At 70.9% G+C, this 57,671-nt stretch carries 46 protein-coding genes and 1 pseudogene (2 of these 47 running past the window's edge); 32 read left to right on the top strand and 15 right to left on the bottom strand.

Translation table 11 applies throughout. From position 1 onward, the window contains the following. From IPM43_15115 to IPM43_15100, 4 genes are all read left to right on the top strand, one after another. Positions 1-618, top strand: partial view of a P1 family peptidase gene (locus tag IPM43_15115; GenBank protein QQS24693.1) — the 3' portion only. 450 nt of this gene lie to the left of the window's left edge; only the last 618 of its 1,068 coding nucleotides appear in the window; the start codon falls outside the window, past its left edge; the stop codon is at positions 616-618. Positions 619-668: 50 nt separating this feature from the next. Beyond that, positions 669-1,514, top strand: a complete 846-nt coding sequence (locus IPM43_15110) for a pantoate--beta-alanine ligase (GenBank protein QQS24692.1) — start codon at positions 669-671, stop codon at positions 1,512-1,514. A 20-nt stretch (positions 1,515-1,534) separates the two neighbouring features. Continuing rightward, on the top strand, positions 1,535-2,896 hold the full coding sequence (locus tag IPM43_15105; protein ID QQS26490.1) for an FAD-dependent oxidoreductase: 1,362 nt from the start codon (positions 1,535-1,537) through the stop codon (positions 2,894-2,896). A 206-nt stretch (positions 2,897-3,102) separates the two neighbouring features. Further along, positions 3,103-5,154: a CAP domain-containing protein gene (locus IPM43_15100; protein QQS24691.1), complete on the top strand. Its 2,052-nt coding sequence runs from the start codon at positions 3,103-3,105 to the stop codon at positions 5,152-5,154. 33 nt (positions 5,155-5,187) lie between these two features. Here IPM43_15100 and IPM43_15095 read toward each other — a convergent pair whose 3' ends face one another. Beyond that, positions 5,188-6,714: an aldehyde dehydrogenase family protein gene (locus tag IPM43_15095; GenBank protein QQS24690.1), complete on the bottom strand. Its 1,527-nt coding sequence runs from the start codon at positions 6,712-6,714 to the stop codon at positions 5,188-5,190. Between the two features lie 41 nt (positions 6,715-6,755). On the opposite strand from IPM43_15095, the gene IPM43_15090 reads away from it, so the two are divergent. Beyond that, positions 6,756-7,472, top strand: coding sequence for an MBL fold metallo-hydrolase (locus tag IPM43_15090; GenBank protein ID QQS24689.1), 717 nt, complete (start codon positions 6,756-6,758; stop codon positions 7,470-7,472). Between the two features lie 16 nt (positions 7,473-7,488). On the opposite strand, the gene IPM43_15085 is transcribed toward IPM43_15090, so the two are convergent. Genes IPM43_15085 through IPM43_15075 form a run of 3 tightly spaced genes read right to left on the bottom strand, consistent with a single transcriptional unit; the run spans position 7,489 to position 10,215 of the window. Beyond that, positions 7,489-8,124 (bottom strand): lysoplasmalogenase, encoded by a 636-nt coding sequence (locus IPM43_15085; GenBank protein ID QQS24688.1) that lies wholly within the window; start codon positions 8,122-8,124, stop codon positions 7,489-7,491. After that, complete coding sequence (locus IPM43_15080; protein QQS24687.1) at positions 8,125-8,853, bottom strand: sulfite exporter TauE/SafE family protein; 729 nt, start codon at positions 8,851-8,853, stop codon at positions 8,125-8,127. It abuts the gene before it with no gap. Between the two features lie 18 nt (positions 8,854-8,871). Beyond that, complete coding sequence (locus tag IPM43_15075; GenBank protein QQS26489.1) at positions 8,872-10,215, bottom strand: aminotransferase class III-fold pyridoxal phosphate-dependent enzyme; 1,344 nt, start codon at positions 10,213-10,215, stop codon at positions 8,872-8,874. Between the two features lie 98 nt (positions 10,216-10,313). Between IPM43_15075 and IPM43_15070 the strand changes: the two genes are divergently transcribed. The 12 genes and pseudogenes from IPM43_15070 to IPM43_15015 all read left to right on the top strand — a co-directional run bounded on the left by IPM43_15070 (position 10,314) and on the right by IPM43_15015 (position 25,342). Then, positions 10,314-11,561 (top strand): Zn-dependent hydrolase, encoded by a 1,248-nt coding sequence (locus IPM43_15070; GenBank protein QQS24686.1) that lies wholly within the window; start codon positions 10,314-10,316, stop codon positions 11,559-11,561. Continuing rightward, positions 11,558-12,505 carry an N-carbamoyl-D-amino-acid hydrolase gene (locus IPM43_15065; protein ID QQS24685.1) on the top strand — a complete coding sequence of 316 codons (948 nt, stop codon included), beginning with the start codon at positions 11,558-11,560 and terminating at the stop codon, positions 12,503-12,505. The genes IPM43_15070 and IPM43_15065 overlap by 4 nt, the downstream gene beginning before the upstream one ends. 53 nt (positions 12,506-12,558) lie before the next feature. After that, positions 12,559-13,461, top strand: coding sequence for a hypothetical protein (locus IPM43_15060; GenBank protein ID QQS24684.1), 903 nt, complete (start codon positions 12,559-12,561; stop codon positions 13,459-13,461). Between the two features lie 63 nt (positions 13,462-13,524). Then, a complete protein-coding gene (locus IPM43_15055; protein ID QQS24683.1) occupies positions 13,525-16,152 on the top strand; it encodes a molybdopterin-dependent oxidoreductase in 2,628 nt (875 codons plus the stop codon). Between the two features lie 2 nt (positions 16,153-16,154). Beyond that, positions 16,155-17,177, top strand: coding sequence for an amidohydrolase family protein (locus IPM43_15050; protein QQS24682.1), 1,023 nt, complete (start codon positions 16,155-16,157; stop codon positions 17,175-17,177). Positions 17,178-17,191: 14 nt separating this feature from the next. Further along, the gene (locus IPM43_15045; GenBank protein QQS24681.1) at positions 17,192-18,202 is read left to right on the top strand and encodes an LLM class flavin-dependent oxidoreductase; all 1,011 of its coding nucleotides are present in this window, start codon (positions 17,192-17,194) and stop codon (positions 18,200-18,202) included. Positions 18,203-18,218: 16 nt separating this feature from the next. Continuing rightward, positions 18,219-19,055, top strand: a pseudogene (locus tag IPM43_15040) (FAD binding domain-containing protein). After that, positions 19,052-19,546, top strand: a complete 495-nt coding sequence (locus IPM43_15035; GenBank protein ID QQS24680.1) for a (2Fe-2S)-binding protein — start codon at positions 19,052-19,054, stop codon at positions 19,544-19,546. Before IPM43_15040 ends, IPM43_15035 begins: the two are co-directional and overlap by 4 nt. Beyond that, positions 19,539-21,842: a xanthine dehydrogenase subunit D gene (pucD, locus tag IPM43_15030; protein QQS24679.1), complete on the top strand. Its 2,304-nt coding sequence runs from the start codon at positions 19,539-19,541 to the stop codon at positions 21,840-21,842. The genes IPM43_15035 and pucD overlap by 8 nt, the downstream gene beginning before the upstream one ends. A gap of 67 nt (positions 21,843-21,909) precedes the next feature. After that, positions 21,910-23,094, top strand: coding sequence for an amidohydrolase family protein (locus IPM43_15025; protein ID QQS26488.1), 1,185 nt, complete (start codon positions 21,910-21,912; stop codon positions 23,092-23,094). 2 nt (positions 23,095-23,096) lie between these two features. Further along, the gene (locus tag IPM43_15020) at positions 23,097-24,023 is read left to right on the top strand and encodes a carbamate kinase (protein ID QQS24678.1); all 927 of its coding nucleotides are present in this window, start codon (positions 23,097-23,099) and stop codon (positions 24,021-24,023) included. After that, entirely contained in the window at positions 24,023-25,342 is a 1,320-nt protein-coding gene (locus tag IPM43_15015) for a GTPase (protein QQS24677.1), read from the top strand. The genes IPM43_15020 and IPM43_15015 overlap by 1 nt, the downstream gene beginning before the upstream one ends. 3 nt (positions 25,343-25,345) lie before the next feature. Here the strand turns inward: IPM43_15015 and IPM43_15010 are convergent, their stop codons facing one another. Then, complete coding sequence (locus IPM43_15010) at positions 25,346-26,089, bottom strand: radical SAM protein (GenBank protein ID QQS24676.1); 744 nt, start codon at positions 26,087-26,089, stop codon at positions 25,346-25,348. A 147-nt stretch (positions 26,090-26,236) separates the two neighbouring features. Here IPM43_15010 and IPM43_15005 point away from each other — a divergent pair, with 147 nt between their 5' ends. Beyond that, positions 26,237-27,529 carry a DUF222 domain-containing protein gene (locus IPM43_15005; protein ID QQS24675.1) on the top strand — a complete coding sequence of 431 codons (1,293 nt, stop codon included), beginning with the start codon at positions 26,237-26,239 and terminating at the stop codon, positions 27,527-27,529. Here IPM43_15005 and IPM43_15000 read toward each other — a convergent pair. From IPM43_15000 to IPM43_14990, 3 genes are all read right to left on the bottom strand, one after another. Next, positions 27,526-29,223 (bottom strand): formate--tetrahydrofolate ligase, encoded by a 1,698-nt coding sequence (locus tag IPM43_15000; protein ID QQS24674.1) that lies wholly within the window; start codon positions 29,221-29,223, stop codon positions 27,526-27,528. The two genes, IPM43_15005 and IPM43_15000, sit on opposite strands and share 4 nt — an antisense overlap. Before the next feature lie 44 nt (positions 29,224-29,267). Beyond that, complete coding sequence (locus tag IPM43_14995; protein QQS24673.1) at positions 29,268-30,185, bottom strand: hypothetical protein; 918 nt, start codon at positions 30,183-30,185, stop codon at positions 29,268-29,270. 90 nt (positions 30,186-30,275) lie between these two features. Then, positions 30,276-32,078, bottom strand: coding sequence for a biotin carboxylase (locus IPM43_14990; protein QQS26487.1), 1,803 nt, complete (start codon positions 32,076-32,078; stop codon positions 30,276-30,278). Between the two features lie 126 nt (positions 32,079-32,204). On the opposite strand from IPM43_14990, the gene ligD reads away from it, so the two are divergent. Beyond that, positions 32,205-33,197 (top strand): non-homologous end-joining DNA ligase, encoded by a 993-nt coding sequence (gene ligD, locus IPM43_14985; GenBank protein QQS26486.1) that lies wholly within the window; start codon positions 32,205-32,207, stop codon positions 33,195-33,197. Between the two features lie 22 nt (positions 33,198-33,219). Here ligD and IPM43_14980 read toward each other — a convergent pair whose 3' ends face one another. Further along, positions 33,220-34,011: an SDR family oxidoreductase gene (locus IPM43_14980; GenBank protein ID QQS24672.1), complete on the bottom strand. Its 792-nt coding sequence runs from the start codon at positions 34,009-34,011 to the stop codon at positions 33,220-33,222. A 72-nt stretch (positions 34,012-34,083) separates the two neighbouring features. On the opposite strand from IPM43_14980, the gene IPM43_14975 reads away from it, so the two are divergent. After that, positions 34,084-35,037 (top strand): TIGR03619 family F420-dependent LLM class oxidoreductase, encoded by a 954-nt coding sequence (locus IPM43_14975; protein ID QQS24671.1) that lies wholly within the window; start codon positions 34,084-34,086, stop codon positions 35,035-35,037. 36 nt (positions 35,038-35,073) lie between these two features. Here the strand turns inward: IPM43_14975 and IPM43_14970 are convergent, their stop codons facing one another. Beyond that, a complete protein-coding gene (locus IPM43_14970) occupies positions 35,074-36,450 on the bottom strand; it encodes an OsmC family protein (GenBank protein ID QQS24670.1) in 1,377 nt (458 codons plus the stop codon). Between the two features lie 2,259 nt (positions 36,451-38,709). Then, complete coding sequence (locus IPM43_14965) at positions 38,710-39,000, bottom strand: chorismate mutase (protein ID QQS24669.1); 291 nt, start codon at positions 38,998-39,000, stop codon at positions 38,710-38,712. 51 nt (positions 39,001-39,051) lie between these two features. Between IPM43_14965 and IPM43_14960 the strand changes: the two genes are divergently transcribed. Next, positions 39,052-41,406, top strand: a complete 2,355-nt coding sequence (locus IPM43_14960) for an arylsulfatase (protein ID QQS24668.1) — start codon at positions 39,052-39,054, stop codon at positions 41,404-41,406. On the opposite strand, the gene IPM43_14955 is transcribed toward IPM43_14960, so the two are convergent. Continuing rightward, on the bottom strand, positions 41,397-41,978 hold the full coding sequence (locus IPM43_14955; GenBank protein QQS24667.1) for a dihydrofolate reductase family protein: 582 nt from the start codon (positions 41,976-41,978) through the stop codon (positions 41,397-41,399). The two genes, IPM43_14960 and IPM43_14955, sit on opposite strands and share 10 nt — an antisense overlap. 21 nt (positions 41,979-41,999) lie before the next feature. Next, positions 42,000-43,196 carry a cytochrome P450 gene (locus IPM43_14950; GenBank protein ID QQS26485.1) on the bottom strand — a complete coding sequence of 399 codons (1,197 nt, stop codon included), beginning with the start codon at positions 43,194-43,196 and terminating at the stop codon, positions 42,000-42,002. A 103-nt stretch (positions 43,197-43,299) separates the two neighbouring features. Here IPM43_14950 and IPM43_14945 point away from each other — a divergent pair, with 103 nt between their 5' ends. The 11 genes from IPM43_14945 (at position 43,300) to IPM43_14895 (ending at position 56,025) form a co-directional block, all read left to right on the top strand. Next, on the top strand, positions 43,300-44,343 hold the full coding sequence (locus tag IPM43_14945; GenBank protein ID QQS24666.1) for a hypothetical protein: 1,044 nt from the start codon (positions 43,300-43,302) through the stop codon (positions 44,341-44,343). A gap of 121 nt (positions 44,344-44,464) precedes the next feature. Beyond that, a complete protein-coding gene (locus IPM43_14940; GenBank protein ID QQS26484.1) occupies positions 44,465-45,280 on the top strand; it encodes a formylglycine-generating enzyme family protein in 816 nt (271 codons plus the stop codon). A gap of 21 nt (positions 45,281-45,301) precedes the next feature. Continuing rightward, complete coding sequence (locus IPM43_14935) at positions 45,302-46,600, top strand: PQQ-dependent sugar dehydrogenase (GenBank protein ID QQS24665.1); 1,299 nt, start codon at positions 45,302-45,304, stop codon at positions 46,598-46,600. Between the two features lie 38 nt (positions 46,601-46,638). Next, positions 46,639-47,256 carry a bifunctional phosphoserine phosphatase/homoserine phosphotransferase ThrH gene (thrH, locus tag IPM43_14930; GenBank protein ID QQS24664.1) on the top strand — a complete coding sequence of 206 codons (618 nt, stop codon included), beginning with the start codon at positions 46,639-46,641 and terminating at the stop codon, positions 47,254-47,256. Between the two features lie 102 nt (positions 47,257-47,358). After that, positions 47,359-48,444 (top strand): cupin, encoded by a 1,086-nt coding sequence (locus IPM43_14925; GenBank protein ID QQS26483.1) that lies wholly within the window; start codon positions 47,359-47,361, stop codon positions 48,442-48,444. Between the two features lie 15 nt (positions 48,445-48,459). Then, positions 48,460-49,632: a hypothetical protein gene (locus IPM43_14920; GenBank protein QQS24663.1), complete on the top strand. Its 1,173-nt coding sequence runs from the start codon at positions 48,460-48,462 to the stop codon at positions 49,630-49,632. Positions 49,633-49,737: 105 nt separating this feature from the next. Then, the gene (gene pdhA / locus IPM43_14915; protein ID QQS26482.1) at positions 49,738-50,799 is read left to right on the top strand and encodes a pyruvate dehydrogenase (acetyl-transferring) E1 component subunit alpha; all 1,062 of its coding nucleotides are present in this window, start codon (positions 49,738-49,740) and stop codon (positions 50,797-50,799) included. Between the two features lie 5 nt (positions 50,800-50,804). After that, positions 50,805-51,794, top strand: coding sequence for an alpha-ketoacid dehydrogenase subunit beta (locus IPM43_14910; protein QQS24662.1), 990 nt, complete (start codon positions 50,805-50,807; stop codon positions 51,792-51,794). Then, the gene (locus IPM43_14905; GenBank protein QQS24661.1) at positions 51,791-52,897 is read left to right on the top strand and encodes a 2-oxo acid dehydrogenase subunit E2; all 1,107 of its coding nucleotides are present in this window, start codon (positions 51,791-51,793) and stop codon (positions 52,895-52,897) included. Before IPM43_14910 ends, IPM43_14905 begins: the two co-directional genes overlap by 4 nt. Positions 52,898-52,908: 11 nt before the next feature. Beyond that, the gene (locus tag IPM43_14900) at positions 52,909-54,204 is read left to right on the top strand and encodes a phosphoribosyltransferase (GenBank protein ID QQS26481.1); all 1,296 of its coding nucleotides are present in this window, start codon (positions 52,909-52,911) and stop codon (positions 54,202-54,204) included. 66 nt (positions 54,205-54,270) lie between these two features. Continuing rightward, a complete protein-coding gene (locus tag IPM43_14895; protein ID QQS24660.1) occupies positions 54,271-56,025 on the top strand; it encodes a bifunctional metallophosphatase/5'-nucleotidase in 1,755 nt (584 codons plus the stop codon). Positions 56,026-56,028: 3 nt separating this feature from the next. Here the strand turns inward: IPM43_14895 and IPM43_14890 are convergent, their stop codons facing one another. Beyond that, entirely contained in the window at positions 56,029-57,096 is a 1,068-nt protein-coding gene (locus IPM43_14890; GenBank protein QQS24659.1) for an alanine/ornithine racemase family PLP-dependent enzyme, read from the bottom strand. Continuing rightward, a protein-coding gene (locus IPM43_14885) for a cobalamin-dependent protein (protein QQS24658.1) crosses the window boundary here: on the bottom strand, positions 57,097-57,671 show its final stretch. It continues 1,636 nt past the right edge of the window; the window shows 575 of its 2,211 coding nt (coding positions 1,637-2,211); the start codon falls outside the window, past its right edge; it ends in the stop codon at positions 57,097-57,099.

Genomic DNA, 57,671 nt, shown 5'->3' with positions numbered 1-57,671 from the left:
GCCGTCGGTGCCGGCACTGGTGCCGTGGCCGGGAAGCTCCAGGGTGGAGTCGGTTCGGCGAGCGCCACGTTGGCGGACGGCACCGTCGTCGCCGCGCTGGCCGTCGTCAACGCCGCGGGCGCGGTGATCGACCCCGACTCGGGTCTGCCGTGGGCGGCCGGCGGCCTCGGCCTGCGCCGGCCCACCCGCGCCGAACGGCGTGAGCTCAGCGATCACCTCGCCGCCGCCGGGCAGGCCGCTGCGGCACAGCTCAACACGACCATCGGCGTCGTGGCCACGTCGGCTCGGCTGACCAAGGCGGAGTGCACCAAGGTGGCCGCTGTCGCCCACGACGGCCTCGCCCGCGCCATCCGCCCGGCCCACTCCCTGCACGACGGGGACACGGTCTTCGCTCTTGCCACCGGGCACGGCGAGCTGACCGTGCCCGACACTGAGGCGGTGTACCGCTCCGGGAAGGGACGGCCGGCGCTCGTCGACGAGGTTCTGGCCGCGGGAGCCGACGTGTTCGAGCGGGCCTGTGCGCTGGCCGTGGTGACGGCTAGACGTTTGCCGGGCGGCCCACCCGCTTACGCGGATCTCTGCCCGAGCGCACTCGCGCCATGGCTCGCCAGGCGGTGAGCCGCGGGCATGCGGGCGACGCCGGCCCGAGTTGTCAGAATGCATGCCGGATGCAGGTCTTCGAGACACCGGGGTCGATGCGCGAGTGGTCAGATGGCCGCCGCAGATCGGGTGACAGGGTGGCGTTCGTGCCGACGATGGGTGCGCTGCACGCCGGCCACCGCCACCTGATCGAGACCGCGCATGGCCACGGCGACGTCGTCGTCGTCTCGGTCTTCGTGAACCGCCTGCAGTTCAACGTCGGCGCCGACTTCGACGCCTACCCGCGTCCGCTGGACGCCGACCTCGACGCCTGCCGCGCCGCCGGCGTCCATGCCGTATACGCGCCGACGGCTGCGGCGATGTACCCACCCGGGTTCCAGACCCATGTCGAGCCCGGCCCCCTGGCCGAGGCGCTGGAGGGAGCCGGCCGGCCGGGTCACTTCCGCGGCGTGACCACGGTGGTGACCAAGCTGTTCAACGCCGTGCGACCCCACGTCGCGCTGTTCGGGCAGAAGGACTTCCAGCAGCTCGTCGTCATCGAGCGGATGGTCCGTGATCTCGACCTGGGGATCGAGATCGTCGCGGTCCCGACGGTGCGTGAGGCCGACGGCCTGGCCCTCTCCAGCCGCAACGCGCGCCTCGACGCCGCGGCGCGTGCTGCCGCCGTGTGCGTGCCCCGCTCGCTCGACGCGCTGCAGGCGGCGTTCGACAGCGGTGAGCGGCGAGCCGACAGGCTGGAAGCCGCCGCGGCCGCGGTCGTCGGCGCCGAGCCGCTCGCGCGCCTCGAGTACGTGAGCGTCGCCGATGTCGAGACGCTGCAGCCGGTGTCCCAGGTCGAGCGGGCGTCGGTGGCCGCCACCGCGGTGTGGTTCGGCGAGGTCCGCCTGATCGACAACCTGCTGCTGGATCCCTGACCGTGGAAGGCTCCGCAGCGCTGTCGTTCTGGCACGACAGCGCTGCTCCCCCGGGCCCTCGTCGCGGCGCGCTGCCCGGCGACCGCGAGGCAGACGTGGTGATCGTCGGCGCCGGCTACACCGGTCTGTGGACCGCGCACTCGCTGCTCCGGCTGGATCCGAGCCTGCGCGTGATCGTGCTCGAGCGCGAGGTCGCGGGCTTCGGGGCGAGCGGCCGCAACGGCGGCTGGTGTTCGGCGATCATGCCGACGAGCCTCGACGCTTTCGCCCGGAGCCACGGCCGCGACGCGGCGATGCGGATGCAGCGGGCGATGATCGACGCGGTCGACGAGGTCGGCCGCAGCGCAGCCGCCGAGGGCATCGACTGCCACTTCGCGAAGGGGGGCTGGGTGCAGCTCGCCCGCAACCCACCCCAGGCCGAGCGCGCTCGGGCCACCGTCGCCGAGCTTGAGCGGTTCGGGTTCGGTGCCGACGACATGCGCTGGCTGGAGCGAGCAGACGCGCAGGCGCACGTCGGCGCAGCCGGTGTGCTCGGCGCCTCCTTCACCCCGCACTGCGCCGCCCTGCACCCGGCTCGCCTGGCCCACGGGCTCGCCGCCGCGGTCGAGGCACGGGGCGCGACCATCCACGAAGGCACGGCGGTGGAGAGGATCGAATCCGGTCGCGTGCAGACCGCGCACGGCTCGGTGCGCGCGGAAGTCGTCGTACGGGCGACGGAGGGCTACACCCCCGGCATCCACGGCCACCGCCGTGACCTCATCCCGATCTACTCGTTGATCGTCGCGACCGCTCCTCTCGACGCCGGGGCGTGGGAGGCGATCGGCCTGCGCCGGCGCGAGGTGTTCAACGACGCCCGCTGGCAGGTGATCTACGGCCAGCGCAGCGCCGACGACAGGCTGGTCTTCGGCGGCCGCGGGGCTCCGTACCACTACGCCTCGGCGGTGAAGCCCGCATTCGACCGCGACGACCGGGTGCGGCGACTGCTCGCCGGCACCATCGCCACGCTCTTCCCCACGCTCGACGGTGTCGAGCTCAGCCATCACTGGGGTGGTCCGCTCGGCGTGCCCCGCGATTGGCACGCCTCGGTGTGCTTCGACCCGGCAACCGGGCTGGCTGCCGCCGGCGGGTACGTGGGCGACGGCGTGTCTACCGCCAACCTCGCCGGCCGCACCCTCGCCGACTTGATCCTCCGCAGGTCGAGCGAGCTCACGACTCTCCCCTGGGTCGGGCACCGCTCGCCGCGCTGGGAGCCCGAACCGCTGCGCTGGCTGGCGGTCAACGCTGCGGTCGGTCTGGCGCGAGGCATCGACCGTCACGAGGCGCGCACCGCCCGCCCGGCGCGTCTGCGCTCCGCCGTCCTCCGCCGCCTCACCGCCCACTGAGCGCCGCAAACCCGCTCCCCCCACGCGTTCTCGGTCGGATCTGTGACACATAGCGCGACTCATCCGACCGAGAACGCGGGGTTGTCAAGACATCTTGAGAAATCCGGGAGGGATCTTGAGAAGACCTGGAAACCAACCGATGACACCACCACGTTCCGCAGGGGCCCTGGCCGGGCGGCGGGCGCAGCGGACGGAGAGGTGTGCAGATGCGACAGCGGAGAAGGGGCGCCGAGCGTGCGCTTGCGGCGTTGCTCGGCGCGCTCGGCGTGGTCGGTGTGCTCGCCGTCGGCACGCCCGTCTCTGCCGAGACGCTCCCCCCGGCGATACCGCCGGCGGCCAAGTGGCTGGACGTCGTCAACTACTACCGGGCGATGGCCAACCTCCCTCCGGTCGGCGAGAACCCGACCTGGTCGAGCGCGGCCGCCAAGCACGCGTGCTACATGCTGCTGAACGACATCACCCACGACGAGATCCCGGGCCGCCCTGGATACACACCAGAGGGCGACGACGCCGGCGCAAAGAGCAACGTCGCCGTGAGCTCGGTGTACGGCGAGGCGGACCGTAGGCACGTCGAGCTGTGGATGACCGGACCGTTCCACGCCATCGGCATCCTGCGCCACAACCTGCGCTCGGTCGGCTTCGGCCGCTGCGACAACCAAGACACCCCCCGCTGGCGCTCGGGAGCCGCGCTGAACGTGATCAGCGGCGTCGACTGGAACGCGCCGCGACCGGGCCAGCCGATCCTGTGGCCGGGCAATGGCACCAGCACGAGCCTCTACCGCTTCGTCACGGAGAGCCCCGACCCGATGGGGATGTGCGGATGGAGCGGCGCGGCCGGACTGCCCGTGATCGCCATGCTTCCCGAAGCGACCGGCAGCGTCAGTGCCTCGATGAGCGGGCCGAGTGGTGCGCTGCAGATCTGCACGCTGCACGGCGGCAATGTGGCCGACGGCACCGCGCGCTCGATCCTGCAAGGCGACAACGCTGTCGTCGTCATGCCGCGGGAACCCCTGGCCAACGGCAGGCACACGGTGACCATCACCACCTCGTCACGCACGGTCACCTGGTCATTCATCGTCGATCCCAACGTCGCCAAGGGCATCAACGCCCCGACGGCACCCCCGCCGGCGACCTCGACGATGGGTGGCCCCGCCGACTTCTCCGTCGTGGAGCCGTTCCGGTTGGTCGACTCCCGCCAGGGCCAGGGCACCACACGCCTGCGGGCGAACGTCCCTGCGCGGCTCGCCGTGGCCGGCCGCGGCGGTGTGCCGCGCGGCGCGACGGCGGTGGCCGCGAACTTCACCGCCGCGTCCGCGTCGAGCGGCGGGTATCTGAGCGTCTACCCGTGCACGGCCCAGCCACCGAACGTGAGCACCGTCAACTTCGGGCCCGGCGAAGCTGTGCCCAACTTCGCGATCGTGCCGCTCAGCAGCTCGGGCGAGCTGTGCGTCGTGTCGAGCACCGCGGTCGAGCTGATCGTCGACGTCAGCGGCTTCGCCGGTCCGGGTGCGAACGGCGGGCTGACCGCGCGTTCACCGGTGCGCCTGTTCGACAGCCGCAGCCGCGTCGGCCTGACGGCCGGCAAGCTCCAGCCGGGCCGCGTGGTGGAGATCGACGTCGTGAACGCCGGTATCGGCGTACCGCGCAATGCGAAGGCGGTGTCGATCAACCTCACCGGTCTCGACGCGTCGGGCAGCGGCTTCGTGACGGCGTTCCCCTGCGGCACGGTGCCGAACATCTCCAACCTGAACCTCGGCATGTTCATGGTGCGAGCGAACCATGCGATCGTCCCCCTCAGCCCCCGCGGCACGATCTGTCTCTCCTCCAGCGTCGCGATGAACCTGATCGGTGACGTCACGGGATGGATCGACGACGGTGGGCTCTCCTTCACCCCGCTCACGCCGACGCGCATGGTCGACACTCGCAACAAGACCCAACCCGCGGTGAACGCAGGCACGAACGGATGGCCGGTCAGCACCGGTCAGGTACTGCGGATCCCCCTCGGCGGCATCCGCGGCGTGCCCACGGACGCGAAGGCGGTTTCGGTGAACATCACCTCGACAGGCCCGTGGGCCAACGGTTACGTGACGGCGTGGCCCTGCTCGTCGGGGCGGCCCGACGCGTCGGTGCTGAACCCCCTCGTCGGGCGCGACGTGGCCAACGGCGGCCAGCTGAGCATCGCCGCCGGCGGGCAGCTCTGCCTCTACACCTCGACCCCCACCCACCTGATCGTCGACATCAACGGGGTCTGGCGCTGACGCAGCTCACCGGTCTCACCGCGCTCATCGGGCTCACCGGCTGAGCTCGGGGTCGTGCTGCACCGCGCGTAGGCGCACGGTGAACACCGAGTCGCCCGAGACGATCCCACTTCGCGCGAATAGCCGCCCGTGCTGCCAGTTCGACAGGCCGAGCTCTGGCCGGCCGAGCGCGTACTGCCCGTCGACCCAGCGCGTGAAGCCGTCACCGACGAAGGGAGCCTCGACCGTGCTCCAGAACCGCGCCTGTTCGGCGTCGTCGGTGCTCACCAGCGAGGCGACGAAGCGCGGGCTGTAGCGGTTGCACAGCTCGGTCGCGGCATCGACGCCGTCGACCACGACGAGCGTCACCTCGGGAGTTCCCTCCCACTCCCACTCCGTCGCCAGCTCGGCCTCGCCGACGACGTCCGCGTGAGGCTCCTCGACCGGGCCCTCCGCGCGGTGGACGGTCACCACCCGCGCGAAGCGCTCCGCGGGGACGTGGTGCTCGGATCCAACGACGACGTGCAACCGTCCGGTAGAGCCCCGGCGCTCGCCGGCCTCGTCGAGCGCGGCGAGGAACACCGGCACCAGCTCGGGCGCTCGGGCCACCGGTATGCAGCAGACGTTCAGCGAGTTGCACACCTTGCGGTCGAGCGAATGCACGACGGCAGCCCTGAACCGAGCGGCATCGGCCTGCGCGCCCGCCACCAGCCAGGCGCCGCCCGTGCCGTGCAGGCTCACCGGGACGCCTGCCTGCCTGGCGACGGCTCCGAGCTGGGCCACGGCGGGTCCGCTCCCGCGCGCCACGGCGAGGCCGAGCCTGCGGTCGGAGAACAGCGCCCACCCGGCGCTGCGCGCCGCGGCGTCGACAAGCACCACGGCACCCGCGGGGAGCCCCGCCGCGGCCAAGGCCGGTGCGAGCGCGTGCTCCATGATCGCCCGGGCTGTTCCGAGGGCGTCACTGCCGATGCGAAACACGACGGTGTTGCCGCTGCGCAGCAGGCCGGTCGCGTCGGCGAACACGTTCGGGCGCCCCTCGAAGACGAACCCGACGACGCCGAGCGCGCTGCGCCGTGCCTCCACCCTCCAGCCGGCGTGGTCGACCGACTCGTCGAGCGTCCCCCGGCCGTCGGGCAAATCACGCCACATGTGCAACGCGTCGATCATCCCCGACCGCATCGACGCGCTGAGCACGAGCCTCGTGGTCGACCGTCCTCGTGCGGCGGCCTCGGCGACGTCGACCGCGTTCGCCGCCGCGATCGGGGCGAACGACGCTTCGGCGGCGAGCAGAGCGGCGAAGTGGTCGAAGCACGCGCTCACCTGGGCCGCCGAGACGTCGGCCATCGCGCCGAAGGCATCAAGGGCGCGCCCGACCGCGTCGGCGGCCAGCTGCTGTTCCCGCGCCGGTACGTGCAGCAGGTCGCCGGTCTCCTGCACCACCACCAGGTGATCACCGGGTTCGAACGCGGCGGCGAGTTCGGCGGGGACGAGAGCCACACGGTCGCCGCCGAACGGGATCGGCTGACCCGGCGCCAGCCGTTCGAGACGTGCCGGGGGGTGGTGTCCAGGTGGAGTGCCCATCGCCGTCCCAGTCTGGCGGCAGCCGCGTACCCTGGGCCACCGTGGACGACCGCTTCTACTTCCGCCAGCTGCTGTCCGGACGCGACTTCGCGGTCGGAGACCCGATCGCCGCCCAGATGGTCAACTTCGTCTACCTGATCGGTGACCGGGCGACCAGTCGTTGCCTGGTCGTCGATCCCGCCTACGCCGTCGACGAACTGGTCGGCATCGCCGGTGCGGACGGCATGCAGATCGAGGGAGTGCTCGCCACGCACTACCACCCGGACCACATCGGCGGTTCGATGATGGGCTTCACGATCGAGGGGGTGTCCCGCCTGCTCGAAGTCGCGAACGTGAAGGTGCACGTGCAAGACGACGAGGCGCCGTGGGTGCTGCGCACGACGGGTCTCTCCGAGACCGACCTGGTCCGCCACGCGCCCGGCGACGTCGTGTCCGTCGGCGCGCTCGAGGTCCACCTCGTGCACACGCCGGGGCACACGCCCGGCTCACAGTGCTTCTTCGTCGACGGGCGCCTGGTGTCCGGTGACACGTTGTTCCTCGACGGGTGCGGGCGCACCGACCTGCCCGGCAGCGATCCGGCACAGATGTACGACAGCCTCCAGCGCCTGGCGTCCATGCCCGACGACACGATCGTGTTCCCCGGCCACCGCTACTCGGTGCCCTCGAGCGGCACGATGTCTGCGGTCAAGGAGGCGAACTACGTCTACAAGCCGGCCACCCGGGAGGCGTGGATGCAGTGGTTCGGTGGCGCCGGTTAGTACCTCCCGGAGGGCACTAGGTGTCGATCACGAGGGACAGCGCGAGGCCGACGATCGCCACGTGGTAGGTGACCATGATCGCCGCCCCCATCCACCGCGACCTCCCGACGAACTTGCGCCAGCCGAGGATCGTGTCCGACGCGACGAAGGCGGCCGCGCCGACCGTCGCGGCGACGTTGCCGGTGGCCCACGCCACGACCGCCATCGCCGAGATGACGACGAGGTAGGCCCTCACGGGTAACCGCAAACCGGGATCCGTTCGATTCGCCGCGGCCACGATGCGCCACCCGAAGCGGGCATGGACCGGCACCAGCAGCGCAACGGCGACCAGAGCCAGCCACGGCTGCTCCAGGTCGAGCAGCACGAGCATCGGTACGAACGCGAGGTGCCCGAGCAAGAAGGCGCCGAGGCCGGCGAGAAAGCTGTTGACGGCCGGCAGCAGGGCCACGTCGCCGGCGAGGCACAGCACCAGCGCCACGACCCCGCAGGCCACCGCCGCGCCCGATGCGCCGGACGTGGCCGCGATCGCGATGGCCAGCACGGTGACGACGGGCTTGGTCCAGCGCTCGAGGGCGTCGTCGTCGGTCCAGCGCGACCACCAGTTGGCGGCGGCGACGGGCACGAGTGCCGCAAGGAGCCAGACGGTGGTCATCTAGGCGACCGCGGCCACGATCGCGCCGAGGGCGGCGACGGACAACAGCACCAGGACGAGGCCACGAAACCGCTCACCGTCGACGTGGCCGCGCAGCGAGATGCCGAGGCCGAGCCCGGCGAGCAGAGCAGGGATCGACAAGGCGACGGCGCGCAGGGTCTCTGCCTCGACCTCGCCGGCGATCGCGAACGCGCTCAGGCTGACGACCCCGCTGACCGCGAAGACGGTGTTGATCGTCGGTCGGAACACATGTGGCGACAAGTGCCGGGCCTGGAGCGCGAACACGAGTGGCGGCCCGTTGGTCGAGAGCGAGGTCGACAGCGCGCCGCTGATCGCCCCTGCGGTCCAGTCGAGCCGCGGTCCGGCGTGTCGCAGGTCGATGCGCCGCGCGAGCAGCACGACGACCACCAGCACGCAGACGCCGAGCAGCAGGCGCAGCACCCGCTCGTTCACCTGGGTGAAGACGAGCAGTCCGAAGGGCATCCCCGCGAAGGCGGCCAAGGTCATCCGCTTGGCGAGGACTCGTTCTGTGTCGCGGCGCCCGTTCCAGGCCTGGGCAGCGCTCGTGACGAGGCCGAGAGCTGTCGTCACGACGACGGCGAGGTGCGTGTCGAGCGCGGTGGACATGAGCGGCACCGCGAGCAGCGCGAACCCGAACCCGGCCACCATCTGGGTCGTCGCCGCGACGAGGACGGCCGCCAGGAGCACGGTGATCTCACCGGCCGACATGGCCGCCCGTCACCGGCTTCATCCGGTGAGCGCCCCGAGCGCGGCCGCGAACACCTCGGTGTGCCGGTCGACGTCGGCGGCAACGTGGTGGGGGGAGAAGAGCGCCATGTTGTGGAACGGGGTCAGCAGCACTCCCCTGTTCAGGGCCCACAGGTGCATGAACGCGTCGAGCTCGGCGTCGATCGCCGCGGCGGCTTCGGCGCCGTTGCGCGGCGGCGGGCAGAACCAGTACTCGGCCCGGCAGCCGAGCTGTTGCACGTGCCACGGCAGGCCGGCCGCTTCGTAGGCCTGGCGTACGCCGTCGGTCCATGCTTTGGCCAGGGGGATCATCACCGCGAAGTCCTGTGCCCGCAGCGTGGTCGACAACGTGGCCCGGATCGCCGCGAGCGCGAGTGCGTTCCCGGTGAGCGTGCCACCTACCCCCGAGACGTCTACGTCGTGGCCGTGCAGCACAGGGCCGAGCTGCTCGGCCACCGCCGCGCTCATCCCGTAGGCGGCGGCCGGCACGCCGCCCGCGATCGGCTTGCCGACCACGAACATGTCCGGCTCCAGCCCCCATGCCGCCGTCGCGCCGCCCGGCCCGGTGCAGATGGTGTGGGTCTCGTCGATGACGAGCAGCACCCCGTGGCGCCGGGTGAGCTCACGCACCCCCTCCAGGTAGCCGGGGGAAGGCAGCACGATGCCGATGTTGGTCAGCGCGGGCTCCATCAGCAGGCACGCCACGTCGCCGTGGGCGAGCGCGGCGTCGAGCGCGTCGAGGTCGTTGAACGGCACCGCCCGGGTGGTCAGCGCGGGGTGCACCTGGGGCCCGATCGCCCCCGGACGGGGCTGCACCTCGCCTTCGGCGTCGAGCACGACGAGCGTCTCGTCGACGGTGCCGTGGTAGCACCAGTCGACGACGCAGATCTTCGGCCGCCCGGTCAGGTGACGCGCGAAGCGCAGCACGAAGCGGTTCGCGTCGGTGGCGGTCATCGCCAGCTGCCACGAGGGCAGACCGAAGCGCCGGGCCAGCTCGTCGGCCACCCACACCGCGTCGGCGGAGGGCAGCATCGTCGTGATCCCGCGCCTTGCCTGCGCGCCGACTGCGTCCGCGACCTGCGGCAGCGCGTGTCCGGTCATCGCCCCCGTGTCGCCGAGGCACAGGTCGACGTACTCGTGGCCGTCGACGTCGCGGAACCGGGCGCCGGAGGCCTCGGCGAAGAACACCGGATGGGCGCCGGGCCAGCGCGTCATCCACGGCATCGGCACGCCCCCCAGCAGGTGACGCCGCGCGGCCGCGGCCAGCTCGGCCGACCGCGGGTGGCGATCCGCGAACAGCGCCTCTTCGTCCGCGTGTAGCTCGCCGAGCCGCACCCGGTCGATCGTCGGGGACCGCTCCGGCACGACCGGCCACGCTACACCTGGGTAGGGGCGAGGCCCCTGGCCCGGCCCGGTGCCGGCGGTTCGTACACTTCGCCGTCATGGTTGCGCCTGCCGGACACCTCGCCGTCGACGGCCGCCGGCTGATCGAGCGGCTCGACGCACTGGCCGAGATCGGAGCCATCGAGGGCGGGGGCTGCTGCCGCTTGGCGCTGACCGAGGCCGATCGCGCGGGACGCGACCTCGTCGTCGCGTGGATGGAGGAGCTGGGTCTCCAGGTAGGCATCGACGCCATCGGCAACGTCGTCGGCACCTGGGCCACCGGTAGCGGCGCACCGGTGATGGTCGGCTCGCACATCGACACCGTCGCCACCGGCGGGCGCTTCGACGGCAACCTCGGCGTGCTCGCCGGCCTCGAGGTGGTCGAAACGCTGATGCGTGCAGGCGTACGACCCGTCCGGCCGGTCGCGGTCGCGTTCTTCACCGACGAAGAGGGAGCCCGCTTCGCTCCCGACATGCTCGGCTCGCTCGTGTACGCCGGGGGGATGGCGCTCGAGACGGCGCTCGATGTCGTCGGCGTCGACGGCGCTCGTCTCGGCGACGAGCTGGAGCGGATCGGCTATGCCGGATCGCTTCCCTGCCCCGGGCCGGCTCCGTACGCGTACGTCGAGCTGCACATCGAGCAAGGCCCCCTGCTCGAGGCCGAGGGGGTGCAGATCGGAGCGGTCACCGGGGTGCAGGGCATCTCGTGGGTCGAACTGACCATCGTCGGGCAGAGCAACCACGCCGGCACGACCCCGATCGCGCTGCGCCACGACCCCGGCTACGTCGCCGCCGAGGTGGCGGTGTTCGCCCGCCGCCTCGCGGTGGAGCTCGGCGGTCACCAGGTGTGCACCGTCGGCGCGCTCACCTTGCATCCCAACCTGGTCAACGTCGTGGCGGCGAAGGCGACGATGACCATCGACATGCGCAACACCGACGACACCGAACTGCTCCGCGCCGAAGCGGAGATGCGCGCCTTCGTCGACGCGGTCGCCGCGCAAGAGGGCGTCGAGGTTTCCACGCGCCAGCTCGCCCGCTTCGAACCCGTCGAGTTCGACGAACGGATGGTGAAGCTGGTCGAACGCACCGCGCGGGCCCAGGGCCGCACCGTGCGCCGGATGCCGTCGGGGGCGGGCCACGACGCGCAGATGCTCGCCCGCTGCTGCCCGGCGGCGATGGTGTTCGTGCCGTCGGCGAAGGGGATCAGCCACAATCCGGCCGAGCACACCTCGCCGGACGACCTGCAGGCCGGGGCGAACGTGCTGCTCGACGTCGTGGCGCACCTGGCGACAGAGGGGCTGGCGTGAACCCGCCCAGTCCGCGCGTGGTCACCGTCGGGGCCGCACAGCTCGGGCCGATCCAGCTCGACGACAGCCGTGCCGACGTCGTCGAGCGCCTGGTGGCACTGGTCCGCCAGGGCCACGCCCACGGCTGCGATCTGGTCGTCTACCCCGAGCTCGCGCTGACCACGTTCTTCCCCCGCTGGTTCGTCGACGATCTCGGCACCGCCGACCACTGGTACGAGACCTCGATGCCCAACGACGACGTGCAGCCGCTGTTCGACGAGGCGGCGCGCCTTCGCGTCGGGTTCTGCCTCGGATACGCCGAGCTGACCGAGCCGGATGCCGCGGGCGAACGGCATCGCTACAACACCCAGGTGCTCGTCGAGCGCGATGGCAGCGTCGTCGCGCACTACCGCAAGGTGCACATCCCCGGTCACGACCACCACGAGCCCGAGCGACCGTTCCAGCACGCGGAGCGCCACTACTTCGAGCCGGGTCCGGCCGAGCCCGGGGTGTGGGACGCGTTCGGCGCCCGGGTGGGGATGATGATCTGCAACGACCGGCGCTGGCCGGAGACATACCGGGTGATGGGGCTCCAGGGGGTGGAGCTGATCCTGTGCGGCTACAACACCCCGATCCACTACGTGCCCGATCCGAGCCAGGACGTCCTGCAAGGGTTCCACAACGCTCTCGTGATGCAGGCCGGGGCGTACCAGAACGGCACCTGGGTGGTCGGCGTGGCGAAGGCAGGGGTGGAAGAGGGCGTCGACTCGCTCGCGCAGAGCTGCATCGTCGCCCCGAGCGGCCAGATCGTGGCCCAGGCGTACACCACCGGAGACGAGCTCGTCGTCGCGCGCTGCGACCTCGATTGGTGCCTGCGCTACACCGGCACCCTGTTCGACTTCGACCGCTACCGGCGCCCAGAGCTGTACGGGCGGATCTCCGCCCCCCGTGACGGGGCGACGTAACGCGGCGAACAAGGGGTGAGAGGCTGGAGGCGAAGTCCCTTGCAGGAGGCCCAGTGTCCGAGATTCCCCCCACCACGCCGACCCCGACCGTCGCGCCCCAACTGGACGCGCCTTCAGCAGTCACCCTCGGCTCGGCGGTGCTGCCGCGTCGCCACCGGCGCGGCTGGCTGCTCGGCGCCCTCGCCCTCGCCGTGGTGCTCGCGGTCGTCGCCGCCGCGGCGCTGATCGGACGGGGCAAGGCCGACACGCCGAAGTACTCCTTGGCCGCTGCCGTCGACCAGGGTGCGCCCGACGAGGGCGCGACCGCCTACACGACGACGATCACGGTACCGATGCTCGGCGAGCTGGCGATCTCGGGAGTGCAGGACCACGACAGCGGGCGCATGTCGCTGGATCTCGACCTCGGGGACTTGACGGGTACCGGGGTGATCCACGTGATCCTCGACCCGGCGTCGGAGCACGTGTTCGTCGGCGCAGGGGCGTTGGCCGGGCTCCCGTTCGTCGATGCCGAGTGGCTCTCCACCGACCTCGGCACTCTGGCCGACGACCTCGGCGTTCAGCTCGAGAGCTTGACGAGGATCGTCGGCGGCGACAGCCGCGGCCCGATCGGCTGGCTCGATCCGGCGGAGGCGACCGTCGTCGGCGACGAGGAGCTCGACGGAGCGCAGACACGTCGGTACACCTCGGGGGTCTCCACCGAGGATCTGCTCGGCACCGACTCGCTCGCCTTCCTCCCCGGGTTCGACCAGCTCGCGCCCGAGATCAGCGTCGACGTGTGGGTGGATCAGGACAACCGCGTCCGCCAGGTGGTCCATTCGCTCGAGGTCGCCGGGGAGGCGGTCGATCTGGTCACCACGATGGAACCGCTCGACGACGCCGCCGAGATCGTGCTGCCCGCCGGCGACGAGGTGATCGACCTCACCGAAGTGCCCCTGATCGGCAGCCTGCTCACCTGATCGGCCAGCATCGCCCGACGGTTCGAGGATCACCGGGCGTGATCGGCCACTCACTTTGACAGAATGTCAAACGTGAGCCCGACAGCGCCTCCCCCTCCGGCCGGTTCCACCGTCGCGCTCACCGTCAACGGACGCAACGTCGCCGTCCGCGCCGACCATCCCCATCTCCTCGCCGCGCTGCGCGAAGAGCTGCACCTCACCGCGGCCAAGGACGGCTGTTCGCCGTCGGGGCAGTGCGGGTGCTGCACCGTGCTGATCGACGGCAGGGCCGTGGTGAGCTGCCAACAGCCGCTCGCCAAGGTCGCCGGACGCCAGGTGACCACGTTGGAGGGGTTCGACCCCGAAGAGCGGGCCCGCTTCGCCCAGGCCTTCGCCGCGTCGGGCGGACTCCAGTGCGGCTTCTGCATCCCCGGCATCGTCGTGCGCGCCAAGGCGCAGATCGACAAGAAGGGGGCGACGCTCACCCGTGACGACCTCGCCCGCCACCTCGGAGCCCATCTGTGCCGCTGCACCGGCTACGTGAAGGTGCTCGACGCGATCGAGGCGGTGGCGCGTGGCGTCGAGGCCGTGCCGCTGCCGATCGGGGGCATCGGCACCCGATCCGCGAAGTACGAGGCCGAGGCGCTGGCCCTCGGCGACCGCGGCTACGTCGACGACCTGCGCGTGCCGGGGATGCTCCACGCCGCGCTCCACCTCAGCGCCCACACCCGCGCCGACGTGGTCGGCATCGACACCGCCGCGGCGGCGCGCGCACCGGGCGTGGTGCGTGTGCTGACCGCGGCCGACGTGCCGGGCGAACTGCGGGTCGGCCTGATCCACAAGGACTGGCCCGTGATGATCCCGATCGGCGGGCGCACGAGCTACGCCGGCGACGTGCTCGCCGTGGTCGTGGCCGAGACCCACCAGCAGGCACGCGACGCCGCGGCACTCGTCGAGGTGAGCTACGTCCCGCTCACCCCGATCACCGACGTCGAGTCCGCCATCGAAGATCCCGAGCCGGCGGTGTGGGGCACCGATTCCAACGTGCTCGGCATCAGCGAGTACCGCCGCGGCGACGCCGACGCGGCCCTCGCCGCCAGTGCTCACGTGGTGCACGAGGTGTTCCACACCCAGCGGGTGGAGCACGCCTTCTTGGAGCCCGAGAGCACGCTCGCCGTCCCCGGCGAATCCCCCGTCGGGCCGACCCTGCACGTCTACTCCGGTGGCCAAGGCATCTGGGACGACCGCGACGACATCGCGCGGGTGCTCGGAGTACCGCCGGGACGGATCACGGTCGAGCTGGTGTCCAACGGCGGCGCGTTCGGCGGCAAGGAGGACATGAGCAACCAGGCCCACGCCGCTCTCGCCGCCTGGCATCTGCGGCGTCCGGTGAAGTGCACGCTGTCGAGGGGCGAGAGCTTGCTCATGCACGCGAAGCGCCACCCGATCCGCATCGAGAGCTGGGCGGGTTGCGACGCGGACGGCAGGCTGACCGCGCTCAAGGTGCGCGCCATCGGTGACTCCGGCGCGTACGCGAGCGTGGGGATGAAGGTGCTCGAGCGCATGGCCGGGCACGCGAGCGGGCCGTACGCGTTCGACGCGGTCGACGTGCAGTCGATCGCCGTGCGCACGAACAACCCGGTGTGCGGGGCGTTTCGCGGCTTCGGCGCCAACCAGGCGCAGTTCGCGATGGAGGGCTGCATCGACCGCCTCGCCGAGCGCGTCGGGCTCTCCGGGTGGGAGATGCGCGCCCGCAACGTGATCGACCCTGGAGTGGTGTGGGGCCCCGGCCAGGTGATGGACGACGGCTGCCGCGGCGCCCGGTTGTGCCTCGACGCCTTGCGCCCCCACTTCGACGCCGCGGTGGCCGCGGGCAAGGCCGTCGGGTTGGGTCTCGGGATGAAGAACAGCGGCCTCGGCAACGGGTTCGTCGAGGTGACGCGCGCCTGCATCCGCTTCCGGGCCGACTCCACTGTCGAGGTGCGCCACGGCTGGACGGAGATGGGCCAGGGGGTGAGCACGGTCGCCGCGCAAGTGGCCGTCGAGGAGCTCGGCCTCGACCCGGAGCGGATCGAGGTGATCGTCGACACCACCCGCCAGCTCGGCTTCGGACAGACCACCGGCTCGCGCGGCACGCTGATGGGTGCCGGCGCGGTGAAGGCCGCGTGCGACGCCGCACGGGCAGGGGGCTGCCAGGTGGGCGTCGACTACGTAGGTGAGTACCGCGTCGACTGGACACAGAAGCTCGGCGAGGCGGAGCACCCCGTGATCCACTCCACGTTCGGCTACGCGGCGCAGCTCGTCGTGATCGACCGTGGTACCGGAGAGATCGAGCGGGTCGTCGCCGCCCACGACGTCGGCCGGGCTGTCAACCCGATGCTGTGCGAGGGCCAGATCGAGGGCAGCGTGCACATGGGCCTCGGCTACGCGCTCACCGAGGACTTCCCCGCCGACGAAGCCACCGGCTTTCCCATCCCGACGACCCTGCGCGCTCTCGGCATCCTCCGCGCGAAGGACGTCCCGCCGATCGAGGTCATCCTCGTCGAGAGCCCACAACCCGATTCGCCCTACGGGATCAAGGGCGTCGGCGAGATCGGTCTCGTGCCGACGAGCGGCGCAGTCGCGGCGGCCCTGCACGACCTCGACGGTCAGTGGCGCACGGTGCTGCCGATGCGCCGGACGCGCAGCGACGACGCGAACGAGACGGATTGAGCGTGGGCGCGACGACCCCAGGCCTGGTGTGCGCCCATCACCATCTCTACTCCACGCTCGCGCGGGGGATGCCCGCGCCGCCGCAGCAGCCGACTGAGTTCGTCTCGATCCTCGAACAGGTGTGGTGGCGCCTCGACGCGGCGCTCGATCTCGAGATGCTGCGCTGGTCCGCGATGCTCGGCGCCACAGAGGCGCTGCTCTCCGGCACGACGGCGATCGTCGACCACCACGAGAGCCCGAACGCCATCGAGGGGAGCCTGTCGGTGATCGCCGAGGCGTGCGCCGAGGTGGGCGTACGGGTCGTCTGCGCATACGGCGTCACCGACCGCCACGGCCCCGACGGGGCCCGACGCGGGCTGGAGGAGAACAGGCGCTTCCTCCGCGAGGGCGGCCGGGGGATGGTCGGCGTCCACGCCGCGTTCACGTGCTCGGACGCCACGCTCGAGGCCGCCGCGGGGCTGGCCACCGACATGGGAGTAGGGGTGCACCTGCACGTCGCCGAAGGGCCCGTCGACTCCGCTGCCGGTGCTCGCCTCGCATCGCTGGCCGGCGACGACTGGCTGCTCGTGCACTGCGTCCACCTCGACCGCGACCTGCCGGGCACGATCGCACACAACCCGCGCAGCAACATGAACAACGCGGTCGGGTACGCGCGCCCAGCGCGGCGACCGAACCGCGTCGTGCTCGGCACCGACGGCATCGGTGCCGACATGCTGGAAGAGATGCGCCTCGCGTACGTAGCGCATCGCGCGGACGACGTGCTCGCCTCGCCACAGGTTGCATGGGACTGGCTCTTCGCGGGTCACGAGCTGGTGCCCGAGGCCCGTCTCGACGTCGTCACCTGGAACTACGACCACGCCGATTCTCCCTGGCACGTGGCCTTCACCCCCGGCATCCGTGCCCTCGAGGTGATCGCCGCGAACGGTGAGGTGCTGCTGCGCGACGGGCGTCCCACGCGCGTAGACCTCGACGAGGTTCGCGCGAAGGCCGCCGAGCAGGCCCGCCGGCTGCACTCCCTACTGTGATTACGCTTCCGCCGATGGCCTTCCCCGTCGCGCTGTACCTGCAGGACGCCCACCCCGTCCGCGACGCGATGGGCTTCGCCGTCTACGCCGAGTCGAAGGGGTTCCATTCGGTGTGGCAGGCCGAGAGCCGCCTGGTTCGCGAGGCCACGGTGCCGATGGCCGCCATCGTGAGCGTCACCGAGCGGATCAAGGTCGGGTCCGGGGTCGTCGACTGCTGGACGCGCAACCCGGCGCGCCTCGCGGCGACGTTCTCCACGCTCGACGACCTCGCCCCCGGCCGGGTGATCCTCGGCATCGGGGCGTGGTGGGACCCGCTCGCGGCGAAGGTCGGCATCACCCGCGCGAAGCCGCTCTCGATGATGCGTGAGGTCGTCACCACCGTCAGGGCGCTGCTCAACAACGAGACGGTCACGTTCCACGGCGAGCACGTGCACCTCGACGGTGTCGAGCTCGACTACGTCTACCAGGAGCGCCGGGCGAAGGACGTCCCGATCTACATCGGCGCCACCGGGATGAAGATGATGGAGCTGGCCGGCGAGATCGCCGACGGTGTCGTGCTCAACTACCTCGTCTCCGCGGACTACAACGACCGCGCGATGGAGGCTCTCGCGACAGGGGCCGAACGCGCCGGCAGGAGCGTCGACTCGCTCGCCAGGCCCCAGCTCGTCGTCTGCAGCGTGCACGAGGACCGCCAGGTCGCCCTCGACATGGCGCGCTTGATGGTCACCCAGTATCTCGGCCAGCAGCCGCACATCATGAAGGCATCCGGTGTGCCGCAGTCGCTGCTCGACGCAGTCGGCGAGGTGCTCACCTGGCCGGCCACCCACGAGCAGGTGGAGCAGGCGTCCAAGCTCGTGCCTGACGAGATCGTGCAGAAGCTGACCGCCAGCGGCACCGCGGCCGAGGCGCGAGACAAGGTCGCCCACTACGTGCGCCACGGCTGCACCTGCCCGATCCTCTACCCGCTCGGCGACGTGCACGCGATGATCGACGCGTTCGCCGGCTGGGACGGCACCGGTTCCTGACGTGCCGGTCGCCACGCCAGCCTCGCTCGACGAGGCCCTGCGCCTGCTCGCCGAGCGACCGGAGGCGACCGTGCTCGCCGGCGGCACCGACGTGATGGTCGAGCTCAACATGGGCCACCGGCGCGTGGACGACGTGATCGCCTTGCGACGCGTCGCCGAGCTGCAGCAGTGGTCGCACGACTCCGCCAGGCGCATGGTGACGATCGGCGCCGGCGTGCCGTACGCGGACATGGAGCACGGCGAGCTGGCGCGCCTCGTGCCCGCGCTGGCCGAGGCCGCCCGCACCGTCGGCTCGCCCCAGATCCGCGCGGCAGGCACCCTCGGCGGCAACCTCGGCACCTGCTCCCCCGCCGGCGATTCGCTGCCGGTGCTCGCCGCGCTCGACGCAACCGTGCACCTGCGCAGTGCCGGGCGCGCCCGCGACCTGTCCGTCCACGAGTTCATGGTCGGCGTCAAGCAGAACGCGCTGCTGAGCGGAGAGCTGGTCAGCGCCGTGTCGGTCCCGGTGACCGACGGCTGGCAGGGCTTCGCGAAGGTCGGTACGCGCAACGCGATGGTGATCGCGATGGTCTCCGCGTGCCTGGTGCACGACCGAGCCGGCGGCACGGTCCGCCTCGCGCTCGGTGCGGTCGGGCCGACCGTGCTGCGCTGCCGAGATGCCGAAGCCTGGCTGGCGACCGAGCACGATCTGCGCGAGACCACGTCGATCGACGACGCGACGGTGACCGAGTTCGCCCGCCGCGCGGTGGCGCAAGCGCGCCCGATCGACGACCACCGCTCCACCGCCGCCTACCGCCGCCACGCCGCCGGCGTGCTCGCCGCGCGCCTGATCCGCAGGGCACTGCCGGCATGAGCCCGGACAACCAGGCGTACCGCCTGCGGGTGAACGGCGAGATCCACGACGTCCACGATGCCTGGCTTGGCGAGAGCCTGCTCTACGTGCTGCGTGAGCGTCTCGGCCTGCCGGGAGCGAAGGGAGCATGTGAGCAGGGCGAGTGCGGGAGCTGCACGGTGATCCTCGACGGCCGGGCGGTTTGCTCGTGCCTCGTCCTCGCCGCGTCGGCCGTGGGCGCCGAGATCACGACGGTCGAGGGTCTCGCCCCGCGAGGTGAACCCACCGACGTGCAGCGAGCGTTCGTCTCCGAAGGCGCGGTGCAATGCGGGTTCTGCACGCCCGGGCTGGTCGTCGCCGTTCACCACCTGCTCGACGAGAAACCCGCGCCGACCGAGATCGAGATCCGCGAGGCGTTGAGCGGCAACATCTGCCGTTGCACCGGTTACGGCCGCATCGTCGCCGCCGTTCAGGCGGCCGCCGCCGCGCGCCAGGAGGCCGCCGATGGCTGACCTCGTCGACGTCTCCCGGACGAGTGCCCGCCAGGGCACCCTCGGTACCAGCGCGTTGCGTCCTGATGCGGGCGCGAAGGCCGAGGGGCGCTTCGCGTTCTCCTCCGACGCGTGGGCCGAGCACATGCTGTGGGGGGCCACGCTGCGCAGCCCGCACCCGTACGCCCGCGTGCGCGCGATCGACGTCACCGGAGCGTGGGCCATCGCCGGGGTCGAGGCGGTGCTTACCGCCGAGGACGTGCCCGGCCAGCTCACCTACGGCCTGCTCCAGCAGGATCAGCCGGTGTTCGCCCCGGTCGGCGATCACGTCCGCTACGTCGGCCAGCCGGTGGCCGCGGTCGCCGCCGACCACCCCGAGACATGCCGGCGGGCGCTCGCCGCGATCCGCGTCGACTACGAGGTGCTCGCCCCGCACACCGACCCGATGCGCTCCCTCGAGGCCAGCACTCCGGCGATCCACCCGAACGGAAACGTGTTCCGGCACCAGCGCATCGTCTGCGGCGACCCGAGCGTCGAGGCAGAGGTGCAGGTCGAGGGGACGTACCGGCTCGGCATGCAGGACCAGGCCTTTCTGGGCTTGGAGGCCGCACTCGCGGTGCCCGACCCCGGTGGCCGGGGGGTGGAGCTCTACATCGCCACGCAGTGGCTCCACGAGGACCGCAAGCAGATCGCCGCCTGCCTCGACCTGCCCGCCGACAGGGTGCGTCTCGTGCTCGGCGGCGTCGGCGGTGCGTTCGGTGCCCGCGAGGACATCAGCCTCCAGGTGCACACCTGCCTGCTCGCGCTGCGCACCTCGCGCCCGGTCAAGCTGCAGTACGGCCGGGAGGAGAGCTTCGTCGGCCACGTCCACCGGCATCCGGCAACGGTGTGGATGCGCCACCACGCGACGGCTGCCGGCGAGATCGTGAAGATCGAGGCCCGCTTCGTGCTCGACGGCGGTGCGTATTGCAGCACCTCGCCGGCCGTGCTCATCAACGCCGTCACCCACGCCCAGGGCCCGTACCGCTGCCCGAACGCAGTCGTCGACGGCTGGGCGGTGCGCACCAACCACCCGCCGACGGGTGCGATGCGCGGCTTCGGCGTGGTGCAGGCGTGCTTCGCCCACGAGAGCCAGATGGAAAAGCTCGCCGACGCGTGTGGGCTCTCCCCGGTCGAGGTGCGGCTGCGCAACGCGATGCAGACCGGCGACCGCCTGATCACCGGCCAGGTCGTCGAGAGCGTGGCGCCGGTCGCGCGCTGCATCCGCGAGGCCGACGCCGTCCCTCTCCCGGAACCGTCGGCCGCGACATCTGGTGGTCCCGGTGCCGTCGACCCCGCCCTGCTGCCTGGTGGCACCGGCCGCGCGGCCGACGCGGCACGGGTCCGGCGCGGCGTCGGCTGGGGTGTGGCGATCAAGAACCTGATGTACAGCGAGGGCTTCGACGACTTCGCCACCGCCCGCTGCCGGCTGGCCGATGGTGTGGCGACGGTCAAGTCCGCCGCGGTCGAGGTCGGCCAGGGCTTCGTGGTTCTCGCCCAGCAGATCGCGCGCTCCGTTCTCGGCGTCGACGAAGTCGTGCTCGACGTGGTCGACACCCAGATCGGCAGCGCCGGCTCGACCAGCGCCAGCCGCCAGACCTGGATGGGCGGCGGCGCGATCGACGCCGCCTGCCGAGAGGTGCGCGAGCAGTTGTTCGAGCGCGTCGGCGCACAGCACGGCGTCGACCCACTGCGCCTCAGCATCGACGGCACCGACGTCGTCGACACCACCGGCGAGCTGCGCATTCCGGTGGCCGAGGCCACGGCGGGGATCGAGCTCGTCGCCACGATCGAGTTCCGTCACCGCCCCACCGAAGAGCTCGACGAGGACGGGCAGGGCAACTGCCACGTCGCCTTCGCCTTCGCCGCCCACCGTGCCGTCGTCGACGTCGACGTCGACCTCGGCCTGGTGAAGGTGGTGCAGATCGCCGCCGCGCACGACGTCGGACGAGCCCTCAACCCTCTGAGCGTGCTCGGCCAGATCGAGGGCGGCATCGCCCAGGGCCTCGGACTCGCGTTGATGGAGGAGATGGTGCTCGACGACGGGATGGTGAAGAACGCGAGCTTCACCGACTACCTGCTGCCGACGTTCCTCGACACCCCCGAAGTCTCGATGGTGCTCGTCGAGGAGCCCGACCCGCAGGCCCCACTCGGCGCCAAGGGGGTGGGCGAACCGCCGTGCATCGCGGTCACCGCCGCCATCGCCAACGCGGTCCGCGCCGCCGTCGGCCGCGACCTGGAGCGTGTCCCCATCCGTCCTCAGGACATCTGCCTCTGACGACCGGCGTCGTCGCCGCGTACTGTTGACGGCGACGACAGGGGGTCCGACCATGACGACAGAAGACCTGGAAAACCTCGGCTTCTCGCCGTTCGACTGCGACAACCACTACTACGAGGCCGTCGACGCGTTCACCCGGCACCTCGACCCCAACCTCGGTCCTCGCTGCGTGCAGTGGTGCGAAATCGACAAGCGCCGCTACCTGGTGGTCGGCGGCGTCGTGAGCAGGGCGGTCACCAACCCGACGTTCGACCCCGTGGCGCCCGCAGGCGCGATGCACGAGTACTTCCGCGGTAACCCGAGCGGCAGGCAGCCGTGGGAGTACCTCGCCGAGCGCGAGCCGATCCGGCCCGAGTATCGCGACAGGGACGCGCGGCTGGCGGCGATGGATGCGCAAGGGCTGCAGGCGGTGTGGCTGTTCCCCACCCTCGGCATGCTCTACGAGGAGTTGTTGAAGCACGACCCCGACGCCGTCTGCCTCACTTACACCGCCTTCAACCGCTGGCTGGTCGAGGACTGGGGCTTCGACCACGACGGACGCATCTTCGCCGGTCCCTACCTGACGCTCGCCGACGTGCAATGGGCGGTCGACGAGTTGGAGTGGGCGCTGTGCGAGGGTGCCCGCGTCATCGTGATGCGCGCGGCGGCGCCCACCACGGCAACCGGGCAGAGGTCGCCGTTCGACCCGATGTTCGATCCCTTCTGGGCCCGGGTGAACGAGGCCGGCATCACCGTCGTGATCCACGCCGGTGACAGCGGCTACTCCTCGAACGGCTACGCCAACGACGCGTTCTCGGCGCAGTTCTCCGGCGGCCGCTGGAAGCCGAGCATCAAGAGCTTCGGCATCGAGCGCGCGGCCCACGACTTCGTCATCACCTCGGTGTTCGAGAAGCTGTTCGACCGCTTCCCCAACCTGCGCATGGCGAGCATCGAGAACGGCTCGGAGTTCCTGCCCGACCTGCGGGCCAAGCTCACCTCGACCGCCAAGAAGATGCCCGGATACTTCGCCGACGACCCGGTGGAGACACTGCGGCGACACTGGTGGATCAATCCCTTCTGGGAGGACGACGTCTACCAGGTGGCGGCGGTGATGGGCACCGATCGGGTGCTGTTCGGCTCCGACTGGCCACACATCGAGGGCATGCCGGCACCCCTCGACTACGTGACCGAGCTGAAGGCCTTCGACCCCGCCGACCGCAAGCGGATCCTGCTCGACAACGTCACCGAGCTCAACACGCTGCGACCCGTCTGAGCATGGCTCCACCGGTGGTCGTGGTGGCACTCGGCGGCAACGCGCTGCTGCGCCGCGGCGAGGAGCCAGAGCCGAGGCGTGAGCTGGTGAGGGCGCGCGCCGCGGCCGCGGCCCTTGCCCCGCTGGCGGCCAGCTCACGACTCGTCCTCACCCACGGCAACGGACCCCACGTCGGCCTTCTGGCGGCGCTCCAGCAGGACGTGCCCCTCGACATCCTCGGCGCGCAGACCGAGGGCGCAATCGGCCACGAGCTGACGCTCGCGCTGCGCGACGCCGTCCCCGGGCGCGACGTCGCCACGCTCGTCACCCAGACCCTGGTCGACCCCGCCGATGCTGCCTTCGCCACACCGACGAAGCCGATCGGGCCGGTACTCGACGAAGCCACGGCGCGGCGCCTGCACGCCGAGCTCGGATGGCACGTCGCTCCCGACGGCGCCGGATGGCGCCGCGTGGTCGCGTCGCCGGTGCCGCTGGCGGTGCTGGAGTGCCCGGTGGTGAGGCTTCTCGTCGACGCCGGGGTGGTCGTCGTCTGTGCCGGCGGCGGAGGCGTACCGGTGGCGATCGACGTCGACGGCCACCACGGCGTCGAAGCCGTGGTCGACAAGGACCTCGCCTCCGCCCGCTTGGCGATCGACATCGGCGCCGAGGCGTTGATCCTGCTCACCGACGTCGACGCCGTCTACGTCGACTTCGGAACCAACGATGCCCGCGCTGTGCCCACGCTCGATCGGTGTACGGCCGACGAGCTCGGTTTGGCCTCGGGATCGATGGCGCCGAAGGTGGAGGCGGCGCTGCAGTTCGCCGAGGCGACCGGTGGCTTCGCGGCTATCGGTGCGCTCGACCAGGCGGCCGACGTCGTCGCCGGGCGAGCCGGCACGCGCTGCATCGCCGGCAGCGACCACCACCCCGACAGTGCAGGAGAGTGCTGATGCCCCGGATACTGATCCTTGGTGCGGGAGGCCGCGACTTCCACGACTTCATGACCGTGTTCCGCGACGACCCCGACGTTCATGTGGTCGCGTTCACCGCCGCCCAGATCCCCGGCATCGACGACCGGCGCTTCCCGGCCGAGATGGCCGGCCCGCGCTACCCGGAGGGGATCCCGATCAGGCCGGAGGAGGAGCTGGAGCAGCTCGTCTCCGACCACGCAGTCGACGAGGTCGTGCTCTCGTACTCCGACCTCTCCTACGCCTCCGTGATGCACCTCGCCGCCCGCGTGCAGGCCGCGGGAGCGGGGTTCAGGTTGCTCGACCCCGACCTGACGATGCTGCGCTCCGACAAGCCGGTGATCGCCGTGTGCGCGACGCGCACCGGCACCGGCAAGAGCCAGACGAGTCGGCGCATCGGCGAGCTGCTCCGCGCCGCCGGGTTGCGGGTCGCGCTCGTGCGCCACCCGATGCCCTACGGCAACCTGCTGGCGATGCGCGTGCAGCGCTTCGAGACGCTGGCGGACATCGACGCCAGCGATCCGACGATCGAAGAGCGCGAGGAGTACGAGGAGCCGGTGCGGCGCGGCCTGCTCGTGTTCGCAGGTGTCGACTACGCGGCGATCCTCGCCGCCGCCGAGGCCGAGGCCGACGTCGTGCTGTGGGACGGCGGCAACAACGACTTGCCTTTCTTCCGCCCGGACCTCTGGATCACCGTCGACGACGCGCTGCGCGCCGGGCACGGGCTGGCGTACCACCCCGGCGAGGTGAACCTGCGCCGGGCTCAGGTGATCGTGGTGTCGAAGGTGGACAGCGCCACGCCCGACCAGACCGCGGCCGCGATCGCCGCGGTGCGCTCGGTGAACCCCGCGGCCACGCTCGTCGCCGCTGCCTCGGAGGTGACCCTGGAGGACGGGCCGGCGCTCGCCGGAGCGAGAGTGCTCGTGGTCGAGGACGGGCCGACGCTCACCCACGGCGGGATGGCCTTCGGCGCCGGCACCGTCGCCGCGCGTGCCCATGGTGCGGTCGACCTCGTCGACCCCCGCCCCCACCTCGTCGGTGCACTTGCCGAGACGTACGCGAAGTATCCGCACCTCGGGGTGGCCTTGCCGGCGATGGGCTACGGAGCTGGGCAGCTCGCCGACCTGGCGGCCACGATCGACGCCTGCCGTCCCGACGTCGTCGTCACCGGCACCCCGATCGACCTGCGCCGTGTGCTGCACGTGGCCGCACCCGTTCGCCACGCCCGCTATGAGCTGGCCGAGGTGGGCCGTCCCGACATGACCGAAATCCTCACCCCGTGGATCGACCGCTGGCGCTGAGGGCTAGGCGGCGAACACCTCGGTGATGCCCGCGAGCGACAACGTCGCCGCGGCGCGACGAAGCTGATCGGCATCCATCTCTGGGAGAACCGCGGCCACCGCGCGCGTTCCGCCCTGGCGGAACGGGACCACCCGCACCGGGACCCCAGGGGCAGCCTGGTGCAGCCAGTCCGCGGTGCGCAGTAGCTGGGCGTCGTCGTCGTTGACGCCGGGCACGAGCAGCAGGCGCACCTCGTACAACTGACCGCGGGCGGCGAGGAGCGGGATCGTGTTGAGCACCCGTTCGTTTCCCCGCCCGGTGAGGAACTGGTGCACGTCGGGATCGAACGCCTTCAGGTCCACCATCGCCTGGTCCATCCACGGCCCGAGCGCGTCCCACACGTGCTCGGCAGCATCGCCGTTGGTGTCGACGAAGCAGCTGAGGTGCGCCAGCTCGGCGTCGCTCTTGACACCGCGCAGCAGCTCGGCGACGAACGGCCACTGGCACGTCGCCTCGCCGCCGGAGACGGTGATGCCCGAGACCGTCGGGGCGGCGACGCGGATCTCGCCGAGCAGCTCATCAACGTCGATCCAGCGGGAGTCGGCCAGAACGCGACGGGGAATCGTCTCTGGGTTGTGGCACACCAGGCAGTTAAAGGTGCAGCCCTGCAGCAGCACCACAAAGCGGTCCCCAGGCCCGTCGACGCGTGAGCACTCGATGGTGTCGACGATCAAGCCCCGCCGCGCCCCCGTGGCGTTCAGCTCCATGGCGAAAGCCTTCGTGAACATGCGTCGGAACGCAAGGGCCAATCGACCCGACGTCCGAAAGGCTGCGGATCGTCGGCTCCGGCAGCCGTCCTTGAGATTCTCCGTTCATAGGTTGACGAGACGAACATACGTTCGTATACTGTGTCTATGGAACCCGTAGTTGGGGTTGTAGGGGTCGAGGAAGAGGCGCTGGCGGTCTTGAACGCCGGTGTCGATGCACTGTCCAGTCTCGACCTCGTCGGTCTGTCTGACGACAGATTGCATGCGTTGACGGTCGCGGTGCAGCGCTGCACGGCGCGGTTGGGGGTGGCCCGCGCCGCTGTCGTTCGGCGCTGGGATACGCGTGGGGTGTGGGCCGGCGACGGGTCGCGCAGCCCCGCTCACCGCCTGGCGCGGGAGACGAACAGCTCGACGCACTCGGCGCGGGTGGAGCTCGCCAGGGCAAGGGATCTGGCGGTGATGCGTCATGCTGCGGCCGCGATCACCGCCGGTCGGCTGTCGTTGGATCACGTGTACCTGTTCGCCAAGGCGCGCAAGGAACCCTGCCAGGCCGCGTTCGCCGACAGCGAGGAATGGCTCGTTGACCAATGCGCCCGGTTGCCGTTCCCCGACGCCGAACGGCTCATCAAGTACTGGCGCCAACGCGCCAACGCCGCCGCCGCCGAGGAAGAAGCCGAACGCAACGAGAGCGCCAACACGTTGCACGCGTCCGCGACCTTGGACGGCACGGTGGTGATCAACGGCCAGCTCGACGCAATATCGGGGGCGGTGTTCACCAACGAACTACAGCGCCTGGAACGCCAACTGCTGCTCGCCGACAAGGCGCAACTGGTCGTGAGAACCGCTGCTCAGCGGCGGGCGGCGGCGTTGGTGGAGATGGCCAAACGATCAGCCGCGTCGAAGACCGGTCGGCAGCGGCCACTGGTCACCGTGCTCGTCGGCGACGAGACGCTGCGGCACATGTGTGAGTTGTCCAACGGCACGGTGATCACCCCCGGCCAAGCAGCCGGACTGGTCAACGACGCACTGGTGGAATCGGTGATCTTCGACAACAAGACCACCGTCATCGCCGTCACCCACAAACGCCGCTTCACCGGCGCCCTACGCCGCGCGATCGAAGTCCGCGACCGCCGCTGCCAACACAGCTCCGGCTGCTACCAGACCGTGGAACGCTGCGACGTCGACCACATCACCGCTTGGCGTGACGGCGGGCCGACCAGCCAGTTCAACGGGAGACTGCTATGCGCCTTCCACAACCGCCACCCCGACGTCAGCGACCACCACCAGATCAAACCCCAACCCGTGAGACCGATCGACGACCTCGACCGCCTCCGCGCCCTCATCCGCTGGCGCAACCAACAAGCACAAGCCGCCGAAGACGCAGCCAACGACAACGACGAGAGCGACGACGACAACGACGACGACGGAGCCGCTGGCTAGGACAGGCCGACGATCTGGCCGTCGGCGTCGATGTCGATGTGCTCGGCCGCCGGGTGGGCGCCGAGGCCGGGCATCGTGGACATCGTCCCGCAGATCGGGTACACGAAGCCGGCGCCGATCGACGCCCGCACCTCGCGTATCGGCAGCCTGAAGCCCCGCGGGCGTCCGAGCAGCGTGGGGTCGTGGGAGAGCGACAGGTGCGTCTTCGCGATGCACACCGGTAGGTGCCCGTACCCGAGCCCCTCCAGCCTGTCGAGCGCCCGGGTTGCGGCCGGTTCCTCGTCCACCCCGTCGGCGCCGTACACCTGCGTGGCGACGATCGCGATCTTCTCCCGCAGCGTCGCCTCGTCGGGGTACAAGAAGCGGAATGAAGACGGCTCGTTCGCGGCTTCCAGCATCACCTCCGCCAGCTCGGCGCCTCCCTTGCCACCTTCGGCGACGTTCGTCGTCACCGCCACCCGCACCCCGAGCTGCTCCGCGGTCTCACGGATGACTGCGTGCTCGCTCGGGTGGTCGGTCGGGAACGCGTTGATCGCGACCACCGGCGTCACCCCGTGTCGTTGCACGTTCTCGATGTGCGCGACGAGGTTGGCGATGCCGGCATGCACCTCGTCGGGCCGCTCGGCGAGCATCGCTTCCGGCAGGGGCTTGCCGGCCACCACGCGGTGGCCACCGCTGTGGGCCTTCAGCGCCCGCACGGTGGCGACCACCACCGCCGCATCGGGTGCCAGGCCGGCGGTGCGGCACTTGATGTTGAAGAACCGCTCGGCGCCCATGTCGCTGCCGAAACCGGCCTCGGTCACGACCACGTCGGCCGCCCGTAGCCCGATCAGGTCCGCGACCACCGAGGAGCAGCCGTGGGCGATGTTGCCGAACGGCCCGGCGTGGACGAGCACCGGTGTCTGCTCGAGCGTCTGCATCAGGTTCGGTCGGAGCGCGTCACGCAACAACACCGCCATCGCCCCCGCGGCGTCGAGGTCTTCGGCGGTCACCGGCTCGCCGGACGCCGTGTAACCGACGACGATCCGCCCGAGCCGAGCACGGAGGTCGGCAAGTGAGGTCGCCAAGGCGAGCACGGCCATCACCTCGGACGCGGCCGTGATGTCGAAACCGCTCTGCCGGGGGACGCCGTCGAGCCTGCCCCCGAGGCCGACCACGATCGAGCGCAGCGCGCGGTCGTTCACGTCGAGGGCGCGCTTCCAGTCGATCGCATGCAGGTCCAGCCCGCGAGCGTTGCCGTGGAACAGGTGGGCGTCGAGCATCGCCGCGAGCAGGTTGTGCGCAGCCGTGACGGCGTGGATGTCGCCGGTGAGGTGCAGGTTGAGCCGCTCCATCGGCACCACCTGGCTGTACCCACCACCGGCGGCCCCGCCCTTGATGCCGAACGTAGGGCCCATGCTCGGCTGGCGGAGAGTGACCACGCCGCTGCGGCCGAGGACGCCGAGCGCTTGACCGAGCCCGACGGCTACCGCCGTCTTGCCCTCACCGAGCGGGGTCGGGCTGATCGCGGTCACCAGCACGTACTTGCCACGAGGCCGATCGGCCAGCTCCTCGATCGCCGCCAGATCGACCTTGGCCACACCCGACCCATAGGGCTCGAGTAGATGGGCGCCGAGCCCGAGGCGGCCGGCGATCTCGTCGAGGGGGGCGAGGCGCGCGGCGCGGGCAATGGCGAGATCGCTGGGGATGGTCACGGCAGCGAACGGTACTCAGCACAGGGAGGCTGATGCGTCTGCAGTCAGCCGAGGCGCAACACCAGTGGTTCGTCGGCTCCCGGGACGCTGATCACCAGCTCGAGCTCGGTCGCGTCCTCGCCGACGGAGAAGACCAACGTGGAATGCACCGTCATCCCGGGGCCGAGCACGGGGATTGCCTCCCCCAGGCCGTCGATCGGTGCCGGTGCCAGGGGCCACAGCTCGCCCGCCGCATCGCGCAGGGCCGCGGCCATCGGGGCGTCGATCTCGACCAGGCCCTCGCCCACGTTCGTCAGGTCGGCCTCCACGGCGACGAAGCGCACGCCGTCTGGAGCCTGCCCGAGGCCGTACTGGAACGGGTCGTCGACGGCGACGAGCGAGGCACTCAGGTCGCCGGAGGAGCTCGTCGGCAACACGGCCGACGCGGGCAGGGTCACCGAATCGGCAGGCGCATCACGGCGGTCGCCGGGAACCGACGAAGGCGTCGTCGCCGGGTCCGGGTCGCGGTCGCCGCCCAGCAGCAGCATCGCCCCGGCAGCCGCCCCCGCCGCCAGGCCGAGCACGCCGAGCAGCACCAGCGGCTTACGGCTCTTGCGCCGACGGGTCGCGACGACCTTTGGCCCCTTGACCACGCCGGAGGAAGCGCGCTGCGTGAGGAACTGCGACTCGATCTGGCGAGCGTGCTCCTCCTGCGCGGCCCAGTACTCGTCGCGAGTCTGCGCAGTGACGGTCGCCGCGGTGCTCGGATCGGGATCCTCTGCGACCGCGGCGAGTGCCGCCGCGGTACGCCTCTGCGCCGCGGGCTTGGAGGCCGCGAGCACAGGCAACACGTCGTCGTCGTCGAACGGCGACTGAGCGAGTGCCAACTCGCTCGGCGCCAACTCGGTCGTCGCCGGCCCGCTCGGCGCGGGCCACTGCGGCGCGGGCCATGTCGGCCCACTGCGCAAGCGCGGCTCGTCCATCTGCTCCTACCCTTCGCCTACCCACCCGTCCTGGTTGAAGGTATCGGTCCTGGTCAGGCGGGACTTGAGCGTGTGTCCCAGCGGGCGCGCCTACCAGGTGTCGACGTTCGGGCGCTTCTTCCCCGTCCTAGCGGGCGGCGCTCCTGCGGAGGTGAGCAGGGCCGATATCCAGCGGCGGGTGCCGGCGGGATCGATCACGTCGTCGATCTCGAAGTGCGTGGCGACGGACAGTGCCTTGCCGTGCTCGTACAGCCTCGCCACCATCTCGGCGAACGCCGCCTCGCGCTCTTCGGGGTCTTCGATCGCGGCGAGCTCCTTGCGGTAGCCGAGGCGCACTGCTCCCTCGAGGCCCATCCCGCCGAACTCCCCCGTCGGCCAGGCCACGCAGGCGAGCGGCGCCTTCGTGCTCCCGGCCATCATCGCCTGCGCCCCGAGACCGTACGACTTGCGGATCACGACGCTGACCACGGGCACGGTGAGGTTCGCGCCCGTGACGAAGAGGCGCGAGCAGTGGCGGACGAGCGCGGTCGCCTCCACCTCCGGGCCGACCATCATCCCCGGCGTGTCCACCAGGCTGACCACCGGCAGGTCGAACGCGTCGCACAGCTGCAAGAAGCGCGCCGCCTTGTCCGACCCGTCGGAGTCGATCGCGCCCGCCAGGTGGTTCGGGTTGTTGGCGATCACGCCGACAGGGCGCCCCTCGACGCGGGCGAGGGCGGTGACCATGCCGAGCCCGAACGCCGGGCGCAGCTCCAGCACCGAGCCGCTGTCGAAGAGCAGCTCCAGAACGGCGCGGACGTCGTAGCTCTTCAGGCGGTTCTCGGGGATCACCGAGCGCAGCTTCCGCTGGTCGGCGCACTCCCAGGTGTCGAGGGAGCCTTGGAAGTACGCGAGGTATCGCTTCGCAGCCGCGACCGCTGCGGCCTCGTCCGCGACGGCGATGTCGACCACCCCGTTCGGCACCTGCACGTCCATCGGCCCGATCGCGCCGGGAGCGAACACGCCGAGGCCGCCGCCTTCGATCATCGCCGGCCCGCCCATGCCGATGTTCGAGTCGGCGGTGGCGATGACCACGTCGCAACAGCCGAGGATCGCCGCGTTGCCGGCGAAGCAGTACCCGGCGTTCACTCCGACGAGGGGGACCAGCCCGGAAAGCCGGGCGAAGTAGTTGAACGCCCAGCAGTCGAGCCCCGACACCCCCAGCCCGTCCGTGTCGCCCGGTCGGCCACCGCCGCCCTCGGTGAAGAAGACCACCGGCAGCCGAAGCTGCTCGGCGACATCGAACAGGCGGTCCTTCTTGCGGTGGTTCTGCGTGCCCTGTGTGCCGGCGAGCACGGTGTAGTCGTACGACACCACCACGCACTGGCCGCCACGACCGGGGAACAGCTCGCCGTTGACCCGGCCGATGCCACCGATCATGCCGTCTGCGGGGGTCCGTGCGATCAGGTCGTCGAGCGCCCGGCGGCGGCGCTGAGCGGCGATCACCATCGGGCCGTACTCGACGAACGAGCCGGGATCTACCAGATCGTCCAGGTTCTCCCTGGCCGTCCTGCGCCCCACCGCGCGCCGGCGGGCCACGGCCTCCGGGCGGGACTCGTCGAGGGTGCCGTGTCTCCTCGCGTCCACCTCGGCCAGATCGGCGCGCACGTGGGCGGGGTCGACCTCGGCGACAGGGCCTGCCGCCACGGCGGCGACGTCGGCGTGCTGGAGCGACAACAGCACCTGGTCCGCCAGCACGGTGTCGCCGACGCCGACCATGACGCGCAGCACGATCCCCTGGTCGTGCGCCTCGACGTCGTGGTGCATCTTCATCGACTCCAGCACCACCACGACACGGCCCGGATAGACGCTGTCCCCGGGGCCCACCTCGACGGCCATCACCGTGCCCTGCATCGGGGCGATCACGTCGATCTCGTCAGCCACTGCGGGCGACGGTAGCAAGGGCGTACGCTCGCGGAGGTGCCCACCTCCGGGGAGAAGAGCAGTCCTTCGGTCGCCGTCGACGCCGGCGGGCGCGAGATGCTCGTGACGAACCCGGACAAGGTGTTCTTCCCCGCTCGCGGTGAGACCAAGCTCGATCTGGTTCGCTACTACCTCGCCATCTCCGACGCAGTCATGTTGCAGATGCACAATCGTCCCGTGCTGTTGCAACGATTTCCCAACGGCGCGACGGGATCATCGTTCTTCCAGAAGCGCGTGCCGGACTCGGCTCCGGAGTGGCTCACCACCACCGAGGTCTCCACGCCGAACGGCACCAAGTCCAACGCGCTGGTCGTCGCCGACATCGCCCACCTCGTGTGGGCGGTCAACCTCGGATGCCTGGGGTTCCACTCCTGGCCGCTGCGGGTGAAGCCCGACGGCACCGCCGACGAGCTGGCCGACGAGCTGCGCCTCGACCTCGACCCCCAGCCGGGAACCACCTTCACGATGGCCGTCGAGGCCGCCCACGTCGTGCGGGAACTGCTCGACGAGCTGGGCCTGGTCGGCTACGTGAAGACCACCGGCTCGCGCGGGATCCACGTGTACCTGCGCCTTGCCCACTGCTGGGACTCGTACGCGGTGCGATCGGCCGCCGTGGCCGCGGCGCGTGAGCTGGAACGCCGGCGCCCGGATCTGCTCACGGCGCAGTGGTGGAAGGAAGACCGCGGCAAGCGCATCTTCGTCGACTTCAACCAGAACGCCCCGCACAAGACCGTCTTCGCCCCCTGGTCGGTTCGTGCCCGCGCCGACGCGCTGGTATCGACGCCGATCGAGTGGTCTGAGTTGGACGCGGTAGACCCGGAGAGCCTGACGATCGCCACCGTGCCCGAGCGCCTCCGCGCAGGAGGCGATCCCTGGGCGTCGATCGACGATCACCCGAACGATCTAACCCCGCTGCTCGCCTGGATTCGGCGCGACGAGGAAGCCGGCCTGCCGGACGCGCCGTGGCCGCCGGTGTACCCGAAGATGCCTGGCGAGGCGGCCCGCGTCGCGCCGAGCAGGGCCCGCAAGCCTCGCCCGGCGCCGGGATGACGCCGATGACGCCGATGAGAGGTCAGCTGTCGGGCAACGGCGGCACCCAGGCGACACCGTTGATGTGGCCGCCACCGTCGACGTACAGCGTGTTGCCGGTCATGTAGCGGCAGGCCTCGCTCGCGAGGAACAGCACCACCGGCGCGATGTCGGCGTCGGGATCGCCCAGTCGTCCCATCGGGTTCGCGGCCTCGATCTCGGCGAACATCTCCGGCATCGCGTCTGCCAGCGCCCTCGCCGGCGCCGTCTTCGCCCCCGGGCAGACCGCGTTGACGACGATGCCGTACTTCGCCCACTCCCGCGCCGCCGTCCGGGTGAGGGTGCGCAGCGCCTCCTTCGCGCAGTTGTACTCGAGGGTGCCGACGTGGGCGTTCACGCCGTTCAGCGAGCACATGTTCACCACCCGTCCCCAGCCCCTGGCCCGCATCCCGGCGAACGCCGCCTGCATCGCCCACAGCGGCCCGTAGAAGCCGACCGCCATCCCGTGCGCCATCTGCTCGGCGGACTTCGTCTCCACCCGGCCGAGCGAGCCGCCGCCCCAGGCGTTGTTGACGAGGATGTCGACGGCACCCCAGGTGTCGAGCGTGGCGGCGATCATCGCCTCCACATCTCCACGCACCGCCACGTCGGTACGCACGAAGCGCGCCTCCGCTCCCGCAGCGCTCGCCTCCGCTACGGCCTCTGCTCCCAACGCCTCGTCAACGTCGGCCACGAGCAGATGTGCACCCTCGGCCGCGAAGCTGCGCACGATCGCCCGCCCGATGCCGTCGCCGCCGCCGGTGACGACGGCCACCTTCCCAACGAGTTGTCCCATCCCGCCATCATTGCCCCGCCACCACCGCCAGCTACGGTCGTCGCCAGCACTGCGGGGAGGTCACGACACGTCATGGGCGCCATCACCGGGGAGTCAGGCTGGATCTACGGGATGCAGCTCCCGATCCAGACGCTGACCCGCACCCTCGCCGACCCGTGGGAAGACGATGCCACGGTGGCCGATCTGGTAGACGTGGCCCGCCACGCCGAGGCCACGGGGCACTCGTTCGTCGGCGTTTGCGACCACGTCGCGATCCCCGACGACGACTACGCCGCCCGCATGACGACCACCTGGTACGACCCGATCGCGACGCTCGCGTTCCTCGCCGCCCACACCGAGCGAGTGCGCCTGCTGTCGGTGGTGTGGATCGCCGCCTACCGCCATCCGCTGCAGACGGCCAAGTCGTTCGGCACCATCGACCACCTGTCCGGCGGGCGGGCGATCCTCGGCGTCGGTGCCGGGCACGTCGAGGGTGAGTTCCGTGCGCTCGGCGTCGACTTCCACCGGCGCGGCCGGCTGCTCGACGAGACCCTCGACGCCCTGCACGGTGTCTGGGACGAGCCCTATGTCAGCTTCTCCGGCGAGCGCTACAGCTACGAGCGTGTCGGCGTCGCACCGTCGCCGGTCGCCGGATCGCTGCCGATCTGGGTCGGCGGCATCGGGCCGGCCGCTTGGCGGCGCGTCGGCCGGCGGGGCGACGGCTACATCCCGATGGCCAACCCGGTGAACCGGTATCCCGAGATCATCGACACGATCCACGCCGGGGCGGCAGAGGCCGGCCGCGCCGGGGCCACGTTCGACATCGGGTACATGCCCGGATGGTCGTACCTCACCGGCGCGCCGCCCGACGGGCTTGCGCCCGTGGCCCTCGTCGGGGCCGAGGCACTCGCCGCCGACATCCGCGCCGCGCGCGCCGTCGGAGCGAACGTCGTGCACCTGAAGGTCCGCGGTCGCACCAAGGCGGAGTACCTCGACCAGCTCTCCGCGTTCGCCGAAGAGGTCGTGCCGCTCGTCGACGAGGGCTAGCTCGTCGGCCGGCCCGATCGTCGGCCGGCCGGCCGGTCAGGGTCCGGCGCGGGTGAAGATCTGCGACGACGACTCGAGCGTGCGGTGCACCGGGCAGCGGTCGGCGATCTCGAGCAACCGACGCCTCTGTGCTTCGTCGAGCACCCCCTCTAGGTGGACGACCCGCTCGAAGACGTCGATCCGCCCCTCGCTCCCCTCCTCACACTTCGCGCAGTCCTCGGCGTGCACCTTCGCGTGGTCGACCTCTACGCGCACACGCTCCAACGGCCACCCCTTGCGCTCCGCGTACATGCGGATCGTCATCGACGTGCAGGCGCCGAGCGCCGCGGCCACCAGGTCGTACGGGGAGGGCCCGGCGTCGAGACCGCCCACCGACTGCGGCTCGTCCGTCAACAAGCGGTGCGCGCCGACGACGACGTGGTTCAGGTAGCGACCCTGGCCGGTCTCGGCGACCACCACCTGGGACGTCGGCCGCGGCGGCTCGTGGAACCCACGCTCGTCGACCACGTAGCGCTGCGCCCACGCGGCGATCAGCCGGGCAGCCGTTGCCCCGTGTGCCCTGTCCGTCAGCAGGTGATCCGCGCCGTCGAGGGACACGAAGCCCTTCGGATGGGCGGCCGCGGCGAAGATGGCCTCGCCGTGGGTGACGTCGACGACCTCGTCCTCGGCTGCGTGCAGGACGAGCAGCGGACGACCGAGGTGGCGGACTTGGTCGAGCAGCCGCACCCCCTCCATCTCGTCGAGCAGGCCCTGACGCACCGGGAACGTACGCCCGGCGATCACGACCTCGGCTACGCCGTCGCGCTCGATCTGGGCACGGGCACCGCCGAGCAGCCCGATCAGGTGGTCGAGGTTCGACGGCGCGCCGACGGTGGCCACGGCCCGCACGCCGGGCAGCACCCGCGCCGCAGCTATCACTGCCGCGCCGCCGAGGGAGTGCCCGACGAGAAGCTGGGGTGAGCGGTGGTTCTTGCCCAGCCAATCGGCCGCGAGGACGACGTCGTCGACGTTGGAGGCGAAGCCAGCGTTGGCTAGCTCGCCGTCGCTCGCTCCCTGGCCGGTGAAGTCGAAGCGCATCACGCCGAAGCCGTGCTCGACCAGGGTGGTCGCCAGCTTCGACGAGGCCGCGGATTCCTTGCTGCACGTGAAGCAATGGGTGACGAGCGCCATCGCCCGCGGCGGGGTCGCCGGCAGGTCCAGCCGGGCGGCGAGCTCGCCGCCCTGGCTCCCGAGGAAGGTGACCCGCTCGATGCGGCTGTTCACGACACCGCCGCCTGCTGCAGCCGGCGCTCGGCGAACCTCGCACCGCCGACCCCCGCGGCGATCACTCCCAGCGCACCGACGACCGAGATCGGCAACACCGGCCACACGGTGTCGAGCGGTGCATCGAAGGCGAGCTGCTCGCGCGCCCATGGCCAGGCGAGCAGCAGGACGAAGACGCCGACGAGCGCGCCGATCAGTGCCACCTTCCAGGGCCTCAGTGGCTGCGCGACGAGCACCAGCACTGTGAACCCAAGCGCCATCGCGGCGAGCAGGGAGGCACTGCGCGCTTGCTCGCCCGTGGCGTCGAGCGCGCGTGAGGCGGCATAAGAGGCCAGCACCGTCGCCGCCATCACCGCCCCGACCGGCACGGAGAACCACAGCACCCTGCGCAAGAAGCCCGGCACGTAACGGCGGCGGTTCGGCGCGAGCGCCAGGAAGAACGCGGGAACACCGATGGTCAGCGTGCTGAACACGGTCAGGTGCCGGGGCAGGAACGGGTAGGGCAACGAGGCGACGACGCTCGTCACCGTCAGCAGCGCCGACATCACGTTCTTCATCACGAACAGACTCGCCACGCGCTCGATGTTGGCGATCACGCGCCGGCCCTCGGCCAGCACAGCAGGCATGCGGGCAAAACGCCCGTCGAGCAGCACGAGCTGAGCAACCGCCCTGGTGGCCGCCGCACCGGAGCCCATCGCCACGCCCACGTCGGCATCCTTCAAGGCCAGGGCGTCGTTCACACCGTCGCCGGTCATCGCGACGACATGGCCGCGTGCCTGCAGCGCCTGCACCATCGCCCGCTTCTGCTGGGGCGTCACCCGCCCGAAGACGTGGTGCGCCTCGATTGCGTCGGCCACCTCGTCGGGCGTGTCGCCGAGGTCGCGGGCATCGATCGGGGAGGCACCGGCGGTGTCGAGACCTGCCGCAACGGCGACTGCGGCAACCGTGCGCGGGCTGTCACCGGAGATCACCTTCAGCACCACTCCCTGCTCGGCGAAGTAGCGCAGCGTCTCGGGCGCATCGGGGCGCACTCGCTCGTCGAATGCGACGAGCGCCGCCGGTTCGATGTCGCCGGGGAGCGTGTCGTCGGCGAGGGGCCCCTGGCACCTGCCGAGCGCCACCACGCGGCGGCCCTGGTCGGACAAGTCGTCGGCTCGCCGGCGCACCTCGTGGCCGCCGTCGAGGTGACCGAGCACGATCTCGGGTGCACCGAGCACCCACGTTCCCCGATCGGCGAACGAGGCACCGCTCCACTTGCGTGCCGACGAGAAGGCCACTGCCGACTCGCGTTGCCAACCCGACGGCGCGATCTCGGCACCGATCGCGGCCAGGGTCGAGTTCGGTGCCGGATCGTCGGCCAGGGCGCCGAGGGCCTGGCGCACCAGGTCTTCGTCGACCCCGTCAGTGGGCAGCACCTCGCCGAGGCGGATGCTGCCTTCGGTCAGCGTGCCGGTCTTGTCGAGGCAGACGACGTCCACCCTGGCCAGGCCCTCGACTGCAGGCAGCTCCTGCACGAGCACTTCGTGGCGCGCGAGGGTGACCACGGCGACGACGAACGCGAGAGTGGTGAGCAGCACCAGACCCTCGGGCACCATCCCGACGAGCCCCGCTGCGGCGGCGGTGACGGCCTCCTGCCACGACTGGTCTTGGCGGAGCTCGCTCCAGAAGAGGAGCGGGCCGAGCACCACCACCGTCCATGAGATCCACCGCAGCAACAAGTTGGTGCCGGCGGTCAGCTCGGAGTGGGCCATGGCGAACTGCTTGGCGTCGCTCGCCAGGCGCTGGGCGTAGGAGTCGATCCCCACCCGCGTCGCCTGCATCACGCCCCGGCCGGCGACGACGAAACTGCCCGACAGCACGGGCTCGCCGGTCAGCTTGGCGATCGGGTCGGCCTCGCCGGTCAGCAGGGACTCGTCCACTTCGAGTTCGGTCGATTGCAGCACGCGCCCGTCGGCCACGATCTGGTCTCCTGCACCGAGCACGATCAACTCGTCGAGCACCACATCTTCGACACGCAGGGCGACCTCCGCACCGTCGCGGCGCACGACGGCGCGCGGGGCGTTCAGCACCGCGAGGTGGTCGAGGGTGCGTTTGGCGCGCAGCTCCTGGACGATGCCGATGGCAGAGTTGACGACGACGACTCCGAGGAACAGCGCGTCACGCCATTGACCCGCCGCGAGCACCACCGCCCCGATGGCTCCGAGGAGCGCGTTGAAGCGCGTGAACACGTTGGCGCGGACGATCTCGCCGATGGTCCGGCTGTTGCGCTCGTCGGCCCGGTTCACCTCCCCCCGGGCGATGCGCTCGGACACCTCGGCCGCGGTGAGCCCGTCCTCGGCCACCTGGGCGCGCTCAGGGACGGCATCTGCCGCGTGAGGGTGTTCCCCGCTCGCTGCCGGGGGGGCGCCGTCAGACGAGATCGCCATCGGCGATCTGCTGGTGATGCTGGATGACCTCGGCCACGATGAACTTCAAGAACTTCTCGGTGAACGCCGGATCGAGGCCCGACTCGACCGCGAGCGAGCGCAGACGACGCACCTGGAGCTCTTCGCGCTCGGGGTCGGCAGCAGGCAGGCCGACCTCGGCCTTGTAGCGCCCCACGTCCATGGTGATCTTGAACCGCTCGGCGAGCAGGTGCACGAGCGCCGCGTCGATGTTGTCGATGCTCGCGCGGTAGGCGTCGAGCCGGTCGTCGTGCATCCTTCCGACGCTAGCGCCGGGGCCTTCACTCGGGTGGCAAGATGGCACCTCGTGGGGGAAGCTGGGCAGCACACCGACGCCGGTCGCGCACCGCAGGCGTACGAGGGCTTCGAGGGCACGGTCGGACGCATCTTCGCCACGTCCGAGCCGTCGTGGCCCGTGCCTCCAGTCGCTCCCGCCGGCGCCCCGAACGTGATCGTCGTGCTCGCCGACGACCTCGGCTGGGCCGACCTCGGCTGCTTCGGCTCCGAGATCGACACCGCCAACATCGACCGGCTCGCCGCGGAGGGGCTGCGCTACACCAGCTTCCACTCCAACCCGATGTGCTCGCCGACGCGGGCGTCGCTCTTGACGGGGCTCAACCACCACCTCGCCGGCGTCGGCTACGTCGCCCATGCCGACCCCGGCTTCCCCGGTTACGCGATGGAGCTGCGCGACGACACCGCGACGATGGCCGAGATCATGCGCGACCGTGGTTGGGCGACGCTGATGGTCGGCAAGTGGCACCTCTGCAAGGACACCCACGCCTCCGACGCCGGGCCGCGGCACTCGTGGCCGCTGCAGCGCGGCTTCGACCGCTTCTACGGGATCCTCGACGGGTTCACGAACTTCCACCAGCCTCACCGGCTGTACGAGGACAACCACGTCGTCGACGTCGATCGCTACCCCGACGACTACTACTTCACCGACGACATCACCGACCGGGCGATCAAGATGGTGCGTGAGCTGCGTAGCTCGCATCCGACGAAGCCGTTCTTCATGTACTTCTCCCACGGGGCGGTCCACGCCCCGCTGCAGGCCAAGGCGCAAGACCTCGAGAAGTACCGCGGCGCCTACGAAGCCGGGTGGGACGAGATCCGCGAGCGACGCTTCCGGCGCCAGGTGGAAACGGGGCTGCTGCCGGAGGGCACCGTCTTGCCGCCTCGCAACTCCGAGCCCGATCTCGACGTCACCCCGTGGGAAGAGCTGACCGACGTTCAGCGGGAGCTGTTCGCGCGCTACCAGGAGATCTTCGCGGCGATGGTCGACAGCGTCGACCAGAGCCTCGGTCACCTGCGCGCGGCGCTCGAGGAGCTCGGCGAGTGGGACAACACGATCGTGGTGTTCACGAGCGACAACGGCGGCTCGCGCGAGGGTCTCGCCAACGGGACGAGCGCGTACTTCCGCACCCTCAGCGCCCAGCACATCGACACCGGTCTGGAAGACGTCGACGTCGACCACGCCCGGCTCGGGCTGCTCGGCGGCCCGCAGGCGCTCGCCCACTACCCGCGCGGCTGGGCGATGGTGTCGAACACCCCCTGGAGGCTCTACAAGATCAGCGCGCACCAGGGCGGCCACCAGGTGCCCTTCGTCGTGTCGTGGCCGCGTGGCCTGTCACCTGAGCTGAGCGGCGGTCTGCGCCGCCAGTACCAGCACGTCACCGACTTGTTGCCGACGTTGGCCGAGCTCGCCGGCTTCGACGTCCCCACCCACCGTCATGGCCGTCCGAGCCCGGAGCGCAGCGGAGCCAGCTTCGCCTCGTCGTTCACCGCTCCCGGTGCAGCATCCACCCACACCGAGCAGTACTACGAGATGTGCGGGAACCGCGGCTTCTACCGCGCCGGATGGTCGGTGTCGATCAGCCGCCAGCCGCGTACGCCGTTCAGCGAAGAGCGCTGGGAGCTGCACGACCTGGATTCGGACCCGACCGAATCACGTGACCTCGCGAGCGTGCACCCGGACACCGCCGCCGAGCTGGGCGCGGCCTGGGAGGCTGCCGCCTGGGCGAACCAGGTGTTCCCCCTCGACGAGGGCAGCGCGCTGAAGCACGTGTTGCGCCCGCCGTGGGACGACCAGCTTGCCGAGCCGTGCACGATCGTGGCCGGCACACCGACGCTGGAGCGCTACCGCAGCCTCGCGCTGGTCAACTTCCGGTCGTTCACCGTCGAGATCGCGCTCGCCGAGCCGGGCTGGCAATCCGGCGACGAGGGCATCCTCGTCGCCCACGGCGATCAGGGCGGGGGCTACGCCGTGTACGTGGAGCGCCAGCACCTGCGCTACGTCCACAACGGCTACGGCGAGATGCGCGACGTCGAGTGCGTTGCGATGCCGCGCGGCGCAACGCGGATCGAGCTGGTCATGCACAGCCCGGGCGGGTTCGTGTGGCACGCCGAGCTGAGCGTCGACGGCGGGCCTTCGACGCGCGTGGACGACTTGCGCACGCTCACCGCGATGGCTCCGTTCGAGGGCATCGACGTGGGATGTGATCGCCGCTCGCCCGTGTCGTGGGAGCTCTTCGAGCGTCATGGCACGTTCCCGTACACCGGCGCGCTGCGCTCGGTCACGTACCGCCCGGGCGAGCTCGCGCCCGACGCGGCGACACGCTGGGTCGACTACCTGCGTGAGGCCGGCACCCGCTACGAGTGAGTGCCGCCGAGCTGTTGGCGCAGGCGGTAGCGGAGGTGGACGACGCCGCTGCTGAATCGGTGTTCGTCGATGAGCTCGAGATCGGCGCGGGTGTCGGTTGGCAGTGCGGGGTTACGCCCACCGAGGATGACCGGCCAGACGAACAGGGCGAGCTCGTCGACCAGCCCGGTGACGAGAGCCTGTGCGGCGAGGTGCGGGCCGCCGACCAACAGATCGGTACTGGCGGCAGACTTCAGATCGAGTACCGCGCTGGGGTCGAAGCGGCGCTCGAGCCGGGTGTTCGCAGTGGACGGCGCGGCCAGAGTGGAGGAGTAGACGACCTTGTCCGCCGCCTGCCATGCGCTGGCGTAGTCGGCCATGAGGCTTGACTGCGCGGCCAGGGTGGGGTCGGTCTCCCACACGGCCAGCGTCTCGTACATGCGTCGCCCGTAGAGATACGTGCCTGCGGACCGCATGAGCTCGGTGATGAACGCGAAGACGTCGTCGTCGGGCGGAGCCCAGTCGAAGGCGCCATGTTCGTCCTCGGTGCAGCCGTCGAGCGACATGTTCGACGCGTAGATCAGCTTCGCCAAGACCGCTCTTTCGTCACCCCTCTAGAAGACGACCGGGACGTTGCGCGGCCCGCGGACCTGGCCACCAGCCCAGGTGACCGCGTCGGGATCGACGACCTCGAACTCGGGGATGCGCGCGAGCCATTCCTCGAGGGCGACGCGCAGCTCCATCCGAGCCAGGTTCGAACCGGCACAGCGGTGGATGCCGGCGCCGAAGGCCACGTGGCGGTTGTGCTCCCTGTCGAGCACCACCTCGTCGGCGCGTTCGAACACGGCCGGGTCGCGGTTCGCGGCGGGGAAGTTCATCAGCACCCGGTCTCCCTCGTGCATCGGGCAACCCTGGAACTCGAGGTCGTAGGAGAGGCGGCGGGCCATCGTCACCGGCGAGTAGGCACGCAGCAGCTCCTCGATCGCCGTCGGCAGCAGCTCGGGCTCGGCCACCAGACGCCGCCGGTCGTCGGGGTGCGTGGCGAGGTGCCACAGAGACGAACCGATCGCCGACCACGTGGTGTCGATGCCGGCGATCAACAGCAGCACCGCCATCCCGAGCACCGTCGTCTCCTCCACCGGCGCGCCGTCGACCTCGGCCACGAGCAGCTCGCTGATCAGGTCGTCGCCGGGGTTGACCTTGCGCTCGGCGATCACCTCACGCAGGTAGGTGGCGATCCCGACCATCCCGTGCACGCGGCGCTCCGAGTCGAACGCGAACTCGAGCACGTCGCGTACCCAGCCGGTGAAGGTCGCGGACATCTCCGGCGGCACTCCGAGCATGTGCGCGATGACCCTCACCGGGATCTGCTGCGCGTAGTCGGCAGCCGCGTCAGCCTGTCCGTCGGCGATGAAGCCGTCGACCAGCTGGCGGCACAGCGCCCGCGTGAGCACCTCGTACTCCTCGACGCGCTTTGGACCCATCGACGGCAGGATCAGCCGACGCGTCCAGGTGTGCAGCGGCGGGTCGGCGCTGATCGGGGGCACCCCCGACGGCAGAGCGGGAGCACCCACGGTGAGACCGGCATCGGGCGGCGGCACGACGGCGATGCCGTTGCCGGAGGGGAAGTCCTCGATGTTGCGGGCCATCGCCGTCACGTCGGCATACGTCGTCGGCAACCAGGAGCCACCCCAGCGCTCGGTGTGAGCGATCGGGCAGACCGAGCGCAGCTGATCCCAGATGCCGTACGGATCACGGACGTAGCCGTCGTCGAAGATGTCGTAGTCGGTCGCCCAGTCCGTCACCGGCAGACTGCCGCTGCTCGGCTCGCCCCCGCCATGGTCGTACCCGGTACCCGTGCTTGCTGTGGCCACATCGCCCCCGATCGGTCGAGCGCCATCGTAGTTTGGGGCGGTGGTCGGCGCCGAAGGAGAAGATCTCGGGCTCGCTCCCGTTCTCGTGGTGCACGGCGCGGCCGTGCGCGATAGGGACAACTTCGCGGCAGAGGTGGCCCGCCTGGCAGCAGCCGTCGGGGTCGAGCGCCGCTTCGTGCCCGTCTTCTGGGGAGATCTCGCCCGTCCGGCCGAGGCGGTCGAGCGTGTACTGCCGTATGCCGCCTGGTCTGCCGGTGGGCGCGCGGACGCGGGCGACGACGCGGAAGCCGGCGGGTTCCTCGACGACGGCCAGCAGATGGACGACGCCTCGCCGGACGCTGCCGTGGACGCCGCCGTCGACGAGGCCTTCGGGGCGGGTGACGACAGCAGCGCCGCGGAGCGCGCCTTCGCCCGCGTGCGGCGGATCTGGTCCGAGCGAGACCTCGACGCGATGGTGGAGCGGTTCGGGGAGAACTGGCGACGCCAGTCCGGCGCGGCCCGGCGCAGGGTGCTCGCCGGGTTGTACCGGGCGGTGCGTGCCCAGTACCTGGCGACCGCGGCGAACTTCGCCGGAGACGTCATCTTGTACCAGCGCCGCCAGGCCGAGATCCATGCCCGGGTATGGGAGACCCTGATGCGCGAGGCACCAGGGTGGGGCCTGGCGGAGACCCCGCTGAGCGTCGTCACCCACAGCCTCGGCGGGTCGGTGGCGTTCGACCTCTCCGTCGGCGGCCACCCTCAGCTGCACATCGACCAGCTCATCTCGTGCGGGTGCACCGCGCCGTACTTCCACGCCATCGGCTGCTCTCCCCCGAGCCTCGCGATGTACGACGCCGAACAACACGCCGTGCTGCCCCCGTCGATCCGCTCGTGGACCAACTTCTTCGTGCCCCTCGACCCGTGGGGCTACATCGCCGAGCCGGTGTTCCGCCTGCACGACGGCTCCGCTCCGGTGGACGTCGAGCTGCACGCCGGCGAGCGTGAGGACAAGATCATGCGACACCGAGCCAGCCACTACTGGCGTCACCCGATGGTGATCAACCACCTCCAGCAGACACTGCGGCCGGCGGCGGAGCCCGGCTGAGCGGTCCGGATCGACGGCGACGCCTGATCCGATACGGTGCCGGCTCGTGACGGTAGAGGGCGACTGTTGCGTGCCGGCCGGTGGCCGGCAACCCGATCTGGTGCTGATCCCGGGCGGGGAGATGCTGATGGGCAACGGCCGCGGTGACGGCTACCCCGCCGACGGAGAATGGCCCGTGCACGAGGTGCGGCTGCGGCCGTTCCGCCTGGCCACTGTCGCCGTGACGAACGCGCGCTTCGCGGAGTTCGTCGACGCCACCGGACATGTCACCGACGCCGAGCGGACCGGCTGGTCGTTCGTGTTCGCCGGCCTGCTTCCCGACGAGTTCCCACCGACGCGCGGAGTGGTCGGCGCCGAGTGGTGGCGCCAGGTCTACGGAGCAAGCTGGCGCCGACCGGAGGGACCGCACTCCGGGCTCGAGGGGCGCGACGACCATCCCGTCGTCCATGCCTCGTGGCTCGACGCTCACGCATACTGCGCGTGGTCGGGTACCCGCCTGCCCACCGAGGCCGAATGGGAGCACGCCGCTCGCGGCGGCCTCGTCGGCCAACCCTTCCCTTGGGGTGACCAACTCGAGCCCGGCGGAGCTCACCGGATGAACGTCTGGCAAGGTGAGTTCCCGATCAGCGACGACGCCGCCGACGGCTACTCGGGCACTGCACCAGCGGCCAGCTACGAGCCGAACGGCTACGGCTTGTCCAACATGTGCGGCAACGTGTGGGAGTGGTGCGGCGACTGGTTCGACGCCGGCTGGTACGGGCAGAGCCCGCGCGACGACCCGACCGGCCCGGCGACGGGCTCTGCACGGGTGATGCGCGGCGGCAGCTACCTGTGCCATGCGTCGTACTGCCGGCGCTACCGGGTGGACGCCCGCAGCAGCAACACACCCGACTCGAGCAGCGGCAACCTCGGATTCCGAGTTGCTGCCGAGGTCTGATCCACGGTCATGTTGGGGGGCGTGGCCACCGGTGCCGGGGTGCTGGCCGCATCGTTCGCTTTCGCCGCGTGCAGCCTCGGCGGAACCGACTCCGCAGCGAGCGTCCCCTCGCCGCACTCGACGGTGTCGATCGACGCGTCGGTGCCGGCACCAGCGAAGTCGACAGTGGTGGCCGACTCGACGGGCATCACGACGGTGCCGGGCACCACGTCGACGGCACCGCCCCCACCCACGGGCACGCCGACCGACCCTCCGGCCACGACGCAGGCACCACCCGACCCCCCACCACCGCTGGCCGCGCTGGAAGCGCTCCCGCTCGGTCTGCAGCTCGTCGCCGACGTTCCCGAGCCGACGGGTCTCGCGTGGCGGGCCGGCGACGACGGGCTCTACGTGAGCGTCCAGCGGGGCCAGGTGCACCGGATCGCAAACGGGGTGACGTCGCTCGTCATCGACCTGAGCGGTGAGACCACCGTCGTCGCCCCCGGCAGCGAGCGTGGCCTGCTCGGCATCGCCTTCGATCCCCGCGACGGCCGCATGTTCGTGAACTTCACCGGTCGCGACAACCACACGCGCGTGGTCTCCTTCGCCGTCACCGACGGCGTCGCCGACCCCGCGACCCGCCGCGAGGTGCTGTTCGTGGAGCAGCCCGGCGTCGGGCACAACGGCGGACGGCTGGTGTTCGACGACGAGGGCCACCTGTTCGTCGGCATGGGCGACGGCGGCGGCAGCAACGGGCGAGACGCGCAGGACGGCACCAAGTTGCTCGGTGCGATCCTGCGCATCGTTCCCCGCCTCGACGGCGCCGGCTACGACGTGCCCGCCGACAACCCCTTCGTCGGACGCACCGACGAGCGGCCCGAGGTCTGGGCACGCGGCCTGCGCAACCCGTGGATGTTCTCCTTCGACCGCGCTACCGGCCACATGTGGATCGGCGACGTCGGCAACGACCTGATGGAGGAGATCGACGTCATCCCCGCCGGCCAGAGCGGGCTCAACTTCGGCTGGTACTTCTTCGAGGGCTCCCACCAGCGGTACGACTCCGTGCCCGGCGGGATGACCCCTCCGGTGCACGAGTACCCGCACAGCGAGGGCAACGCGGTGATGGGCGGCTACGTGTACCGCGGTGCGGCGATCCCTGCGCTGCGCGGTGCGTACGTGTTCGGTGACGTCATCGGCAAGGTATGGGCACTCGGCGACGGCGGCGCGGCACGCCTCGGCGTCACCGACGTCGGCTACCTGTTCGGATGGGGCGAGGATCCCGCCGGCGAGCTGTACCTGTTCTCCATGTACGAGGGCGTGTACAAGCTCGTCCCCGGATGACCCTGCGCGCCCAGCCGATGGGCGAGACTCCATCCCCGATGGACCGCGCAGCCCTCCAGACCGTCGTGACCCTCGATCTCGAGGGTGTGCTCGTACCCGAGATCTGGATCGCCGTCGCGGAGCGCACCGGCATCGACGCCCTGCGGCGCACGACGCGCGACGAGCCCGACTACGACGCACTGATGCGCTACCGCATCGACCTGCTGCAACGCCACGGCCTGACGATGTCGCTCATCGCCGACGTGATCGGCGGCCTCGGCCCGATGCCCGGCGCCCGCGAGTTCCTCGACGCGCTGCGGGCACGGACGCAGGTGATCATCCTGTCCGACACGTTCGAGCAGTTCGGCCGCCCGCTGATGGCCCAGCTCGGGTGGCCGACGCTGCTCTGCCACCGTCTGGTCGTCGAGGACGACCGCATCGTCGACTACCGCCTGCGCCTGCCGGACCAGAAGCGCCGTGCGGTCGAAGCGCTGCGTGGGCTCAACTTCCGCGTCGTTTCGGCCGGTGATTCCTACAACGACACGGCGATGCTCGCCGCAGCCGACGCGGGGTTCTTGTTCAGGGCCCCGCCGAACGTGATCGCCGAGTTCCCCCAGTTTCCCGCGATGGACTCCTTCGACGAGCTGTTCGCCCGCCTCACCGGCGAGCTCGCCTGACGGATACGTTCGTCGGAGGAGGGATCGATGAGCACGACCAACTCGAGTTCACCACGCCCTGTCGCCGCCGATCGGGTCGCGGCGGTCTCCGCGCAGGTCGTGCTGCCGTGCAGCGGCGATCTCGACGCGACGCTCGCCTTCTTCACCGACAGCCTCGGCTTCCGCGTCGAGGCGATCTTCCCCGCCGACCGACCCACGACCGCAGTCGTGGCCGGCTACGGACTCCGCCTGCGTCTCGACACCAGCCGCAGTGGGGATCCCGGCACGCTGCGCCTGCTGTGCCACGAACCCGACCGCGTCGCCGGCGGCGCCCGCGAGCTCACCGCGCCGAACGGCACCAGGATCGAGATCGAGGACGCCGATCCGCCGTTGCTGTTGCCACCGCTCGCCCCCTCGCTGGTGGTCACCGACGCCGGCGGCACCGACGAAGGCGTCGCCGGGCGGGCCGGGATGATCTATCGAGATCTGCTGCCCGGCAGACAAGGTGGGATGTTCGTGGCGTCGCGGATCTCGATTCCCGGCGGTGGTCCGGTGCCCGACTACGTGCACTTCCACAAGGTCCGCTTTCAGATGATCTTCTGCGCCGCGGGGTGGGTCCGTGTCGCGTACGAGGACCAGGGCGAGCCGATCCTGATGCGCGCCGGAGATTGCGTGGTGCAGCCGCCCCTCATCCGCCACCGCGTCCTCGAAGCCTCGCCCGGGCTCGAGGTGGTCGAGGTCGGCTGCCCCGCGGTGCACGAGACCTTCGGAGACCTCGCGCTCACCCTGCCCACCGGGCGGGTCTTGCCCGAGCGTGACTTCGGCGGGCAGCGGTTCGTGCACCACGTCGCTGCCGGCGCCAGGTGGAGCCCGTGGCGCCGCGCCGGGTTCGAGCAGCGCGACACCGGCATCGGTGCCGCTACCGGGGGCATCGCCGGCGTGCGCGTCGTGCGCCCTGCCGCCTCCGGGATCGACGCCGCCCACCAGGGCGAGACAGCGCTCGCCGGCGACGACACCGAGTTGCAGCTCTGGGTCGTGCTCGGTGGCGAGGCGACCTTCCGCGCCGGCGACCGCCCGCAAGAACGAGTCCGCCGATGGGCCAGCGTTACTGTTCCCGCCGGCATGGCTCACGAGTTGAGCGCGCCGACCCCCGATTTCGAGATGCTCGAGGTGACCTTGCCCGAGCATCCCGGCCGACCGACCGCCTGAAACAGGAGAACGAACATGGGTGACCGCAACCGCAAGCTGATCGCCGTCAGCGCAATCGGCCTGTTCGGCCTGCTCGCTGCGGCGTGCGGCAGCGACGACTCCTCCGACGCAGGTGCGGGCGACACGGCCCCACCGGCCGACTCGGCGACGCCCACCGAGGCGCCGGGCACCACAGATGCGCCGGCGACGGAGCCGCCGACCACCGATGCCCCGCAGCCCGAGTGGACCAGCGTCGATGCGCCCGACGACTGCATGTGTGCCGACGGCAGCGCATACAAGTACTGGGTCCGCGAGGCAGATCCGGAAAAGGTGGTCTTCTACATGGAGGGTGGCGGCGCCTGCTTCAGCGCCGAGACCTGCGACTACACGGCCGGCAACTTCGACGTGACCGTCGACGCCGACGACGACCCGGCCTTGCGTGACGGGCTGTTCGCGTTCGACAACGAGCTGAATCCGCTCGCCGACTACTCGTTCGTGTTCGTCCCCTACTGCACCGGCGACGTCCATATCGGCAACGCCACCACCGAGTACTCGCCAGAGCTCACCATCCACCACCGCGGCTCGGTAAACGCGTCGACCGCGCTTGCCGATCTGGCCGCCAGGTTCCCCGGCGCCAAGGAGATCGTCGTCGCCGGAGAGAGCGCCGGTTCGATCCCCTCGCCGCTCTACGCGGGCTTGGCCGCGGACTTGTTCCCCGAGGCCGCGATCACCGTCCTCGCCGACGGCTCGGGCGCCTACCCCGACATCCCCGCCTTGAACGAGACGATCGGAGGTGTCTGGGGCACCCAGAACGCGATCCCCGATTGGCCCGTCAACGAGGGGCTCACCGCCGCCGACTGGAGCCTCCCGGGCCTGTTCGTACAGGCGGGCCGCCATGTTCCGGACCGGATCGTGTTCGCCCGCCACGACTTCGCCTTCGACAACACCCAGGTGTTCTTCGCCGAACTGGCCGGCATCCCTGCCGACGACCTCGTGTCCTTGATGGACCAGAACGAGGCCCAGATCGAGGCGGCGGGTGTCGACCTGCTCAGCTTCATCTCCCCCGGCGACGAGCACACGATCCTGTGGTCGGCTGACCTGTACACCCACGAGGTCGAGGGGGTGAGGCTGATCGATTGGGTCACCGACCTCTTCGGCGGCGAGCCCGTCACCGACGTGCACTGCGAGGTGTGCACCCTCGATCCCTGACCGGGTCTGCCGTCGCCGGACCACGGGTCGTTCGCCCCTTGCCCGTCCGGGTCGCGCGTCGGCAGAGTCGACCACGTGGGTCGGCACCGCGTCGCCTCGTTCACCGTGGAGTCGACCGCGTTCGTCGACGCCGACGGCATCCCCCTCGCGGAGCTGCCGGAGTTCGCCCGCAAGCCGTCCGAGCTGGTGCGGATGTACCAGGCGATGGTGCTCACCCGTACCTACGACGCGAAGGCCGTGGCCCTGCAGCGCACCGGACGTCTGGGCACGTTCGCGTCGTCGCTCGGCCAGGAGGCTGTCGCTGTCGGGGCCGCGGCGGCGATGAGACCGCAGGACGTGCTCGTGCCGTCGTTTCGCGAGCAAGGCGCCCAGCTCCTGCGCGGCGTGGAACCGGCCGAGCTGCTCTCGTACTGGGGGGGCGACGAGCGGGGCAGCGACTTCGCCGGGCCACGTGAGGACTTCCCGATCTGCGTACCGATCGGTTCGCAGGCGCCACACGCCGCCGGAGTCGCGTTCGCGTTCCAGCTGCGCGGCGAGCCACGAGTCGCGGTGTGCTTCTTCGGTGACGGGGCGACGTCGAAAGGCGACGTGTACGAGGCGATGAACTTCGCCGGCGTCCGTCGCCTGCCGGTGGTGTTCGTCGTGAACAACAACCAGTGGGCGATCTCGGTACCGCGCGCGATGCAGACCGCGACGGCGACCCTCGCCCAGAAGGCGATCGCGGTGGGCATCCCCGGCGAACAGGTGGACGGCAACGACGTCGTCGCCGTACGTGCCGTCGTGGCCGCCGCGCTGGAGCGCGCCCGCGCCGGAGCCGGCCCGACGCTGGTCGAGGCGCTCACCTACCGGCTGAGCGACCACACCACGGCCGACGACGCCAGCCGGTACCGCTCCGACGACGAGGTCAGCGAGCACTGGAGGCTCGACCCTGTCGCCCGGCTGCGCAAGCTGCTCGTCGGTCAACACGCGTGGAGCTCGGAGCTGGAAGAGCAGCTGCTCGCGGACTGCGCGGCGACGATCGAGGCCGCCGTCGATCGGTACCTCGGCATCGCTCCCCGCTCGCCGGCAACGATGTTCGACCACCTCTACGCCGACCTGCCCGGCCAGCTCGCCGCGCAGCTCGCCGAGCTCACCAACGTCGCCGACGACGGCGACGAAGGGCCCTGATCGCAATGGCCGAGACGGTGAGCGTGACCATGGTCGAAGCGGTGAGGTTGGCGCTCGGCCGGGCACTCGCCGACGACCAGTCGGTGGTGCTGCTCGGCGAAGACATCGGAGCCGACGGCGGGGTGTTCCGGGCCACCGATGGCCTGCTCGCCCGATTCGGTCCGGATCGCGTGGTCGACACGCCGCTGTCGGAGGCGCTGTTCACCGGTCTCGCCGTCGGCATGGCCGCGCAGGGTCTCAGGCCCGTCGTCGAGTACCAGTTCATGGGCTTCGTGTACCCGGCCATCGATCAGCTCGTAAACCACGCGAGCCGCCTGCGCAACCGCACCCGTGGCCGACTGAGCTGCCCGCTGGTGGTGCGGATGCCCTACGGCGGCGGGATCCACGCGCCAGAGCACCACTCCGAGAGCAACGAGGCGATGCTCGCCCACATCCCGGGGCTGCGCGTCGTCGTGCCCTCCTCCCCGGCGCTCGCGTACGGGCTGTTGCTTTCGGCGATCCGCGACCCCGACCCGGTGGTGTTCCTCGAGCCCAAGCGCATCTACCGCGCCGCGCACGAGGACGTCGTCGACGACGGCGTCGGCCTCGACCTGGATCGCTGCCAGGTCTTGCGCTCCGGCACCGACCTGACGATCGTGGCGTGGGGTGCCTCGACCGTCGAGGCCCTCGCCGCCGCTGCCGATCTGGCTGCCGACGGTGTGAAGGCCGAGGTGATCGACGTCTGCACGCTGAAGCCGATCGACATGGCGACGATCCTGCGCTCGGTGGAGCGCACCGGGCGGTGCGTCATCGTGCACGAGGCCGCACGCGCGGGCGGCCTCGGCGCCGAGGTGGCCGCGAACCTCGCCGATGCCGGATTGACCAGCCTGCTCGCCCCGGTGCTGCGGGTGACGGGCTACGACACGGTCATGCCGCTGTACCGCCTGGAGAACCACTACATGCCGAGCACCGCACGCGTGCTGCGTGGCTGCCGGCGGGTGCTGGAGTACCGGTGACGACGTTCCTCCTCCCCGACGTCGGCGAGGGCCTACCCGATGCCGAGATCGTCGCCTGGCACGTCGGTGTCGGCGACCACGTGGTGGAGGACCAGCCCCTCGTCTCGATCGAGACCAACAAGGCCGTGGTGGAGATCCCCTCTCCGCAGTCGGGCCACATCGCCGCCCTCCACGGCGAGCCCGGCGACGTGATCATGGTCGGCCACCCGCTCGTCGAGTTCACCGACGGCGCCACGCCCGACGCCGGCTCGGTGGTCGGCCACGTCCCGGAGGAGGAGCCTCCGCGCCAACCGACGCCACCGCGCCCGGCACCAGCGATCGCTGCGGCCGCCCGTGCCACACCGGCGGTACGCCGCCTGGCCGCGGAGCTCGGCGTCGATCTCGCCGCGCTCGCTCCGAGCGGACCCGACGCGTCGGTGACCACCGACGACGTGCGCGCGGCGGCCGCCGCCGTCCAGCCTGCACCGAGCGAGGTGGAGCCCGTCCGTGGTGTGCGTCGAGCGATGGCCGTGAACATGGCCACCGCGCATGCGCAGGTGGTGCCGGCCACGATCACCGAGGACGCCGACGTCGGTGACTGGCCCTCGGGCACCGATGCCACCTTGCGCCTCGTAAGGGCGATCGGCGTCGCCTGCGCGGCAGAACCGGCACTGAACGCCGCATATCTCGGGCCCGAGGCCGGTCGGCGCCTCCAGCGTCAGGTCCATCTCGGCGTCGCGATGGACACCGAGGACGGGCTGTTCGTGCCGGTGCTGCGCGACGTCGCCGGGCGTGAGCCCGACGACCTGCGCCGCGGCCTAGAGGCGATGAAGGACGACGTCCGAGCGCGCACCGTGCCCCCCGGCGACCTGCGCGGCCAGACGATCACGCTCTCCAACTTCGGCATCTTCACCGGGAGGTATGCGGCGCTGGTCGTCGTACCCCCGCAGGTAGCGATCATCGGCGCCGGCCGGGTCAGGGACGAGGTCGTCGCCCACCACGGACGTCCCGCAGTGCGGGCAGTGCTGCCGCTGTCACTCACGTTCGACCACCGCGTCGTGATGGGCGGCGAAGCCGCCCGCTTCCTCGCGGCGCTGATCGCGGACCTGGGGGCACCGACGTGAGCCTCACCGAGTTGCCCTTCCGCGACCGCGTCGACGCCGGGCGCCGGTTGGCGGCGCGGCTCGCCCACTTGCGTGGAGCCGACCCGGTGGTCCTCGGGATCCCCCGCGGCGGCGTGCCCGTCGCGTTCTCGGTGGCGAACGCGCTCGGCGCAACCCTCGATGTGGTCATCGTGCGCAAGTTGGGCACGCCGGGCCAGCCCGAGCTCGGTCTCGGCGCGATCGGCGAAGCCGGGGTGCGTGTGCTCGACGACGAGATCGTCCGCCTGACGGGTACGAGCGAACGCGAGATCGCGGTCGTCGAGCAGCGCGAGCGCGAAGAGCTGGCCCGGCGCGCACTTCAGTTCCGTGGTGATCGTCCGCCGGTCGAGGTGGCCGACAGGTGCGTGATCATCGTCGACGACGGGATCGCCACCGGGTCCACGGCACGGGCGGCCTGCCGCATCGTCGCCGCGCGTGGTGCGGCGAGGGTCGTCCTTGCCGTCCCGGTCGCCCCGCCAGGTTGGACGGAGCGCTTCCGCGGCGACGCCGACGAGCTGATCGCCCTCGAGACACCGGCCGGGTTCCATGCGGTCGGGCAGTGGTATCGCGACTTCTCGGCGACGAGCGATCGCGAGGTTGTCACCTGCCTCCAGAAGGCGAGGCAGCACCAGCCGGCGGCGACGACGCCGAGCTTCGACGGCGAGGTCGAGATCCCGTGCGCCGACAAGCACCTGCGTGGTCGCTTCACCGTGCCTCCCGGTGCCCCCGGCATCGTCGTCTTCGCCCACGGCAGCGGCAGCAGCAGGCACAGCCCGAGAAACCGCTTCGTGGCCGAGGTGCTCCAGCGAGCCGGTCTCGGCACTCTGCTGTTCGACCTGCTCACCCCCGCCGAGGAGCGCGACCGGGCCAAGGTCTTCGACATCGGGCTGCTGGCCGATCGTCTCGTCACCGCCGACCGCTGGTTGCGGGCGATGCCTGCCGCTCACGCGCTGCCGCTCGCCTACTTCGGTGCCAGCACGGGAGCGGGCGCGGCGCTGTACGCCGCGGGCGATGCGGACGCCGATGTCGCCGCCGTCGTGTCGCGCGGGGGACGCCCTGATCTGGCCGGGAGCCGGCTCGGCGGTGTCCGCTGCCCGGTGCTGCTGATCGTCGGGGCCAACGACGACGTCGTGCTCGCTCTCAACCGTGAGGCGCAGTCGCGCCTCGGTGGTGTCAGCCGGCTCGAGGTGGTGCCCGGCGCGAGCCATCTGTTCGAGGAGCCGGGCACGCTGCAGCAGGCAGCGCAGCTCGCGCGGGACTGGTTCCTCCAGAGTTTCCCATTGCGCTGAGCGGTCGTTCTCCCACGGTGCGCGTCGCATGTAAACGGTGGCGTTGGGGCGCTGTATGGTCACGCGATGCGTCGTATCCGAGCCTCAGTCGTCGTCGTCGGCATGGTGTGCGCGAGCGCCTTGGCGGTCGGGCTCGGCCCGGCTGATGCCAAGTTGCAGCAGGCCGAACCGTCCAAGGTCTTACAGCGCCACGAAGTCGACGTGCAGATCCTGGCCCTCAACGACTTCCACGGGAACCTCGAACCGCCCACGGGGTCGAGCGGGCGCGTCGGGCCGTCGGGCACTCCCGAGTACGGCGGCGCCGAGTACATCGCGTCGCACGTGCGTGCGCTCGAGCAGACCAACCGCAACACGATCATGGTCTCGGCCGGCGATCTGATCGGCGCCAGCCCGCTGCTGTCCGCGCTCTTCCACGACGAGCCGACCATCGAGGCGATGAACTACATCGGGCTCGACCTGAACGCGGTCGGCAACCACGAGTTCGACGAAGGCACGACCGAGTTGCTGCGCATGCAAAGGGGCGGGTGTCATCCCGTCGACGGATGCCTCGACGGCGACGGGTTCGGCGGTGCCAGCTTCAAGTTCCTGGCCGCGAACGTGGTCAACGAGACGACGAGGCGGACCCTGTTCCCGCCGTTCTCCATCCAGAACTTCAACGGCGCCAAGGTGGCCTTCATCGGCATGACCCTCGAGGGCACGCCGACGATCGTCAGCCCTTCTGGCGTGGCCGGGTTCGACTTCCTCGACGAGGCCGACACCGTCAACGCGCTGGTCCCCGAACTGAATCGGCGCGGGGTCAACGCCATCGTCGTCCTCGTCCACGAAGGTGGACTCCCGACGGCGCTCACCCCTAACGGTTGCGCAGGGGTGTCCGAACCGATCAGCGGCATCGTCAACCGGCTCGACCCTGCCGTCGACCTGGTGATCTCGGGTCACACCCATCAGCCCTACAACTGCGTCATCAACGACATCCCGGTGACGAGCGCGTACTCGTTCGGTCGCTTGCTGACCGACATCGACATGCGCGTCAACCGCCGGACCGGTCACGTCACCTCGGTCAGCGTCAACAACTTGTTGATGGACCGCACCGCGGTGCCGAAGGATCCCACCGTGACCGCCCTGATCGACCGCTACAAGGCCGTCGCCGGGCCGATCGCGAACCGGCCGGTGGGCACGATCACCGCCGACCTCACCCGCACCAACGACCCGGACGGCTCACGGGAGTGGACGCTCGGCAGCGTCATCGCCGACGCTCAGCTCGCCGCCACCGACGGACCCGGCGAAGGCGCGGCCGTGATCTCGCTGATGAACCCGGGCGGCATCCGCGCCGACATGCTCTACGCGAGCAGTCCGGCGGGCGAGGGCAACGGCGTGGTCACCTACGGAGAGGTGTTCACCGTCCAACCGTTCGGCAACTCGATGGTCACCATGACCCTCACCGGAGCCCAGATCGAGCAGACGCTCGAGCAGCAGTTCTGCGGGGTCAGCTCCAGCGGCACCACGCTCGCCGAGCGGGTGCTCCAGGTGTCGGCGACGCTCGGCTACACGTGGGACCTGTCGCTCGGGCTCACCGCCGACCCCGGATGCACGCTCGACGTGGTGTCGGGGATCACCATCAACGGCAACCCCCTCGTCGCGGGCAACTCGTACCGGGTGACGGTCAACAGCTTCCTCGCCGACGGTGGCGACGGCTTCTACGCCCTCATCGGCGGCACCGACCGTCTCGGCGGTGCCGTCGACACTGACGCCTTCGAGGACTACTTCGCCGTCGCCTCGCCCGTCGCGCCGCCTGCGCTCGACCGCATCGACGTGGTGCCGTAGGCGCTACGCGCAGCGCATCTCGACATAGGGCGAGCTCGCCGCCGTCACCATCGCGCCGTACCCCGGCCGGAACGACACGCTCGCCCCTACCCGCAGCTCGCCGTGCGCATCCGACACGTCGAGCACGAGGTAGTCGCTCGACGCACCGAGCACCCGCAGCCGGCCGTCCACCGGGCTCAGCCCGGTGACGTCGGTGTCGACGGTGCCGAGGTTGACCAGCGCGTGGTCCAGCCACCCCCGGTCGGCGAACTCGGGGACATGGCCCATCGCGTCCTCGCCGCGCCGGCCGAGGGGAACCGAAGGCTTGCGGCGTAGCTCCAGCACCTCGCCGTGAAGCTCCACGGCGTCTTGCACGGTGCCGGGCCAGGGGGCGCGCTCCACCGTCTCGCGTCCCAAGAGGATCGCCTCGCCGATGCGCAAGTGGTCCACCCGGGCGGGCATCTCCCCCGCCGCCACGAGACGAAGGGCGCTCGAGTTGCCTCCAGACACGCGCTCGACACGCACGTCGAGCTCGGCCTCGACCTGGTCCACCAGGGCAACCAGCAACCCCATGTTCTCGGCGCTCGGTGCCACCCCGCCGAAGCAGGCGAGGTTGGCCCCGACGCCGGCCAGGCACACGCCGTCGACGCCGCGCACGGCGCGCACGAACCTCACCAGCTCGTCGGGCCACACCCCTTCGCGCAAGTCGCCGAGATCGACCATCACGATCACCGGGTGCGGGTGCCCGCGCCGGGCAGCTGCGGCACCGAGACCGGCGATTACGTCGAGGTCCGCGTTGCAGCTCGACTGGGTGAGCGCGGCGACGTCGTCGACGTGCGACAGCGACGGGATGCGCAGCAGCATCACGTCGGCCTCGATGCCGCCGGCGCGGAGCCGCCTGATGTTCTCCAACCGCGATTCCCCGATCGACTCGACCCCGCCGCGCAGCATCGCCGCGGCCACCTCTGGCGCGCCGCACAATCCCTTCGTCACCCCCGTCACCGCGATGCCGTGCGCGGCGCACTGGGCGACGATCGCGGCCGCGTTCTGTTCGACCTTCGCGAGGTCGACGGTGAGCAGTCGACCGGCCACTCAGGCACCAACTGATCGCTCACGCAAGCGACGCACCAGGAAGCTCGCCACCTGATGCCCGCTCGTCCCCCGCCCGAAGCCCGCGTCCATCCCACACGACCGAGCGACGTCGTCGGTCAGCTGGGTACCGCCGGCGACGAGCACCAGGTCGTCACGCACGCCCCGCTCCACGGCCAGGCTGTGCAGCCGGTCCATGTTCTTCCGGTGCACGTCGCCGTGGGTGAGAATCGTCGAGATCAGCACCACTTGCGCCCCCACGTCGGCGGCGGCGTCGAGGACCCGCTCCACCGGCACCGAAGTGCCGAGACGATGGCACTCGAAGCCGTAGCGCTCGATCCCGCCGTGTTTCAGGTCGATCACCTCCTGCAGCCCGACCGAGTGCTCGTCCTCGCCGACCGTGGCCGCCACCACCCGAATCGCCCTCGGGCGGACGTACTCCTCGATCTCGGCGTGGTCGAGCACTTCGACCGGCTCGGGGAGCTCCAGCAGATCGGACCTCATCGGCAGGTCGGCGACGCCCTTCAACTCGAACACCGAACCCTCTGCGGGGTGCAGCACCCGGGCATGGATCACCT

This window comes from Actinomycetota bacterium, assembly GCA_016700055.1.
GTDB lineage: Bacteria > Actinomycetota > Acidimicrobiia > Acidimicrobiales > Ilumatobacteraceae > Kalu-18.
The sequence above is the reverse complement of the archived record's forward strand: the minus strand, read 5'-3'. Positions and strand labels throughout refer to the sequence as shown.

Bases quoted from the DNA above. Each gene is read 5' to 3' on its own strand.
- IPM43_15110 (QQS24692.1), top strand. From the start codon at position 669: ATGCAGGTCTTCGAGACACCGGGGTCGATGCGCGAGTGGTCAGATGGC.
- IPM43_15100 (QQS24691.1), top strand. From the start codon at position 3,103: ATGCGACAGCGGAGAAGGGGCGCCGAGCGTGCGCTTGCGGCGTTGCTC.
- IPM43_15095 (QQS24690.1), bottom strand. From the start codon at position 6,714: ATGGGCACTCCACCTGGACACCACCCCCCGGCACGTCTCGAACGGCTG.
- IPM43_15085 (QQS24688.1), bottom strand. From the start codon at position 8,124: ATGACCACCGTCTGGCTCCTTGCGGCACTCGTGCCCGTCGCCGCCGCC.
- IPM43_15080 (QQS24687.1), bottom strand. From the start codon at position 8,853: ATGTCGGCCGGTGAGATCACCGTGCTCCTGGCGGCCGTCCTCGTCGCG.
- IPM43_15070 (QQS24686.1), top strand. From the start codon at position 10,314: ATGGTTGCGCCTGCCGGACACCTCGCCGTCGACGGCCGCCGGCTGATC.
- IPM43_15055 (QQS24683.1), top strand. From the start codon at position 13,525: ATGTCAAACGTGAGCCCGACAGCGCCTCCCCCTCCGGCCGGTTCCACC.
- IPM43_15045 (QQS24681.1), top strand. From the start codon at position 17,192: ATGGCCTTCCCCGTCGCGCTGTACCTGCAGGACGCCCACCCCGTCCGC.
- IPM43_15035 (QQS24680.1), top strand. From the start codon at position 19,052: ATGAGCCCGGACAACCAGGCGTACCGCCTGCGGGTGAACGGCGAGATC.
- pucD (QQS24679.1), top strand. From the start codon at position 19,539: ATGGCTGACCTCGTCGACGTCTCCCGGACGAGTGCCCGCCAGGGCACC.
- IPM43_15020 (QQS24678.1), top strand. From the start codon at position 23,097: ATGGCTCCACCGGTGGTCGTGGTGGCACTCGGCGGCAACGCGCTGCTG.
- IPM43_15015 (QQS24677.1), top strand. From the start codon at position 24,023: ATGCCCCGGATACTGATCCTTGGTGCGGGAGGCCGCGACTTCCACGAC.
- IPM43_15010 (QQS24676.1), bottom strand. From the start codon at position 26,089: ATGGAGCTGAACGCCACGGGGGCGCGGCGGGGCTTGATCGTCGACACC.
- IPM43_15005 (QQS24675.1), top strand. From the start codon at position 26,237: ATGGAACCCGTAGTTGGGGTTGTAGGGGTCGAGGAAGAGGCGCTGGCG.
- IPM43_14995 (QQS24673.1), bottom strand. From the start codon at position 30,185: ATGGACGAGCCGCGCTTGCGCAGTGGGCCGACATGGCCCGCGCCGCAG.
- IPM43_14990 (QQS26487.1), bottom strand. From the start codon at position 32,078: ATGCAGGGCACGGTGATGGCCGTCGAGGTGGGCCCCGGGGACAGCGTC.
- ligD (QQS26486.1), top strand. From the start codon at position 32,205: ATGCTCGTGACGAACCCGGACAAGGTGTTCTTCCCCGCTCGCGGTGAG.
- IPM43_14980 (QQS24672.1), bottom strand. From the start codon at position 34,011: ATGGGACAACTCGTTGGGAAGGTGGCCGTCGTCACCGGCGGCGGCGAC.
- IPM43_14975 (QQS24671.1), top strand. From the start codon at position 34,084: ATGGGCGCCATCACCGGGGAGTCAGGCTGGATCTACGGGATGCAGCTC.
- IPM43_14970 (QQS24670.1), bottom strand. From the start codon at position 36,450: ATGGGCGCGCGAGCAGCTCGCCTTCGATGCACCGCTCGACACCGTGTG.
- IPM43_14965 (QQS24669.1), bottom strand. From the start codon at position 39,000: ATGCACGACGACCGGCTCGACGCCTACCGCGCGAGCATCGACAACATC.
- IPM43_14940 (QQS26484.1), top strand. From the start codon at position 44,465: ATGCTGATGGGCAACGGCCGCGGTGACGGCTACCCCGCCGACGGAGAA.
- thrH (QQS24664.1), top strand. From the start codon at position 46,639: ATGGACCGCGCAGCCCTCCAGACCGTCGTGACCCTCGATCTCGAGGGT.
- IPM43_14920 (QQS24663.1), top strand. From the start codon at position 48,460: ATGGGTGACCGCAACCGCAAGCTGATCGCCGTCAGCGCAATCGGCCTG.
- IPM43_14910 (QQS24662.1), top strand. From the start codon at position 50,805: ATGGCCGAGACGGTGAGCGTGACCATGGTCGAAGCGGTGAGGTTGGCG.
- IPM43_14895 (QQS24660.1), top strand. From the start codon at position 54,271: ATGCGTCGTATCCGAGCCTCAGTCGTCGTCGTCGGCATGGTGTGCGCG.